The sequence below is a fragment of the Orbus hercynius genome (assembly GCF_003634275.1).
Lineage (GTDB): Bacteria > Pseudomonadota > Gammaproteobacteria > Enterobacterales > Orbaceae > Orbus > Orbus hercynius.
Genome location: NZ_RBWY01000001.1, coordinates 679,955 through 737,625, shown reverse-complemented (window position 1 = coordinate 737,625; position 57,671 = coordinate 679,955). Strand labels below are relative to the sequence as shown.

The window sequence follows — 57,671 nt, the reverse complement described above, 5'->3', positions numbered from 1 at the left end:
TGTGATCTGCGCAGATATAAATGATTTAACCATGCAAAATGCCTCAATGATTGTGTTAAACTTTACCTTACAGTTTCTAACGCCAGAGAATAGACAATTAATCTTAAATAAAATCTACCAAGCGCTTAATCCAAACGGCATTCTAGTCCTATCTGAAAAATTTAGCTTTGAAGACAGTACCATCAATGAGCTATTATTCGATATGCACTATGATTTTAAACGAGCCAATGGCTATAGTGAACTGGAAATTAGCCAAAAACGCAGTATGTTAGAAAATGTCATGATAACCGATTCAATCGATACCCATAAGCTAAGATTAAAACACGCTGGATTTGAACACATTAACACCTGGTTTCAGTGTTTTAATTTTGGTTCAATTATTGCCATCAAAAAATAGTGACATTAACCTATTCGTAACAAAGAGACAAAAGAGAATCACATGATTAATTTCGGTAATTTTTATCAAATTATTGCAAAAAATGAATTAGCTAGTTGGCTTGAAACCTTGCCAGCACAATTATCGGCATGGCAAAAACAAAATATTGATAGCCGTTTCAATCATTGGACAAATAGTATTGATCATTTGCCGAATATCAAACCTGATGTACTTGATTTACTCCATAGCGTCACAGCCAAAAACCATACGCCGCTCTCGGAAGGTGAAAGTAAACGCATAACGCATTTATTAATGTCACTGTCTCCTTGGCGTAAAGGTCCTTTCTCCCTTTATGATATTGCGCTTGATGCCGAATGGCGCTCTGACTGGAAATGGCAACGACTTATCCCACATATTCGTAGTTTAGAGGGGAAAACCGTATTAGATGTGGGTTGCAATAGCGGTTATCACTTGTGGCGCATGATTGGCGCGGGTGCTAAATTAGCCGTAGGTATTGATCCCATGCCGCTCTTTTTATGTCAGTTTGAAGCGATCCGAAAACTGCTCGGTAATGATCAACGGGCCCATTTTATTCCAGTTGGCATCGAAGATATGCCTAAACTTAATGCATTTGATACGGTATTTTCAATGGGTGTGTTGTACCATCGGCGCTCACCATTAGATCACCTATTTCAACTGAAAGACCAGCTTAGTGCAAATGGACAACTGATCTTAGAAACACTGGTGATTGATGGCGATGAACATCAAGCATTGATGCCCGGTGAACGTTATGCGCAAATGCGCAACGTCTATTTTATCCCGTCGATTCCAACCATGGTCAATTGGCTAGCAAAATGTGGCTTTAAAGATATCAAAGTGGTTGATATCTCGTATACTAGCGTTGATGAGCAGCGTAAGACCGACTGGATGACTTCTGACTCGTTAGTCGATTTTCTTGATCCAAGCGATCACCGTAAAACCATTGAAGGTTACCCAGCGCCGATGCGAGCCGTATTTATTGCCAATAAATAGTCTTATCGATTAAGTAAATTTACAGTATAATGCTTAAAAAACTAACAATATCTGGTAATATTGTTTAAGAAACGCGATTAAAGTTCGTATGGATTGGTGAGACGGATAACCGATTTTACATGACTTTAGTTGTACACAGCGGCTTATCAATTTCACACCCGCTTCACTTTCTTATCGTAATATTGACCGACTAATTGCTATATAACAATAATGATGAGGATTATGATGGGGTTTCTACGCTTATTACTACGCCTACCGTTTTACGTACTTTATATCGTTTGGGAAGCATGTTTATATTTCATGTTATTTCTACTGGTATTGTTGCGTTCAATTTTATGGTGCCTAAGTCCCATTATCGGTAATGTTAACTGGTCAATCCCCAAATGGTATCCTAAAACCAAACAAACTTATCATATCGTTATTGCTAAACTAAAACAGCGCAGCATACTGATTGGCAGTGCAATACTGATTGCAATAATTGCGTACTTCTCGGCCAATTATGCTTATCACTGGTACTTAAATCGCCCGAAACCGATTGAGCCAGCCGCTATTGAAGTCAACACCTATTATGCCAATTTTTATAAACCAACCAATAGTCATTCGACGCTCGATATTCGTTTTAATGGCAACAGCCGCTCACCTGCACCCCTGCAATTAATGAATAAAGCAATTAGTGACGGCGTCACAATTAGTCCAAGCATTGACGGTGTTTGGCAATGGAATAGCGATAAATCCATTCAATTTAAACCAACGAATAATTGGCCTTTAGGCACCGAATACACGGTTAAATTAGATGCCAATAAGCTGTTTGCTGAGCATAATTTACTCAGTAATGACTCAGCGTCATTCTCATTCACATCACAAGATTTTAGTTATGCCATTAGTGATGAAGAACTACACCAAGATCCGCTCAATGCGAACAATAAAATGGCTATTTTCACGGTCAATTTTTCACACCCGATCAATCCCAATGTGTTTGAAAATAAAATCTCACTCGCGTTATATGAAAAAAATAAGGATAAATTTATCAAACAGTATCGTTATACGGTAACGTATAATGACAAACAGACGATCGCGTATATTAAAAGCGACCAAATTGATTTGCCAAATCAAGATAGTTATCTCTTATTATCGATCGAAAAAGGTGTCACCTCAGCAGTGGGCGGCACGCCATCTGATTCATTAAAACGCAGTTCGCTTGTCATACCGAGTAAATTTAATCTGAACGTAGATAACGTTGATCTCTCGCTGGTTGAAGTCAATAATCAAGAGATGCGACAAGTCTTGACGATTGCATTTAATTACAACGTGAATGCCACCGATGTCAGCAAATTGATTAATGTGTGGCAGCTACCGATTAATAACAAAAAAGCCTATAGCGAACGTTATTATGATGATTTAGATCGCAGCTATAAAACCAAAATCCTAGTTGATAAAGCCGATCTAGCCAAAGCAACACGCTTAACGCTGAAAAAGATTGATACGGAACAAAATTATCAAAATCAAATCAGCTTTGAGCTCAAAGCGGATCAAAATAGTCAGATTTATCTGACACTCGATCAGCCTTTAATTTCGGATGGTGGCTATTACTTAACCCAGCAGTACGTTGATGTGAAAGCCGTACCAACCTACCCAGCTATCATGGATTTTGCTGCACAAGGCTCACTATTATCATTAAGCGGCGATAAAAAAATTCCAATTGTATCGCGCAATATGTCTAAACTAAAACTCGAAATTGAACGAGTGATTCCGTCACAATTACAGCACTTAGTCGCATTTAATGAAAATGATTTCCAATGGATGGATTTTGGCGCGCTAAGCAGTGATAATTTTGTTGAAAAATACAGCGTGACCAAAGCAATACCCGGTAGCGGCGATGCAATCAAATATAGCGATATCGATATTAGTCAATATTTGAAAAAAGATGTTAATGGTGATCAAATTCGTGGGGTCTTTTTAGTCCGTTTATATGGTAATCATAAACAAAACAAGAAAGAGTCATTCGATTACTTTACTTCTCGCTTTATTATTGTAACGGATATTGGCATTATTAATAAAAAATCGTTAGACCAGTCACAAGATATCTTTGTCCAATCTATTCAAAGTGGCGAGCCAATCAAAGATGCTAAAGTCTCGGTTTTAGGCGTCAATGGTATTGAAATCACCTCACAACAAACAGATGAAACCGGCCATGCCCACTTTGCACCACTATCTGACTATTACCAAGGTATTAAGCCGTTATTATTTGTGGTTGAAAAAGGACAAGATCTCTCCTTTTTACCGATTTCAAGCTATGACCGTCAATTGAATTTTTCACGCTTTGATGTCGGTGGTATTTATGAAACGGTGGATGGTGGTGAATTGCGCACGCACCTGTTTTCTGATCGCGGAGTTTATCGCCCTGGCGAGAAATTCCATATTGGGATGATTGTGCGAGCACAAGACTGGTCTAAATCACTCAATGGCATCAGACTGGAAGCTGATATTTACGATGCTAAATCTAATCGGGTGAAGACCGAACCGATTGTCTTAGATCAATATGGTTTTGTTGAACTCTCATACCAAACTGAATATAGCTCACCAACTGGTGAGTGGTACGTGAACTTGTACCTTAAAAATCCACGCGAAGATTACCGCACGCTGTTAGGATCAACCTCAGTGGTTATTCGGGAGTTTGAACCGGATAAAACAGCGGTAACATTAAAGCTGCTACCGGAGATTAGCGAAGGTTGGGTTCATCCTGACGCCCTATCGGCAAAAGTCGAAGCCAAAAACTTGTTTGGCACTGCCGCGCAAAATCGCACCGTTAAGAGCAAACTGTACTTAACGCCTTCTGTACCTTATTTTAAAAAGTATAATGATTACGCGTTTTATCAAAACATTACCCGTTACCAAAATAACTTTGATATTGCGGTTGAAGACACCACCACCGATGATAATGGCGTTGCCAACTTAACATTGCCAATTACCAGCTTTGAAGGTAATTATACCGCCAAAGTGTTAACTGAAGTGTTTGAACCCGATAGTGGTCGCAGTGTTGCGGCAACCGCATCAGTGTTTGTTTCGCCAAATGACTACTTAATTGGCGCTAAAGCTGATGGCCGCTTAGACTATATTAATAAAGGTTCAACTCGCATACTGAATTTTATCGCTGTCGATGCAAAACTTACACCAATCGATTTGCCGGATTTGACGTTAGTGAAAATGGAACAAAAATATTTATCAGTATTAGTCAAACAACCATCTGGCGTTTACAAATACGAATCTAAACGTAAAGATATTGTGGTATCCGAAACGCCATTTAGTATCGATAACGCATCAAGTAATTACGTCATTAATCAAGATGAACCGGGTAACTATTTATTAAAAATCAAAAATAAAAACGGCTATGTGGTTTATCAAACCACCTACTCGGTTGCCGGTACCGCAAATGTGACACGTGACCTTGATCGCAATGCTGAACTGGAACTCAAGATTAATGATAATCAGTATAAAGCCGGTGATAATATTGAAGTGTCGATTACTGCGCCTTATGTTGGTAGCGGCATTATTACCATTGAGCGCGATAAAGTTTATGCCTGGAAATGGTTTAAAACCACCACCACCAGTTCAGTACAAACAATCACGGTGCCAGAAGGAATTGATGGCAACGCTTATATCAATGTGCAATTTATCCGCGATCCAAGCTCTGATGAAATCTTTATGAGCCCGCTCAGTTATGCGGTGGTACCATTTAAAATTTCCAATGATAAGTTTGATGATCACATTAAATTAACCGCGCCAGAAAAACTCAAACCAGGGCAAATCCTACCAATTACGATTCAAACCACAAGCCCACAACGAGTGGTCATATTTGCCATTGATGAAGGTATTTTACAAGTTTCGGGCTATAAATTAAAAAATCCACTGAATGAATTTTTGCGTAAAAAAGCCTTATCGGTCAGAACCGCGCAAATCTTAGATTTAATTTTGCCTGAATACAATCGTCTGCTGAGTTTATCTGCACCGGGCGGTGATAGCGCGGACGAGGCACTTAATTCGCTGTCAGCCCATTTGAACCCATTCAAACGTAAAGTGGATGAACCGGTTGCCTACTGGTCTGGCATCATGGATGTTGATGGAACGAAAACCGTTGATTACACTGTGCCAGATTACTTCAATGGTAAAATTCGTATTATGGCCATCTCGGTCGGTAAACAGACCATGGGTCACGCGCAAACCACCAGTACGGTTCGTAATGATTTTGTCTTATCGCCAAACATCCCGTATTTTGTTGCGCCAAATGATGAATTTGAAATCAGCTTAAGTGTCGCCAACAATTTAGAAGACATGACAGATCAAGCTGTTCCAATTACGGTTACCTTAACAGCCACGCCACAATTAGCGATATTAGACGAAGCAACTAAGGTCATTAATCTTAGTCCAATGAAAGAAGGTACGCTTAACTTCAAGCTCCGTGCTACCGATAATTTAGGCAGCGGAGATTTGCGATTTACCGCCACTTACCAAAATAAAGTCGTTGAACGCAAAGTCAGTACATCAGTTCGCCCTGCTGCTCAATATCGCCTTAAAACGACCATGGGCAGAATGGATGGAAGCACACAAACAATCTCAGCAATGAGAGACATGTACGCCCCATTTAGTGAACGAACAGCCTCAGCCGCTTACTCACCTTTTGTGTTAAGCAAAGGCTTAGCAACCTATCTGGCTAACTACCCACATTATTGTTCAGAGCAAATTGTTAGTCGGGCGATGCCACTACTTATTAGCAGCAAATATCCGCAGCTACAATTAGTCAAAGATAATAATATTACGCTTGAAGCACTGTTCCAAACGCTACAAGCAAGGCAAAATAATGAAGGGGCCATTGGTTTATGGTATTCAACTTATAACGTGGATCCATTTATCACCTTATATGCCACTAACTTTATGTTAGAAGCGCAAGATGCCGGTCAAGCAATACCGACCAACATGCTGAAAAATGCCAATAACTACATTAAGCAAATTGCCGCCTCTACGCGCACCGATCAATATGGTCTGCGTTTACGTGCTTATGCAATTTATTTACTAAGCCGACAAAACCAAGTCACGACCAGTTATTTAGCCTCAATTATGGCCGATCTTAATGATAGCCGTAGTAAATGGTGGCAAACCGATGTCACCGCGCTGTATTTAGCCGCGTCTTATCAGATGCTAAAAATGGATAAAGAAGCCAATAAACTGTTTAAACCGGTTTGGAATTCGCTCTCAACGGCCTATGATAACGCGTGGTGGAATCATAATTACTATGATCCATTAGTGATGGATGCGAGTAAAATCTATTTAATCACCAAACATTTTGCCGATAAAGCGAGTGCAATCCCGCCACAAGCGCTGGAAAATATGGTGTTGATGTTACAGCAAGAGCGCTATACAACCCAATCTTCAGCCATGACCATGCTCGCACTTGATAGCTATTCAACGAGCCTTGATACCGCTAAGTTAACGGCTGATGATTTAACCATTACCGCTCAATTGAACACTCCGCAGCAAGGCAAGCAACAACTGATTGCCAAATTGAATGGCTTACTGGCAAAAGGTGAATTTGCAGCCGAGACACGCAGCATCACCTTTAATAATCTCGCTAACTTACCAGCATGGTACCAAGTATCAGAACAAGGGTTTGATAAAACTGCGCAGCAACAACCGATAACTAAAGGACTGGAAATATACCGAGAATTTACCAATGATAAAGGTCAAGTGGTCAATCAAGTGATGTTAGGCGATAAAGTCAATGTCACCCTTCATGTGCGCACGTTATCAAAAGAAGGTGCGACCAATATTGCGATTGTTGACTTATTACCGGGCGGCTTTGAAGTGGTTCAACAACCGCTAAATAGCCCAGAAAACCATAATGCAAAAGATAGTGACGATTATAATGGCGAAGCGTACTATGAGGACGAAGAGAGTGGAGAGAGTTGGATATCGCCAATTGCGGTCGGTGATTACACCTGGTACCCCGAGTATACCGATGTCCGCGAAGATCGCGTGATTATTTATGGCTCAACCGCAAACGACACAACACAAACATTTATTTATCAAATAAAAGCGACTAACGTGGGCGAATATACCGTGCCATCAGCTTTTGGTGAAGCAATGTATGATCGTGATATTCAGGCTGTTTCAAAAGGTGGCGATAAGATTACCGTCATTGCAAGAAACTAGCTTAGTGTGAATGCCAAAAGGGTACGTTGATGTGCCCTTTTATACGACCCGTAGAAATATGCGCATGTTACCTCTTTGGATTAAACGTCATCAAAATAGCTTAATGGCCATCGTGCTATTAGCCATAATCGCTATCGTGGTGAGATTATTGCCACACCCGCCGCTGTCTGAGCCATTAACCTTTTCCAAAACCTTTTATGATAGCAATCATAAGCTATTAAGAGTGACACTTGCTGATGATGATAGGTATCGACTGTGGACACCGCTTGAAGATATCTCTCCCTACGTGGTTGATAGCTTGCTACTACATGAAGATCAATGGTTTTATTACCATCTTGGCATCAATCCAATTAGCCTAATGCGAGCATTTTGGGCAACCTATATCGGCGGTGGAAATCGCCAAGGTGCATCGACTATCACCATGCAGCTAGCGCGTATGCACTGGAAAATTAACACCAAAACCATAGCCGGAAAACTGTTACAAATCCTACGCGCAATCGAACTGGAGTTAATGTATTCTAAGCATGATATTTTAGAAGCCTATCTCAATTATGCGCCGTTTGGACGTAATATCGAAAGTGTAGGCGCCGCTTCATTAATCTATTTTGATAAACCGATTGCACAAGTTAACTTACCCGAAGCACTCACGTTAACCGTCTTACCGCAGTCGCCAACCTACCGAATCGATAAATTGACGGGCGTTGCCGGCCCGGCCTTAGTCAAAGCAAGAAATCAATTATTTGAACGCTGGCAAGATGCCTATGCTACAGAGGATAACATTGCCGCCTTATTTAAGGCGCCGCTGATTATGCGCCAGCCAGAGCAGCTACCGTTTACTGCGCCGCATTTTATTAATCAAATTCTCCAGCAAGCGCAATTTGCTGAGCATGATCAGACTATCACCACCACCCTAGATAGCCATTTGCAAAAAATTATTGAACAGCAAGTGAGTGTTTTCATCGAACGTAATAGCCCAAAAGGCATTAAAAATGCCTCGGTATTATTAGTCGATAGCCAAACGATGGCAGTGAAAGCGCTAATAGGTTCCGCCAACTATTTTAATGATGCGATACAAGGTCAAGTCAATGGCACGCTCGCGAAGCGATCGCCGGGCTCAACCTTAAAACCCTTTATTTATGCTTTGGGGATAGATCAAGGCGTATTGCATCCCATGACGATTTTAAAAGATGTGGAAACCGATTTTGGCTTTTATACACCAGAGAACTTTGATCGCCGTTTTACTGGACCAATTTCCGCAACAGAAGCCTTAATTCGCAGCCGTAATATTCCGGCAGTTTTTGTCGCATCTAAGCTCAAAAGCCCCTCTTTCTATCAATTTTTAAAACAAGCCCATATCCAAAATTTAGCTAGCGAAGAACATTACGGTTTAGCCTTGGTATTAGGCGGCGGCGAAGTCACCCCACAAGAACTGGCAACACTATATGCTATGCTGCCAAATCAAGGGAAATGGCAACCACTCCAATTTATTGAGAGCGCTCACCATGCTGATGATATGCCGCCAACTCAGCTCCTGAGCCCAGAAGCCAGCTTTATGGCTAAAGAGATGTTATTACAAAATACCCGTAAACAAGACATTTTATATAAAAAGCAAAACCGCACCATACCGATCTACTGGAAAACGGGTACCTCATGGGGATTTAGAGATGCCTGGACCGCTGGCGGCTTTAAGCAATACGTGCTAGTGGTATGGTTAGGTAATTTCGATGGTACAGGCAATAATGCTTTTGTTGGCGCCGATGCGGCCACCCCACTCTTTTTTAATATTATTGATGCCATTAATGCTTATTATCCTAATGCTAAATTACTTGTTCAGCCATTACCCCAAAATATTAAGCAAGTCGATATCTGTTTACCTAGCGGCAATTTGGTTACCAAATGGTGTCAAGTCAAAGGCAAAACATGGTTTATTCCTGGTGTCTCACCGATTACGGTTGATAATATCTACCGGCCAGTGATGATTGATAATCAAACGGGTCTGGTTGCTTGCCCACCTTATAATCCAAATACTTCGCATACCGAAGTGTTTGAATATTGGCCTTCTGACTTAGCACGAATTTTTGCCAAAGCCGGCATGCCAAAAAAATTACCACCTGATAGCTCACACTGCTTAGCACCACAAACTTACTTGGGTCAACCGCCTAAAATCAGCTCGCCACTCAAAAATGTGGTGTATCAACTGCGGGTTACTAACCAAAAAAATGAGCGCATTCGTTTAGCCGCCACCGCCGATGGTGAAGTCAAACAGCTATATTGGTTTATTGATAATCAATTTATGGGTAATAGCACACCAAACCAAGCGATTGACTGGTTACCAACTAGAAGTGGTTTATTTAAATTATTAGTCGTTGATGATTTAGGACGCAGTGATTCAAGAACCATTAAAGTTTCGTTATTAGAGTAGTATTTAGGCACTATTGTCTTTTTATTGATAAGGCGTATAATTTGCTAGCTTACTTAGCTAAGCACGGGGATTTAACCATGAATTATTTTCTTTATATCGGCAATAAAAACTATTCAACTTGGTCAATGCGGCCTTGGGTTATCATGAAGCACTTTGATCTCAATTTTGATGAAAAATGGGTTCGATTTGATAGCTTTGAGACCAATTCACGCTTTAAACAAACAATTCTACCGCTCAATTCAGCAGGAACAGTGCCAATCTTAATTGATAATGGATTGATTGTTACCGATTCATTAGCGATTTGTGAATATTTAGCCGAAAAGCACCCTGAGCATGCGCTATGGCCCAAAAATCAGCAGCAAAGAGCAAGCGCTCGCCGTTTAGCCGCGGAAATGCACTGTGGTTATACCAATATTCGTCACTATCTGCCGATGAATATCGAAGCGTCATTTGCCGAAATCGGTCAAATTATCTTGCGTGATCATCCCAAAGTTAATCAAGAAATCACCTTCTTAGATCAGCATCTTTCTTCATTTTTACAGCAATCTACCGGCAAGTATTTATTCGGTGAATTTACAATTGCTGATGCCTTTTATGCACCAATGTGTTTAAGGTTAAAAAACTTTCATATTCAAACTTCAACGCAGCTCGCTAACTACATCGAAACGATCTGTCACACCAAAGGGGTAAAAGAGTGGATTTTCGATGCGATTAATGAACAGGATTTTATCCCGATGGATGAACCCTATCGTTTGCATCGCTAGCCATAAAAAAACGCCCACCAGGGCGTTTTTACATCATGATAATGATTTGAAGTGAACTAAATCATTGGCGTCATCAGATGCACCGCTTTTTTAGCGACTTTACCTTCAGTGAATTTAGCAAACTGTTTAAAATGTGATTGCGCATTATGTCGTTCAATCGCCTGTTTAGATTGCCATGTTTCAATAAAAATATAAGTATGCGGATCTTTGATGTCTTGGTGAAGATCGTACTGAAGGCATCCTTCTTCTTGCCGGCTTGCCGCAACAAGTTGCTTAAATTCTAACTTAAATTGCTCATTAAACTCAGGTTTAATGGTAAACATTGCCACAATATGAATCTGACTCATGTAAATCTCCTGTTATCCGATTGCTTTGATCGTATTAAGATAATAGCACAGATGTTATTGTCGATTTAGCGCTTTTTTAATCTCAAAAGCTAAATGCGGATTCCACATTGCGCCTGTAGCACTCATTACCGCATCTGCGCCAGCAGCCATATACGCCAAGTAATGCTCAGTCGTACTCACGCCGCCCACACCCACAATGGTAAAGTGATAATCTAGCGCTTGACGCAATCTCGCTAAGCGCTGCACCATGTCAAGCCCCGCCCAACGAATCGCCTCACCACACACCCCACCAGTTGGCCTATCGTGACCGAGTGCTGGATTACCCTGCTTATCAACCGGGCTGGCTGATAATGTATTAATGGTACTAAAACCATCAACCACGCCCTTGAGCTTTTTAAGTAGTGGCATTACCGCGTCATCATTGGCAAAATAAGCCAATTTTAGCAATAACGAACGATCTGGCACTGCATTTTTAATCTCTTTTGCCACTCGTTCAACTTTATCAAAATCAAAACAGAGTAATTTATGTGCCCCTTCATTTGGGCAGCTTAAATTCGCTTCTAAAATCGGCGCTTTGGTTTCAGCAATTAACCGTGCGGCTAAGGCGTAGTCTTTTTCAATCGTTGCTTCATTACCCGGCGTACCTTGAAAGCTGCCAATCACGTACTGCCCTTGCTTAGCAGCGCTCACCGCATCGGCTAAATCGGCTTGCCAAATATCGGGCGCAAATGACGGTACACCAAATGAATTAGTGATGGAAACCGGCAATTGATAATGTGTATCAGCCAATACTACATCGACTTGATGAGAGAGTTTACCTTGCGGGTGAATTGCTAACACATTCGGTAATGGGTGGCTTTTATGCGCTTTAGTGCGCACCGTTTTATACACACACAGATCAAAGCCGTAAGCTAATGCCGCTTTCACATATTTTGCATTGAGTAAAGGACCCGCTGGAATACCAAACGGTAAATCGACCGCTAAATTTAAAAAACGTGATGTGTTATTTGCTGTTACAACAGACTTTGGCGGCGCAATAAAATCCCCAAAAGGGCCTTGTTGGTAGTTATCTTCATAACTCAATAACGGATTATAAAAAGGAGTGCTCATATTTTTCATCAATTAGCCTATCTATTTAAATTGTCTCTATTCTATACCTAAGCAATAGTGATGTTATAGTAACTTTTATCACTTAATGTTGTTTATTCACCTAAAATGGCTGAATACTTAGCGATAATCAGTTATCGATACCCAGCACAAGACGACCATTTTTCGTTGCCACATTAATCACATTATCTAAATCAGTATAACGACAGCCAGTCATCAGGAGTTTTAGCTCTTCCCACATATTACCGGTTGAAAACGGCAGCATGTAATCACTAATATTATCGGTACCAATTGCAACAGGAATGCCCGCTTGCGAGAGTTCATCAACTGGCGTGAGTGAATTACGAGTCGGGCCATGATCTTCTCGCCGAGGGCTATCAATCCATGCAAATGGACAGGCAATAACCATCATTTGCGCTTCTTTCATTTTTTTATACAGCTTTTGACGGTATTCAAGACTATGAGCCGTAATGGATATACTGTGAATCGCCACCACTTTACCGTGCATGCCATGTTCAATAGTTTTATCGGTTAATTGCTCGGTTTCCACTTCGGCTTGTGAATTGAACTGATCAACATGCACATGCACCATTTTATTGAGTTTTTTACCGGTCTGCATAAGCACATCTAAATGCACTAGCCCCATTCCTTCACCATGGTCACGCTCATCTCGTCGTGGTAAACCACCGATAATATCGACTAAGTCTGCACCTTTATCAAACCAATAGCGAGCTTCGTTATCGATAACACCTTTGAGCGTTTGATTAACCAGTTTGATGGTAATATCTTTTTGATAAATCTCACGCGCTTTTAGTGCCCCACGAATGGCTCGCTCTTGTGCAATCGGGTCAATATCAATAAACGATCCCATAGCTGTGACGCCTTGCTCAATCATGCGTTCAACCGCCATGCTAAAATGACGATAATAATCGTCTTCACTCATTGAAGCTTTGATTCGATCTAGCGTATCCCATTTCTGCATTAATGTTTGTTTCTGGTAAACATCAAAACTGTCTCTTGTAATCGTAAAAGCGCGATCTGCATGCATATGAGCATTGACCCATCCGCCATTTTTTTGAATACTTTTCATCAAAAATGCTTTTAAACTTTGGTCTCTGCTCGCTAATAAAATATCTTTATTTGTCATGATTCCCTCTTACTGTTTACCGTTGTAATACTTAAATTTTAGACAAAAAAAATCCCCCAATACGGAGGATTCAATAGAAAAACTTGCTCGTCTAAACACTGTACGTTCAAAATATAATTCGTTGGATTGTTTCATATGATGTTATACCTAACGCCTTAGCTGACAAGTTCTTAATGTCGTTGATTGTAATAAATCACTTGTGAATAGCAATATTTTTTTTGATAAAAAAATATAAATAAATGAAAATGTTAAAGTATTATTTTTGAGACAAAAAAGCTATCTTTATCCCCAAAAATCAGCTTTAATGGTACCAGTAATCATCATTGTTTTAAGTATTATTTCAATAAAACCCCGCCAAATAGCGAATGAATTAAGTCAGCGACCTATCATCAACATGTCGCTATTTTGAGATTTTATAAAATATTTACCCCATACCAACGATTTTTTAACCGACTTTACTCGACACACTATAAAGATATTTCGATAATAGGTAACGAGCATTTACCATATGTTTTCAGGCAACTACACAGAACATACTATAGGTATATCATGGAATTAACATTAACTGATATTGTTTTAGGAATTTTAGGTGGCACACTGATTGGTTTAGCCTGTGCCTTGCTGTGGGTCACATTGGGTAAAATAACCGGCATCAGTGGTATTCTCTCCCGGTTACTTTCATTTCATTACCGTGAAAATAGTTGGCGCTTTGCTTTTTTTGCTGGCATGCTAGCCGGTGGCGTGTTCTTCTCATGGTTAATGCCCCCTCCCCAATTAGTTAATACATTAACTGGCGATAACCGTTTAATGGCTATTTTGGGCGGATTGCTAGTAGGATTTGGTGCTGTTTATGGTTCAGGTTGTACCAGTGGTCATGGCGTATGTGGCTTATCACGTTTATCTAAACTTTCATTTGTGGCAGTAAGTTTATTTATGATATTTGGCATAATAACTGTCACCTTATTACATCTGATCATAACAGGAGCACAGTGATAAATGCCTAATCAATTTAAAGTGATACTCGCCGCTTTTATCGCGGGAGTTGTTTTTGCTTCAGGTTTAATCATTGCCAGTATGAACAATCCTATCTATATTCAGGGCTTTTTAAATATTGGTGGCCTGTTCGATAAAGCACGTTTTGGCGGCTGGTATCCTAAATTAGCTTTTGTTATGCTCAGTGCGGTGCTGATTATGTTTTTTGTATTTTACTTTACCCGTCCGCCACTACCGAGTAATGTCAAACCATTACTGACTGATTCTTTTGATTTGCCGAATAAAATGCAAATAGACAAACAGTTAATAATAGGTGCTAGTGTATTTGGTATTGGATGGGGGCTATATGGCTACTGCCCTGGCCCGGCAATTGCCAGCTTACTGATTGCCGGCCCAAATTTACTGATTTTTATCTTATTTATGCTTATCGGTGCGCTGCTGGCTAAAAAAATCAGCTAAATACGCTTTATTACCATATCGTATATACAATACGCCATTATTCATGGCGTATTGTGATAGTGCTCTACCAAACTAGCATTAGTGACCCGGTGGTCCCTCTTTCACAAATAACATGGCAACAATACCAACAATGGTGATAAATGCAGCAAAATAGAAGCCATTATTTAAACTTCCGGATTTATCCGATATTAGCCCTGTAATATAAGGCGCACAAATAGAGGCTGACATGCCAATACAGTTGTATAGACTAAACGCCGTACTCATTGATGTTTTGGGTACATTGTCAGCAACCAGTGCAATAAGTACCGGATTTAAACTGATTTTACCAATAAAACCATACAGAACTAATACGAGCACGAGCACGGTGTATGAGTTGCTATAAACGATGGCAAAAATAGCAACCAGCGATAAAGGTAACATAAACAGAACAACGGGTTTACGCCGACCTAATTTATCGGAAACATAACTGCATAGCAGCGTACCTAGAATGGAGATCCAAGGCACAATTGATGCTAAGTTTGCCGCTTCGATTTTATCCATATTGCGCTCAGCCTCAAGGTAATTGGGTAACCAAGTGATAATGACAAAAAAGCCGTAAATTGAACAAAAAATCGTAATATAGGCTAAGACTAAATTTCGATTTTTAAATAATGCCGTAATTTGCTGCCAAGTTGAAGAACGATTAGCATCCTCTTCATAATCAGCTGAACGTGGATTAATTTGCTCTTTAACGCAGACCCACATAGCAATAGCAACGAGTAAAATCGGAATAGCCACCACCACAAATGGCATTTTCCATGATAGATTAAATTGGTTTGTCATCACACTTGATAAACTATAACCCAGTGCAATCCCAAACGACATACCACTACCAATTACCGCACTACCTAATGTGATCCATTTTTTAGGAATCGCTTCGGTTGAGAGCGCATACTGTGGCCCATAATAAGTCCCTTGTGCAGCTCCAGCAAGCATCCAAAGTAAAATGAATACTGCAAATTGATTAGCGAAAAAAATAGCGGTAATAAATATCGCATACAGTAAGAATCCTGTAACCAATACCTTTTTACGACCCATTTTATCGCCAAGAATGCCTGATGGGATCTGAAATACGGTATAAGCTAAAAAAAATAGGCTCATAATACCGCCAGCTTGCGCATTATCAATGCCATAAGCGGCTTTAATTTCACCAATGATAGGACTAAATACCGATCTGCCCGCATAAATGCAGACCCAACCACAAAAGAATATGATCACAATTTTGAGCCAATAGCTATTGGATTGTGATGAAGCGAGTTTTGTTTGCATACAATATCGACCTTATTGATTATGAAATAATAGGTATTGTTTCAATGAAATAAACATCATTTTTTTGCAATACTCATACGATAAACCAGATAAAAACATCGACAGCAACTGATTGTAATACCCAACTCGGTATCAAGTAACGATAAAAAAGGAGATAAGAGAATGGCATAGGTAATCACACTAGCTTATCCCTTACCCCCATAAAAATAATCAAGACAATTTAGGGTGTTATGATTTATCGCTGACTATTCAGCAAATTTATTTTTGTGATCATAACGATTAAAGTGAATATCATCACTGATGAGATACTGGTAAATATCATCAACAATTTCAATCCCGTCTTTTAAATAGGCCTCTTCTCTTGCTTTACCTCTTTCGCCTGGATAACACACTTCTTTTACGCCTTTCATCGGTGTGACTTGTTTAAGTTCATCTAGCATTGTTGAAATTGACCGTTTGAAAACATCAAGACCAATAAAAAATTCAGGGTTAATCACAATATGTAAATGACCTAAATCACGTCCTTTTGATAAATCAGCGTACATCGATGAGACATTTTTACCAAATGGCACACCAAGTAAAATCCCCGATAACACATCAACCATCATCATCAGTCCATAACCTTTGGCGCCCGCAATTGGGACTAATGCGTTAACTTTATGCGGATCTGTCGTTGGTTCACCATTCACATCAACCGCCCAGTCATCTGGAATCGACACGCCTTTAGAACGGGCATGCAGTATTTTGCCCCAAGCTTGCACCGTTGTTGCCATATCAAATGAGATCACGCGATCATCGACGCTTGGTGCAGCAAAGGCAATTGGATTAGTCCCAAAAAACTCTTCAGATCCGCCATACGGCACTGCCATCGGATCGGATTGGCACATCGACACCGCAACCAATCCTTGGTTCGCCGCCATTTCAGTGAAATAACCAAGTGATCCACTATGTGACATGCGTTTGATGCCAACAACGGCAACGCCATTTTTCTTAGCCATCTCAATGGCTTTTTCCATGCCCACTTTGGCAGCAACCAGTCCGCAACCATTGTCATAATCGAGGATCGCACTCGCCGGCCCGGTTTGCGTATATTCAATCTTAGGATGTGTTGTAATTCCGCCTTTCGCAATTCGCTCTGAATAATATTCGACGCGAACGGCGCCATGTGAATGCACGCCACGAAGATCGGCAAAGGTTAATACATCGGCAGCAATATCGGCATCTTCTTTGGTTAGTCCGGCTTTATGCATTTTATTGGCAATCAGTTTATGTAATGTCTCTTTATCTAATCTCATGATTCACTCCTGTATTAATAATTTAAACAGCTCATTACCGCTTTAACTCAGTATAATGAGCATAAAATGAGGGATTATTTTGCTTTAGCCGAGATAATGGTGCCGGTTGTTCCTGCTAATAATTTTTCTAAATCATTTAGGCTACCGATATAAGCGGTGTTATTGGTCTGCTCAACAAAATCAATTGCTGACTGTACTTTCGGACCAATAGAACCATCTTCTTTCGCCAGTGAACGTAAATCATCTGGCTTAACTTTATGATAGGCTTTTTGCTGTGGCGTTCCCCAATTGGCATAAACAAAGTCGGTATCAGTTAAAATCATTAAATGGTCGGCGCCAAGTTCGGTGGCAAGTTTTGCTGCCGAGTGATCTTTATCAATCACCGCTTCAATGCCTTGATAACCCGTTTGTTCTTTAATCACTGGCACACCGCCACCGCCATTACAAATTAAAATCGTATCATCGGCTAACAATGTTTTGATAACATCAAGTTCAACGATTGTTTGCGGTTTAGGTGATGGTACAACTCGGCGAATGTATTTACCATCGGGCTTAAATGTCCAACCATATTGCTTAACTAGCTTTGCCTCATCTTCAGGTGCATAAACCGGACCAATGAATTTCGTGGGATTGTTAAATGAGGGATCGTTTTTATCGACTTCAACCTTGGTTAATAAGGTAATCACTTTTTTGACTTGCTTAAATTTTTGTAAGTTCTGACTAATCATATACCCGAGCATACCTTGAGTTTGCGCCACTAAAATATCTAATGGGTACGGCGCTAACTCTTTATATGCCGCATTTTGTAAAGCCAGCAAACCTACTTGAGGACCATTACCATGCACAATAATCACCTGATATTTGCCCGCTAAATTAGCGATCAATTTAGCGGTAGCATCAATGTTGTTATATTGGTTTTCAACGGTCAATGCTTCATTGCGTTTACAAATAGCATTACCGCCGAGTGCAATTACGATTAATTCCATTACATTCCACCTTATCTTTCTAATAGCAATCACGGTTAATCTTGTGATCTAGTCTACGTGCTCGCGATAAAATAAGTTGTGATCTATTTCATTGTTTTTACGCTATTAAAATTAATTCAACACTCATGATAACTTTATTGAAAAAATTTAAAAAAATTAAATAACAATTTGATTAATAAGGTTTTAAATGAAAACATTTTTTTAGCTTTTTGTGATATAGGTCACCAAATAATATTCAAGTAACGATAAGATACGGTAAATAAATTACATATCATAAATTGCCTTGTTCAATTTACAGCGGAATAAGTCATTTTGTTTAATACGGAAATTTTGTTGAATACAAAATCGTCGTCAATTACATTGAGGATAAAATTTTATGGTTCATGCATTCATAAAAAAAGGCAGTTTCCAAGATTCGGTTAGCTTAATGCTAATCTCAAAGAAACTCAGCCAAATCGAAGAAGTGAACGAAGTTTCTGTGATGATGGGAACCCCAGCCAATAAATCACTGCTTCGCAACACCGGATTTTGGAATGATCAATTTGATGAAGCGACCCCAAATGATATTTGTGTCGGCATTAAAGCCGAACACACCGATGTGGACATTGTCGCCCTCATTAGTGACAAATTAGAAGAATCATTAAAAAATGCTAATCAACAAAAAAGTGGCACACGTTTATTAAAAGCGCGTCGCTTGGCTAGTGCAATTAAAAAATTACCCGATGCAAATTTAGTGCTCATTTCGATCGCCGGTGAATATGCCAGCGAACTGGCCAATCAAGCCTTAGACCGTAATCTCAATGTGATGCTCTTTTCTGATAACGTTTCATTAGAAGATGAAATCCAATTAAAACAAAAAGCCACCGAAAAAGGGTTAATCGTGATGGGGCCAGACTGCGGCACATCAATTATCGCCGGAGCCCCATTAGCTTTCGCCAATGTTGTGCCACAAGGCAATATTGGTATTGTTGGCGCATCCGGAACCGGGATTCAAGAAATCACCTCACAAATTGCACTACATCAACAAGGTATAACTCATGCCATTGGCCTTGGTGGACGGGATTTGTCAGCAGATGTTGGCGGCATTAGTGCAATCACCGCATTAAATATGCTCAATCATGATGCTAACACCAAAATTATCACCTTTGTTTCTAAGCCGCCGGCTGCCAATGTACGGCAAAAAGTGATTGCGGCCATGCAGCAAATCGATAAACCGATTGTGGCGTTATTTTTAGGTAGTAAGCCAGAAAAAATGCAAGATAAGAATATCTATTTTGCTAATACATTAGACGAAGCGGCCCGTATTGCTTGCCAATTATCCAAAGTCGAACAAGCGGCTGAGCTTACGCCTCGCGTTAAAAATAAATTGATTCACGGTTTATATACCGGTGGCACATTAGCAGCAGAGTCTGCGATGTTATTAGCAGAAAAACTGAATGTGACAGCGTCATCGAGCCACGATAAAGGCGTCATGCTTGATGCTAAAGGACATAAAATTATTGATTTAGGCGATGATTTTTATACGGTTGGCAGGCCTCATCCAATGATTGATCCCTCAATTCGTGAACACGAAATCGCTCTGTTAGGTAAAAGACATGATGTTGGCGTGCTGCTGTTGGATTTGGTTATTGGCTATGGCGCTAACGCCAATCCCGCCCAATCGGTTATTGAGGGGGTGAAACAAGCAAATGAGCACCGTAATCAAGACAATCCATTAGTGGTTATTGCAACGGTAACAGGCACCGAACACGATCCACAAAATCGCACTAAGCAGATTAATGAATTAACAGAGCATGGCATTATTGTGTTAGATAATTTACCGCAAGCGGTATTATTGGCTTGTAAACTTATTGATCCGCTTTGTCATACTCAATCAACTCAAGCACCTCACCCTTTATTAACAAAGGTGAATATTATCAATGCAGGCTTAAGAAGTTTCGCTGAAGATGCACAATCTGCGGGTATTGCCGTGATTCATTATCAATGGGCACCGATTGCGGGCGGTAATCTTAAATTGGCGAATATCTTGAAAAAATTACAATGAGAGGCTAAAAATGACATATAACTCGATTAATGAAGCAAATGAAGCGATTATTGAACGTATTAAAGAAGCTCGCCCGCACTGGATTGGTGTAAAACCAGCCAAAGAAGCGGTACCAACTTTACAAACTGGCTATAAATTGCTGCATGCCGGTCCACCGATTAAATGGGATGATATGACGGGCCCAATGCAAGGTGCTTGTATTGGCGCAACCTTATTTGAAGGTTGGGCGAGCAATGAAACCGATGCGCTGGCATTACTTAAAAATGGCAAAGTCGAATTTATTCCATGCCACTCAGTCAATGCCGTCGGTCCAATGGGCGGAATCACTTCAGCTAACATGCCAATGTTAGAAGTGAAAAACCTACCGCATGGTAACGTTGCTTACTGTAATTTAAACGAAGGTATTGGTAAAGTGATGCGCTTTGGTGCATACGGTGAAGACGTACAGCAAAGACATCGTTGGATGCGAGACTCTCTTGCTCCAGCACTTAACGAAGCATTGCAACTGTTTGAAAACGGTATCGATTTAACCGCATTAATGGCACAAGCGATCACTATGGGAGATGAGTTTCATCAACGTAATATCGCCGCCTCTGCGCTACTGTTACGTACCTTATCGCCAAAATTAGTCAATCTCAACCGTCCTAAAGAGGAAATGAGTAAAATTTTTGACTTCTTAAGTGTAACCGATCAATTCTTCTTGAATGTGGCAATGGCATATTGTAAATCGGTGATGGATAGCGCCGCGACAATCAAAGCAGGAACGATTGTGACAGTCATGACCCGTAACGGTAAAGACTTTGGCATCAAAGTCAGTGGGCTTGGTGATCAATGGTTTACCGCGCCAGTTAATACACCCGAAGGGTTATTCTTCACCGGTTATAGCCAAGATGAAGCGAATGCCGATATTGGTGACAGTGCAATCACCGAAACATTTGGCGTGGGTGGCGCAGCTATGGTTGCAGCGCCGGGGGTAACGCGCTTTGTTGGCGCAGGTGGGCTTGATGCCGCTATTGAAACATCCGAAGAGATGAGCGAAATTTATGTGACCCATAACCCAATGCTACAAATCCCATCTTGGGACTTTCAGGGCAGCTGCCTAGGCCTTGATTTACGCCGTGTGGTAGAAACGGGCATTACACCACTGATTAATACCGGTATTGCGCATAAAAAAGCCGGTATTGGTCAAATTGGTGCAGGCACGGTGAGAGCGCCACTCGCCTGCTTTGAAAAAGCGCTCGTTGCATTAGCTGAAAAAATGAACATTAACGAGGAATAATACCATGACAATAGTGAAGCCTCTTGCTATTAGTGACAGTGTCCCGGCTCTAATAGGAACGCTTCACTGTTTAAGCATTCATGATCGCGTTATTAATCTGGTTAATGATAAACAGCAGTTAGTTACGCTCCATTGCCATCACAATGATATTAGCCCAATGGGCTATGTGCTAAAACAGCGTGATTTTGCTCATGTTAAAGAGCAATTAGCGGCTAACGCCTCGCTGCCTATGCGGCAAAAAGCAAATGGTATTGAGATAAACCAGCGTTTAATCAGCAATGATACGCGTAAATTGAATCTGATGATACACAAAAAATTTATCTCATCATTCACATTTATCGATCAATTGATGCATCAATTTGAGCATCAAACAGGCCTGTTTGGCCCGTTAAAATCGATCCGACAAAATACCCTGCCACCCGAGCTAAACAAATTAATCGAACAGATATTATTGCTGTTAGATGATGAACCTTATGATTTATCATTTTTGATTGGTTTAGGCCCAGGCCTAACGCCAACAGGAGATGATATCATTACCGGTATTTTACTGATTATTCAAGCAGACCCATTTTGTAGCCGTTTATTAAATCCAGTGCCACACACATTGAATTTGCCGTTACTTGACCCACAAACAACCCGCGTGAGTGCTAATTTTCTGGCTTATGCCGCGCAAGGAATATTTTCAGCAAATCTATTAAATGTGATACACTTAATCGGTAATAAACGTACAATTAATTTAACCTCAGTTAAACGTCTACTGAATTATGGTCATACGTCCGGAGCAGATATTTTGCTCGGTATTTGGCTAGGTTCCTTGATATTAGAAAAATATAAATACAGGTAGGTACTATTATGCTGGAACAAGAAACGATAAAAACTTTTATTACTGTCGTTGAATGTAATAGCTTTTCTAAAGCATCTAAAATTCTCTTTAAAACTCCAGCAACAATTACATATCGAATCAAAGCGTTAGAACAACAGCTTGGCATTCAGCTTTTTAAACGTACTACCCGGTCGATTACCTTAACACTCGCCGGGGAGCACCTGTATCTTAACTGCTGCAATTGGCTACGTTGGATAGAGAATATGCCAGAAGAGCTCAAAGAGATACAAAATGGCATTGAGCGGCAAATCAATATTACCATCAATAATCTGTTGTTCTCCCCCGAAGCAGTTGCCGATCTGTTAGCGTATTTAAAAAAACAGTTTCCGTTTACCCAATTTAATATCAAAAGACAAGTTTACATGGGCGTTTGGGACTCTTTACTCAATGGTGACAGCCATTTTGCCATTGGTGCAACGGGCTGGGAATCATTAGACTCGATGTTTAATATTTACCCGATTGGTGAAGTTTCATGGGTGTTTGTTGCTGAGCAAAACCACCCACTTGCCAAGATGACCGGCAGATTAAATAATGAAACGCTGCGTAATTTTGATGCCATTAATGTCGAAGATACCTCGATCAAAATGAGTAAACGCGTAGGCTGGTTACTGCCGGGTCAACGTGAAATTATTGTGCCTAACTTACAAACCAAGCTTGTTTGCCACCTAAAAGGCGTCAGCGCGGGATTTTTACCTAAAAGGTTATGCCAACCCTACCTTGATAGTAACCAACTCGTCACTTGTGATGTCGTTAACGCACGACTACCTTCCCAACTATCGATTGCCTGGAGAAAGAGCAATATGGGCAAAGTGATTAATGAACTGGTGACGCTATTTACCAATAATCACCCAATCGCGGAAGCGTTTTATACCAATATCGATATCAAACGCTAATAAAAAAGGATGATTTATATCATCCTTTTTTAAACTAAGTACACAATGCGTTATCTTAACGATAAATATACTCACCAAGCGGTTTATCAACCACGCCATTTTCTAGTGAATAGATCAATTGACCGCGCAAATATGTTTGGGCAATTTGTGCATTAATCGTTCTACCGACATATGGGCTGAATTTATTACGATACTCTAAGTCTGCCGCTTGTAAAACATACGATGAGTTCGGTTTAATTAATACCAAATCCGCATCTTTGCCAATTGCAATTGAGCCTTTGGTTGGTAAATTAAAGCGCTCCGCCGGCTTTTTCGCGATCAGATCAGCAAATGCTTTCAGTGATAGGCCTCTTTTTTGCACCCCTTCATCGAAGAAAATATCGACGTTATTTTGCACACCAGAGATACCACCCCACGCTTCAAAGGCATCGGTTTTCTCTTTTAAACCAGGTGAACAAGGTGAGTGATCCGAGACAACCGTTAATAACGCACCAGAAAAGATCTGTTGCCATAATCCCTCTTTAGCGGCTTGATCACGAATCGGCGGCGAACATTTTGCAGACATACCGATTTTATCTAACTCATCAGTGACAAAATAGAGGTAATGAAGGCAGGTTTCACATGTCACATCAACGCCTTCAGCGCGCGCTTTGCTCACTTCTTCAACCCCTTCCGGGCAAGCAACGTGACAGATATGGATTCGACAACCGGTAATTTTGGCCAGATAAATAGCGCGGCGAATCGCTTCCACTTCAGTAAACACCGGCCGAGTTGCCACATATTGCGCTAGCGTTGTTTCACCGCGTGCTCTGGCCGCTTTTGCCAGTCCGCTGGCGATAGTACCATTTTCAGCGTGAATAGCCAAAATTTTACCGGTTTTCGCAATCTGTTTCATCCCTTCATATAGGGTATAATCGTCCGCTTTATCAAAATCCCCTTCGATATTAGGATCGCCACACGTGGTCATAAAACACTTATAAGCCGCAACGCCCGCTTGATCTAACTCTTGAATGCCACCATTGATATTGTGTGGCACTAAGCCGCCATATGAAGCGACATCGACATGCAGTTTATCTTTGCCAGCTTGGTATTTTTTTGCAATGCTATCGGCATTGACGGTTGCCGGTAACTGATTAAGTGGCATTTCAACAAACGTCGTCACGCCGCCTTTAGCACAAGATCTCGTTCCGGTGACATAGCCTTCCCAATCGGCTCTCACGCCGCCAGGATCGGTAATATGCACATGCACATCGACCATGCCGGGACTAACAATTAATCCCTCAGCATCGATGATCTTATTTGCCTCACCTAAATCATAACCGATCGCGGCAATCTTGCCTTGTTTAACAGCAATATCAACCTTAACCTCACCTGAATCTAAAATTACTAAACCATTTTTAATGATTAAATCAAATTTGCTCATAATTGTCTCAATTCCTGTTTAACTTGAATATAAAGCAATGATCCGTACTGCCTCATTGCTTTACATTGCTATTTCATGTTACGACCAAATTACTTCCGTTCAGTTTGTGCCATTAACACGTCTAACGGAGTATTAAATACCTCTTTATCAAATTCACCGCGTTTTTTAGCCATCATAATAGAGCAGAAAATACTGCCCATAATATTACAAGGTACACGGGTAATTCCCAAGAAATAATCGACACCAAAGAAAATCACGGCGACATCTAACGGCACACCCGATAGATCACATACTACCGCTAATGACACCAGAGCGCCACCAATTACGCCAGGGTTACCAAATGCCGCAATCGTTGCGTAAATCGCTAATAAGAAATAAAACATCATATCCATAGGTGTGCCACTTAATGACATCGCCGCAACCACAATGACAACATTGGTAATCGGCCCACCATTAGTATTAAGCGAATTACCTAATGGTAGAATAAAATGAGACAGTTTCTCTTTGACACCTAAATATTTTGCATCTTGCATCGCAACGGGTAAACACATCGCCGTTGAAGTAGTGGTCACCGCAAAAATAATGACATTGGCACTCTTTTTAATCAGCATACCTAAGCTTAAACCATAGCGAACCGATATGTAGATAAAATAAAGTACTAAAAATGCAATATTAATCAAAGTGATATAGATTAACACCTGCCCTAATGAAATCAGTGTTTCAAGGCCTTTAGTTGCAATAGTATAAGATAAAATACCAAAAATACCGATAGGTGCAATGTACATCACCATCGTAATAATTTTCATAATGACCGCGCGAAACGCGAGTGTCACTTCCAGCAACGTTGATACGCCAGGCACCGTATCTTTGAGCATATTAATACATAAACCAAACAGGCAGCCAAACACAATAACTTGTAAGACAATTGGCTGAGAAAAAGCGACAAACACATTGCTTGGGAAAAAGTTAAGAATGATATCTTTTGCGCCTTTATGGGCGATCGAATGATCACCATTAGCAATTGCTTGCGCCGCCGCGAGAGGATCTTGAGCAAAAGGCAGCATAGAAGAGATAATGACAGCAAAAAATGCCGCGCACGCTGTGGTAATCAAAAATAATAACAGTGTTCGACCACCAACAGTGCCAAATTCTTTGAGATCTAGCGATGAAACCGACATCACTATTGAGCCAAAAATTAAGAATGGAATACACATATTCATTAAGTTGAGGAACATTTTACCGAGCATATCCAGGTAGGTTGGCAAGGTTTCCAGCACCGTATAATCGGCTTTATAAGCTTGAATGAATAACCCAACCGCAACCCCTAACAGCATCCCAATAATAATTCTGCCAGAGAGTCCTTTAAAAAATTTTACTAAATTTTGCATATTAACAAACCTTACAAGTGAGGGCGTAATCAATAAATTTAAATAACTTTTTTAACTACTTTGCGATAATCTAATGGCTTATCAAGGATATCACCTTCGACTAAGAATCCTTGCCAACGGGTGAGTTCTTGCTCCGTAATCTCAATTGATGGTGTCCACATACCAATTTGACAAAACCGATCAATGGTTGCAATGCCATCAGCCAATTTTACATGTGGCCAATTACGTTCAATAATGCTTTTACATCCCTTACCACCGTTCTCAAGCAGCCAAGTCGTGGCTTTTTGTAGCGCTTGATAGAATCGACCAGCCAAATTGTCAGGGTGATTAAACAGGGCTTCGGTGCCGTAATAGACACTCCACGGAATAATACCACCATGCCTCGAAAGATCGCAGTACAAATAGGCACGGCCATCAGCAATAAACTTATTAGCCATATCCGGTTGTAACACAATAAAATCACCAAATCCGCCTAAAAACATATCAATGATCATGGAGGTAGAAAAGTCATGAATAAACCGTATTTTTTGTATCTCCGCTCCGCCTTCTTTGGCACAGCCCGCAACCGATAAATAATGGCTTGCTCCATCACCGCCGGAAACCAAAACACGTTTATGCTCCATCGCCCGCCAATTTAACGGTTCAGCTATTTTTTGTCTTGACACGATGACGAGTGGGCAACGCGACGCAATTTTGGCAAATGAGTAATAATTAGCGATGCGATCCATATAGATTAGTGGCAACCAAATGCCGCCAACGACAACATCCGCATCTTGTTTATCGACATCCGTTAAGCACTGTGTCCAAGGGGAAGGAACATAAGATTCAACAATTAATCGTTGTTCTGCAAAAAAACCTTGTTCTTGCGCAACATATTCGGGCATATAATTCATCGACAATCCCGTTGCAGCAATTCTAAAAACCTGATTCATATTTATCGCTCCATGCTTAAAAAACCATAATAATGTTTAGTGATAGCCGTTATCTCGTTGATTTACGTCTATCACTAGCCGGCATTGTGATTGTCTTATAGCTCAACATCTCGATGACAATCTTTCGAATAAATATAACTCAGCGATTCATGACCTACCGCATAACACGCTTGCAGCGCATAAGCCGCCATAAAAATATAATCGTCTTTTTTGACTGGAATCCAATCATTATCTAACACATACATTCCCTCACCGCTCAGTAAATAAGCGCCGTGTTCTTGGACGTGGGTTTCAATGTAGCCATGGCTCGCACCCGGTTTGAACGTCAAGATATGAAAATTCATATCAAAGGCGAGCTCTTTAGGTAAAAAGTCTTGTACTGCGACATCGGTCATGCCTTCGTAATCGATTTTAGGTAAATTATTAACATTATTCGATACAACGTAAGGCTTATGACCAGCAAGAGGTTGATAACGGCGTTTATACAAAAACAGTTTTGACGTTGTGGTATTATTTTTTAAGTATAGTTTAACGCCAGGCGGACAATATAAAAACCCGCCACAAGTTAAGTCAAAATGCTGTGTATCAGCACTCGCCTTAACATCCCCTTCAATGACATAAACAAAAATCTCAATGCCTTCACCGCCAAAGCCTTGACGGTTTTCACCGCCTTGATTCATCGTGACAATATAATCGACAAATGATGCACCTAATTTTGGTGTAGCCAAAATCGTAATATCACAATTATCAAAGCCTGGGATCACGTTTTTCACCAGTCCATCTGGTGGAATTAACGCATAATTATCTTTTTTAATAACCGCTCTTGATGCAAGTAAATCTTTAGGATATCCCGTATTATTATTCAAATAACCCATCGTTGTTTTCCTTTATTAATCAATCTCATTTACTGTCTATGCCGTTTAATACTCTATAGCGTTAGTTCTTTACACTATGGTTTACTGATATGCTAATTGGTATAGCATATAGGTTAATGCTTTCACTCCTGCGGTTAAATCAGCAAGATGAGTATGTTCGGCAGGATTATGGCTAATACCCGCAACACTGGGTACAAAGATCATTGTTGTTGGTACGCGTGGTGCAAAAATTTGTGAATCGTGACCCGCGCCACTATGCATCACTCGGTAGTTAAGACCTGCGGCTTGGCACTGCTGTTCAAGCAGCTTAGTTAAATGTCCATTCATTGGAATCGGCGCTTCATCCATCCATAATGAGATGTCGATCGACATGCCTAATTCGGTCGCAATCCGCCGCATATCCGCTTCAAGTTCTTTGGTGAAATCAATTAATACCTGCTGATCAGTATGGCGGCAATCGATTGAAAAGAGCACCTCACCGGGTACCACGTTAACCACATTCGGTTTTGGATTCACTCGGCCAAATGTCAGTACTAAAGGATCACCATACTGCACCGCTTTATCAATTGATTCATGACAAATACAGCTAAACGCATAGACCGCATCTTTGCGATAATTCATTGGTGTTGTACCGGCGTGATTGGCTTGCCCTCTTAAAGTGACGTTGTAACGCCTTTGACCGACGATACTCGTAACCACACCAATGCTTTTTTGTTCTCTCTCCAGCACGCCACCTTGTTCGATATGCAGTTCCACAAAAGCTTTAATATCATTGCGTGGTGGTTTGCTATTAAAATTAAAGCCACATGATGTCATCGCATCAACAAAATTAATACCATCTTGATCTTTAATGTGCTTAACGTCGTTAGGATTAGCAATAGCAAAAATATTTTTACTGCCCCAGTAGGTAAAAGGGAATCGGCTGCCTTCCTCTTCCGCTAATGAGACAACTTCAAGGGGTCTTAATGGCTTACCGTATGTTTGATATAAATATTTAATGGCTAAAAAAGCCCCCACAATGCCAAACTGGCCATCAAGTTTACCACCATTAACCACCGTATCAACGTGAGACCCAGACATGATAACCGGCTCGTTAGCGTGCTGGCCTTCTATGCGCCCAAATAAGTTACCGACATCATCAAAATAAGCGGTCATATTTGCCTGCTCCATACGAGCTTTTAATTCATGCTGCACTCTCACCCATTCAGGCGTGTATAGCAATCGTGTTGTTCCGCCATTTTCTAAGCCACCAAAACTGGCGATCCAATTTACCATTTCAGCGACATCTTTTTCTAAAATATTCATACTGATGACCCTTATTACCGTTAATCCCTGTCATTGACAGTCAAATTTGTTATCCTTAATGTAACACTGATTACTTGAATCAATCTACATAAGTTAAACGTAAGTTGCCTTCTCTGTTTTAAATTCAGTATACTAAACCAAGCTTTAGGAGCATTATAATTCAATCAAAATCCGAAAATGTGACACAGATATTTATTTAATCACTATTAAAAAAAATTTAATTAATGAAATAATAAAATTACAAGTTTTTATACAATTAATTAGTTATTTGATTATTTACAATTTTTTGTAGTAATTTGTAGATCATTATCATGTTTTATCGCTTTAAATAGGAGTCTATGGATGTTAGATATTGCGCAATATGATCAGATTAATCCGCCTTATCGCTTATTAATGGGGCCAGGACCAGTTAATGCCGATCCTCGAATTACCCGCTCTATGGCCGCCCCGCTCATTGGACAATTTGATCCCGTGATGACCGACTATATGAATCAAACGATGGCACTTTATCGCGATATATTCAAAACGACTAATCAACAAACTTTCGTGATTGATGGCACAGCAAGAGCCGGCATTGAAGCGGTTTTAATGTCAACGATTCGCCCGAATGATAAAGTCCTCATTCCGGTTTTTGGTCGATTTGGTTTGTTGTTATGTGAAATTGCGAAACGTTGCCGGGCAGAAATTTACACTATCGAAATGCCTTGGGGACAAGTTTTTAGCCCTGATATGATTGAAGATGCCATCAAAAAAGTGAAACCTCGCCTACTGTTATGCGTGCAAGGTGATACATCAACCACCATGTTACAACCGCTCGATGAAATTGGTCAGATTTGCCGACGTCACGGTGTGATTAGTTATGTTGATGCAACGGCCTCAATCATTGGTAATCCATTAGAAGTCGATAAGTGGCAGTTAGATGGCGTGTCAGTTAGTTTACAAAAATGCTTCAGTGGCCCACCTGGCGTCGCACCAATTACACTACATGATAATATGGTTGAACTGATTCAAAAACGTAAATGTGTTGAATCTGGTATCCGCCGTGATGATGAAGTTGATGGCAGTGATGAGATGATTTACTCAAACTATTTTGATCTCGACATGATTATGCGCTATTGGGGTGCTGAGCGAATCAATCACCATACCGAAGCAACCAGCATGCTATTTGCCGCGCGTGAAAGTGCACGAATTGTCCTACAAGAAGGTCTGGATAATGCGATCGCTCGTCACCAAATCAATGGTAAAGCGATGCTCGCGGGTTTACAAGCGATGGACCTTGAGATTTTTGGTGATGTGAGCCATAAAATGAATAACGTTGTCGGTGTCATTAAGCCGAAAAATATCGATGATGCACAATTACGTAACTTGATGCTATCTGATTTTGCTATCGAAATTGGTTCATCATTTGGACCACTTAAAGGCAATGTTTGGCGCATTGGCACAATGGGATACAACGCCCGTAAAGATTGTGTGATGCAAACTTTAACCGCCTTTGAAGCGGTATTAAATAAATTAGGCCATAAAACTAAATACGGTGAAGCCTTACAAGCGGCTTGGAACTGTTATTCAGCAGACAAGTAATCGATTTTATCGCGCTAATTAACAACATCGATTATGTGCAATAACCGATGTTGTTTGCTATTTAACGCCATGAAATTATTTCGCTATAACTCGGCATTTGTCGCGCTACTGAGCCAATACTTTCACAACATATTCGCCGTTATCGTTTTCATATACGCCATGAATATCAGCCTCAAAGCCGGGATAGTGTGAACCAATTTCACACAGTATCTCAAGATAGCTTACAATTGGTTGATTATCCGCTGTTACTTTTTCACCAGGCATAATCAAAGGCACTCCAGGTGGATATGGAGTAATCATATTGGCACTGACTTTACCACTAATATCTTTTAATGCACATTCCGTCACATTACCTAAAATCACTTGTTGAAAAGCATCATAAGGCGTCATTTCCATCACGGGTAATTCATCCAATGCCTGATACATTAATTCGGGTAAATGGTGATGTTTGATTAATTGATGAATACCTTGTGCTAGCTGTTGAATTCGCATGTTGTGATAAAAATCCGGATCCTTTTTATACAGTTCTGGCATCACATCACGAATTTTAAGGTTAGCATCATACACACGCTTAAACTCCATTAATGTGCCTAATAGCGTTGACGATTTTGTTTTATCGATACGAAACAGGAATAATAAAGAATAATGCCCAGTTTTTTCAACAATAATGCCATTTTCATCTAAAAACTGAGCCACTAGCGAAGCCGGAATACCAGTATCTTCTAATTGACCATGCACATCGATACCCGGCGTTAATAGCGTCACTTTAATCGGATCAAGGTACATGTGATCATCATCGATATGATTAAAACCGTGCCAGTTATTATCACGATTTAAAGGCCAGCAATCAATTTTTTCAATATTATCTGGCTGCCAAGCATTAAAGAACCAGCTATTAGACTCTTTGTTGATGCGATCGATCTCTTTACGAAAATTGATTGCTTGTTCAATCGATTGGTTAATCAAATGCTCATCAGCCGCAACACATATCATGGCAGCTGTTACCTCACTCGATGCCAATGGCCAGGTTGTGGAATGCATCATGTACCCTTGATTAAACACTCTTTCATTGACGTCGCCTTTAATATGAATCATTGCGGCCGGTGAACATGCCGCTAATAATTCACGTGTAGATTGGGTTTCATAAATCGTTTTATTTTCTACTCTACTGCCACTCATACCCGCTTTACCTTGGTAAATCGGGTGGAAATGAGTATAAGGTACCCAAGCGGAATCAAAATGAATCGATTTAACATCTAACGTACGTTTAATGTAATTGGTATTATAAAATAAGCCACTATGAGTCGAGTTGGTAATAATTGCATGAACTGGCCAAGTCGCATTGGCAGTTTTCTCAACTAATGATTCAATATGGGCTTTGGTGTACTCTGCTTTAGGAATGCCACCTAACATACCGTGAGCATTTCGCGTCGGTCGTAAATAAATCGGCGTCACATTGGTCATCATCATTAAATGGGCAATTGATTTGTGACAGTTACGATCGACAATAATTGTGCTACCAGCCGGGCAAGCATATATACCAACAATTTTATTAGCTGTCGACATACCGTTAGTGACAATAAAGCTATGCTCAGCATTAAAGGTATCAGCAATACACTTTTGAGCATGTTTATTTAAGCTTGAATGATCAAGCGGTAATCCCAAACGCGAGTCCAAAATTGACACATCTGCATTCATTGTATTTTCACCATAAAAGTCATAACAAAATGAGCTGAATTGACTTAGTTCAAAATTATTTCCAACCATGTGTCCGCAAGGGGAATGTAATTAGACACAAACATAGGCTAATAAAATTGTTCCAAATAATGTGATAATCTAACTAATTAATGCAATAGAACCAATATTAGGAAATTGGTGGGCAAAAGGGCAATATCGGCGCCCATCATATTACTTATAATTATCGCTGTGCAGGCAATCAGCCCTATTTGTTTTCCACTTTTGTTAAAAAATAAACTAAAAAGGTTGAAGTTGAGTATACGTTTGATGATAAAAAAACAAAAATATCAAAATTGTGATTTATTTGTTTTTTACAGCGTCATTGACTAATTTTTTACAATTGATAATAATTAAAACTCAAAACTAACAATCGAACAGGATAAATACTTGTCACCGCTTAAGTGAGTATCGGCGACTGAATGGAAAATCAATATTAATTATTGAATTATGCGATATTTTAACGGCCCGTAAGATTGTTAAAACCGGTATGAGGATTGGGAATAAAACGACATAAAGTCATCATGCCGTTTTATTTGATCAAATAGATAATAATTCGTTTTAATGAGTCTGATTGGTTTGATTAGCATCAAACACTTGTGTCTGTTTTAAAGTATAATTTAGCTGGCTATGAATCGGATTGCCTTCCATATCATAAGCTGTTACATAGCCCTCACCGACAAAAAACGTTCTTTTTTCGCTACCGTCTTGTAAATAAATGACCGGCTGGGTTTTGTTCCACTCAATTTTACCGACAGTAACTTCTGGAATATAACGCATTTTGCCTTTTTCATAGACTTCTTGTAACTTAAAAGAACCATCTTGATTGAGTGTTAATGTCGTGTTTATCCCTTCGCAATCAGCGCACGGTAAAACGCCTTGATAAATACCCGCCCAATCCAGAGATGTTTGGGTCATTGAACCATCCACTGTCTGCTGATGGTTTGACGATGAACATCCAACCATCACCATTGCGGCAAAAATAATACTGAATTTTTTCATATAACCTCTCCAATTTATCGACCATGACACTTACTGTTCCCCATCAATGCCTTGACATGATGAGATTTTTAATCAATACCTCTGCTACGTAAGTAATCTTCATAATTACCCGTATAATCTGTCACTTTATTCGATGTAATTTCGATGACACGCGTTGCTAATGAACTGACGAATTCGCGATCGTGCGAAACAAAAAATAACGTTCCTTTATACAATTCTAGTGCCATATTTAGTGATTCAATCGACTCCATATCCAAGTGGTTAGTTGGTTCATCCATAACAATAATATTAGGCCTTTGCATCATTAATTTACCAAATAACATTCGACCTTTCTCACCACCAGAGAGCACTTTAACTTTCTTTTTAATATCATCTTGCGAAAACAACAACCGACCGAGAATACCTCTTACTACCTGCTCATCATCATTCGGCTGTTTCCATTGACTCATCCAGTCGAATACGGTCAACGCATCGTCGAATTCAAACTCATGATCTTGTGCATAATAACCAATATTAGCATTTTCAGACCACTTGACATCACCTTCATCGGCGGCAAGTTCACCCATTAATGTTTTGAGTAATGTTGTTTTACCAATCCCATTGGTCCCTAAAATCGCCACTTTCTCGCCCACTTCAACCATTAAATTCAAGTTTTTAAATAATGGATCGTTATCAAATCCTTTCGCTAAATTTTCAACCACTAATGCGTTACGATACAACTTTTTATCTTGTTCAAAGCGGATAAATGGATTTTGACGGCTAGAGGCTTTCACCTCTTCAAGCTGAATTTTTTCAATCTGCTTCGCACGAGAAGTCGCCTGTTTAGATTTTGACGCATTAGCACTAAAACGACTCACAAAAGATTGTAATTCACTAATTTGGGCTTTCTTTTTGGCATTATCCGATAATAGGCGCTCTCTTGCTTGCGTTGCAGCTGTCATGTAATCATCATAGTTACCCGGGTAGATACGCAGTTCGCCATAATCCATATCTGCCATATGCGTACACACCATATTGAGGAAGTGACGGTCATGTGAAATGATAATCATGGTGCTCTCACGCTCATTAAGCACTTGTTCAAGCCAACGAATTGTATCAATATCCAAGTTATTGGTCGGTTCATCAAGCAATAAAATATCAGGATTAGAAAACAGCGCCTGAGCAAGCAAAACACGTAGTTTCCAACCAGGTGCCACTTCACTCATTAAACCGTAATGCTGTTCAAGTGGAATACCAACACCTAATAACAGCTCTCCTGCCCTCGCTTCTGCGCTATAGCCATCCATTTCAGCATACTGGACTTCAAGGTCTGCCACTTTATAGCCATCTTCTTCGCTCATTTCAGCTAACGCATAGATGCGATCGCGCTCTTGTTTAACTTGCCACAGTTCGCCATGCCCCATAATAACGGTATCTAATACGCTATATTGTTCAAACGCAAATTGATCTTGTCTTAATTTACCAAGACGCTCATGTGGATCTAATGCAACATTTCCAGCAGTTGGTACTAAATCGCCACCTAATATCTTCATAAAAGTCGATTTACCACTACCATTAGCGCCGATTAAGCCATAGCGATTACCATTACCAAATTTAACAGAAACATTTTCAAATAAAGGCTTGCTACCGAATTGCATTGTAATATTATTTGTACTTAACACTGGATTGACTCTCAAAAATAAAACGACACCGACATTCGACATGAATGCAGTGAAAATGTGATTTGCTGCATATTATGCCACAATCCACGACTTGGTGCGAGTAAAGAGTGAGGAAACGCATCTCTTACCTTTGACTATAAAAAATCGTTCAACACCTAAATATTATTCGATCGACTAAGCTAAATGCTTACGAATTATCACTTAATCGTAGTGATTATTTTAATATTAACAATATTTAGCGATATTTCCCTTTTAAATATAAAAAATGCCATTAAATTAAACACATCTCGTGATATATTAATCAACAAACATTATCTTAAATCACTTGATTTTGAGTAATATCTAAATGATAATAATTATCATTACCAACTGAGATTCTTATTTAGGTACCTTATGTTCAAAAATTCTAACCTCAGCCTTGAGGAAATTAATAATACAGTGCCAATCGCGAATGCGAAATCGAGTTTTGCACGCAAACTATTTGCTTTTTCAGGTCCTGGAGCTTTGGTTGCGGTAGGATACATGGATCCTGGCAATTGGATTACCTCAATTCAGGGTGGTGCATTATATAGCTATTTGCTTTTATCGGTAATTTTATTATCTAGTTTAATTGCCATGTTATTACAAGCAATGTGTGCCAAATTAGGGATTGTCACTGGCCTTGACTTAGCACAAGCCACGCGCGCTAAGGTCAGTAAAAAAACAGCATATGTTTTATGGATAACAACTGAGCTGGCTATCATGGCGACTGAAATTGCAGAGGTGATTGGCAGTGCCGTGGCCCTTAATTTATTATTTAATATCCCATTACTACTTGGCGTTTTAGTGACAATATTAGACGTGTTTGTCCTTTTGTTATTAATAAAACTCGGCTTTCGTAAAATTGAAGCATTTGTTTTTGCGCTTATTTTAACTATTTTCCTTATCTTTCTATATGAGGTGTTGATCTCCCAGCCCAATTTTGCTGAGATTATTAATGGCTTTATTCCCAGAACAGATATCTTTACCGCCACTGTTGCTGGTCATGATTCTGCCCTACTGATTGCGCTAGGTATTGTTGGTGCAACAGTGATGCCACACAATTTATACTTACATTCATCCATTGTGCAATCAAGGCAGTATGACCGCAATGATCCAAAGCACATTAAAGAAGCGGTCAAACTGGCAACGATCGATTCGAATATTCAATTAGGCTTTTCATTTATTATAAACTGTTTACTCTTAATTCTTGGCGCATCGTTATTTTATGGTAATGACCCGGATAACTTAGGTCGATTTACGCAGTTATATGATGCGCTTAAAAGCCCTGAAATTGTCGGCACTATTGCCAGTTCAACCATGGCCACGCTTTTTGCTGTTGCGCTATTAGCTTCTGGTCAAAATGCAACCATTACTGGCACGCTAACTGGGCAAATCGTCATGGAAGGTTTTGTGCATTTATCGTTACCTTCTTGGTTAAGACGATTAATTACCCGCTCAATGGCGATATTACCGGTTATTTTGTGCATCTGGTTATGGGGCGATAAAGAAGACGTTGTTGAAAAACTGTTAATTTACACTCAAGTCTTTTTAAGCATCGCCCTGCCAATATCGATGGTGCCACTAATTGCCATCACCTCGAACAAAAAGGTTATGGGGCAATTTGTTAATTCAGCTTGGGTGAAATGGATTGGTTGGTTTGCAACAGGTTTATTGATAATTTTGAATATGCAACTTATTTTCGAAACGTTCAGTATATGGATGTCGTAGTGGCGGCAACAAATTAGCTAGCTCCACGAGAATTAACTAAGTGGCAATAATCAAACGGGCTTAATCAAGCCCGTTTTAACATCAGTATTTACTTTTCACCACTTAACACTTTAGAACGATTAATACATGCTTCAACCGCATCCATCACCGCTGCTCTAAAGGCTTTTTCTTCTAAGACTTGTACGCCTTCAATCGTTGTACCGCCAGGCGAGCAGACCATATCTTTTAACGCGCCAGGATGTTTACCGGTTTCTAGCATCAGTTTTGCCGATCCCATTACGGTTTGTGCCGCAAATTTATATGCTTGTTTCCGCGTCATGCCCCCTTTTACGGCGGCATCAGCAAGCGCCTCAATAAACATAAACACGAAAGCTGGCGCACTTCCACCCACGCCAGTTGCCGCATGAACTTGATATTCGGGCAATACTTCAGTTAAACCAATATAGTTTAACACGGTTTGCACGATATCTAATTCTTCAGCTGACACTTCGGTATTAGGCGTGATAGAACACATTGCTGAATTAACTAAAGCTGGTGTGTTTGGCATAACTCGGATAACTTTTTGCTCATAACCAATCACAGCCTCAATCGCTTTAAGGGTAATACCTGCGGCAATTGATACGACTACGGTTGATTTTTTAAGCGCTTTTTGAATTTCCGTTAAAACTTCATTGATGTTATTCGGTTTTACTGCAATAAAAACAATATCTGCCTCACGAGCGACTTCTTTTGCTGTTTCCATAGCATGGATAGCATATTGCTGTCTCATTGAATCAACAACTTCTTGATTAATGTCATAGACGTATAATTGCGATGGTGCGACTGTTTTATTCGCTAAAATACCTTGTAATATTGCACTGCCCATATTACCTAATCCAATAAATCCTATCTGTTGTTCCACAATGTTCACCTCTAATCATTAAACAAATTGAATGGTAAAAGTTATATAACGATTCAATTAAAATAGCAAAATATATTTTTAGCAAGTGATGATCTTGTTCATCAATTTATATTCCTAAATAAGTTGAAATGTTTTTTTGTTCAAGCAATTGTTGATAATGACCATCAAATGCAATTTCACCCTCCACAATGACTAAACATCGATTATTGGTCGCGGCAATATCCTCTAATTGATGGGTTACCATTAAAATCGTTAAACGATACTCTGCTTGAATTTCATACAGGAGTTCAAACATCTCTTTCTTTAATTTGGGATCGAGTGACGAAAAAGGTTCATCTAATAATAAAATTGGCCGATGTTGTAATAAACAGCGACCAATAGCGACACGCTGCTTTTGGCCGCCTGATAGCTGTGATGGATAAGCAGATAAATAAGACGTCAAACCAATTCGTTCAGCAATAATCGATAACTGCTCGTGCTGTGCTGCTGTCAATTTTAATGACGGAGCGAGACCTAACGCTAAATTTTGCTGCACCGACAGGTGAGTAAAAACATTATTATCCTGAAATAGCATTGAGACTGGCCGCTTTGCAGGATTAGTATCGGTTTCATCTTCACCATTTAGACGAATTTGACCTGACAACGGTGGTAGAAATCCGGCAATTAAACTCAGTAAGGTGCTCTTACCTGCTCCGCTTGGTCCAAGAATGGTCACCACTTCACCTTGTTGCACACTAAAATTAAAGATCATTCGCTGTTTGTCATAAAGATACAGCACTTGATTAAGTTCGATCATCGCTCACATACTCAAATAATGTCATAAACACAAAACTTATAACGAGGAGTAATAAGGCCGTAAATGCCGCCTCGTCATAGCGATAATGGGCAAGTAGCTCATACAGATAATACGGTAATGTCATAAATGTTTGCCCGCCAAATAATGCCACAATACCAAAATCTCCCATTGACATAATACATGCGAGTGCAAAGCAATACGCAAATAGTTTTTTTAATGCCTTTAAGTCAATAAGGAAAAAATAGTTCAAACCGTGAATATTAAGCGACTGAGTTAAAAAATGGTATTGTTTGGTTAAATCAGCAAGCGGCACTGCCAACTGCTTTAAAATAAACGGCAAGGCCAAAAAACTATTACAGATCACAACCAACATAAAAATGAATGGTACATTATCAACTTGATTATAAAATAGAATAAATAATCCGGCAGCAATCACCATACTTGGAATAGCTAAAATTAGCGCACCAAGTAACATTAATCCTTCGCTGAGCTGCTGTTTTCCTTGCAGTAATAAACGGCTATTGGTCCATAATAATGAAGTTGCCAATATCATAGCTAAGGCAGCTGAGCATAAGGCAACACTCAGCGAAGTCCACAGCGCACTTATCAGCGAAGGGGTTAAAAAGCGAGTTGAAAACTGATACACGCCATCAACAATGATTGCTAACAACGGCGCTAAAATAAACACTGCGGCTAATACGATAATGCCATAGCTTAACCATTTTTGCCCTAAGGTTGTTTTAACTTGGTACGCTTTGAAATTACTCAGCAGTGATGGTGTATATTTTGGTTCTAAACGTTTTAATACCATCATAAAACTGAGACAAAAAAACAGTTGAATAAAAGAGAGAATCACCGCTTGCTGTAATTCAAAATCACGTACAGCCTGATAAATAGCCACTTCAATAGTCGTATATTTTGGCCCACCGCTTAAGGCTAAAACCGTTGCAAAACTGGAAAAGCACATCATAAAAATGAGCCCGCTTAACGGCAGTAACTGTTTAATAATAACCGGAAGCTCTAAATAACGTAATGTCTGTAAATAGCTCAATCCCAATTGCTGTGCTAACTGCTTTTGCTCATTGGGTATCAATAATAATGATTGATAGCAATAACGCGTTGCAAAAGGAAAATTCAAAAAAATATGCGCGATTAAAATCCCGTTTAAGCCATAAATGGTAAAATCGTAATCCAGCTGCAAATCGTGGCACAACTGTGCCAGCCAACCTCGATTACCATAAACGGTCAATAATCCCGTCACAACCACTAATGACGGTAAAACAAAAGTCAGCGATAAAGTGCGCAATAGCCATGTTTTACCCCAAAATTGCGTTTGATACAGAGCTTTAGCTAAGCACACCGCCAACACAATAGAGATAACAGTTGACAGTGCTGCTTGCATAAAAGTAAACAGTAACACTCGGCCTAAATAAGCATCGAAAGAGATAATGTTATCGCTGCTTTCAAACGCCAAGAACCATAGCGCAGCTAACGCACTCAATACGACCGAGGTAATCACCAATACCACAATAATACCCGGTAAATAACACCTTATTGGCTGACAGCGTCTTGCCATTGTTTAATCCATTGTTTCTGATTATTGAACACCTCGTCAGCGCTAAACGATAGCGGAGTTGTCACTTTATTGAGTTCTTGATACGCACCGGGTAACACAATATCAACAATCGGATACATAATATTTTTTTCAACAAGTTCTTGTTGTACACCTGGCGTTAATAAAAAAGCCATAAATTGCCGAGCGATTTCAACATGCTTGCTGTATCTAGTGATGGCCGCAACTTCGATTTGCTGATAATTGCCTTCATCAAAGATCGCCGCTTTATAGCGATGATCGTTGTCATTCATGATATGAACCGCTGGCGATGTGTTGTAGCTTAAGACAAAATCGACTTCATCTTTTAAAAACAAACCATACGACTCACTCCAGCCTTTTGTCACGGTTAAGGTTTGTTTAGCCAGTTTTTGCCATGCTTGTAGCGCTTTATCACCATAGATTTTATTCATCCATAATAATAAACCAAATCCCGGCGTGCTAGTACGCGGATCTTGGTATACAATTTTCCAGTTTGGCTGACTAAACAACTCGTCAAAACTTTTTGGCGGAGATACCACTTTATCTTGATTATAGATAAACGCATAATAGCCGTAATCATAAGGTACAAAATCATCTTGCCACCAATCAACTACTAAATTTTCTGGCCGACTCAGTTGATGGGCCTGCACTAAATTAGCGTGTCTGGCTTGGCTGATCAAATTGTTATCTAAGCCAACAATCACATCCGCTTTAGTGTTACGGCCTTCAAGCCTTAAACGGTTTAAAATCATCACGCCATCGTCAACACTGACCACATTAAGCAGGCAATCACACTGCGCCTCAAAATCAGTTTTGATCTTGGCTCCAGGCCCCCACTCTGACATAAAAGAACTATAGGTATAGAGAGTTAAAATCGGCTTATCTTTTGCCATTAAAGGGAAACTTATCAATATAGTAGTGATGAACAGAGATATAACACGAAACATTTTGCCTCCACAATGCGCAATATCAATTAGGCAAAAGGCTTGAGTAACTAAAAGAGGTAAACTATGGCACACTTTCGATATACTCAATTCCTCCGCCGGTACTAACCGGTTCAGGTTCGACGAGTCATGCTGATGCAACTCTCAGCTTAGCGATTGACGCAATAAGCTCCCCGTTGAGAATGGATTTATTGTAGCGGATAAAAAAACAAAGTAAATCATCTTAATTGGAAGAATGACATTTTTGCCCTTTACAGGTATGATATGCAGCAATATTTTATCAATGTTTAGGTCAATTCTGTGAATATTCAACAATTATTATCCGACAAAATTAAGCACGCAATGGTGTTAGCAGGTGTTCCTGCTGATTGTGACGCCTTAGTTAAACAATCTGCAAAAGTCCAATTCGGCGATTATCAAGCCAATGGTATTATGGCTGCGGCTAAAAAAATGGCGATGAATCCCCGTCAATTAGCCGAACAAGTGGTTAAGCATATTGCACTTGATGATTGTATCAGTCATGTTGAAATCGCAGGTCCTGGTTTTATTAATCTATTTTTAAATGCCACTTGGATTGCAAAGCAAAATACGCTAGCACTTAATGATCCTAAACTGAATTTAACGTTGGCGGATAAGCCACAAAATATTATTGTCGACTATTCGGCTCCCAACGTCGCCAAAGAGATGCACGTAGGTCACTTACGCTCAACGATTATTGGTGATGCGTCAGTACGTGTTTTAGCGTTTTTAGGTCATCATGTTATTCGCGCCAATCATGTTGGCGACTGGGGCACGCAATTTGGTATGTTAATTGCCTACCTTGAAAAGATGCAAAATGAAAATGCTAACGATATGGCATTAGCTGATCTGGAAGTGTTCTACCGCACCGCTAAAAAACATTATGATGAAGATCCCGTATTTGCCGAAAAAGCACGTGGTTATGTAGTTAAGTTGCAAAGCGGCGACGAATACTGCCGTTCAATGTGGCGTAAACTAGTTGATATTACGATGTCACAAAATCTGGCCACCTATCGACGCTTAAACGTGACATTGTCACTCGAAGACACTATGGGGGAAAGCATTTATAATGCAATGTTGCCTGCTGTTGTCGCTGATCTTAAGCAGCAAGGTATTGCCGTTGAAAGCGAAGGTGCAACCGTTGTCTTCTTAGATGAATTCAAAAATAAAGAAGGGGAACCAATGGGCGTGATTGTGCAAAAACGCGATGGCGGTTACCTGTATGCCACAACCGATATTGCCGCCATAAAATACCGTTATGAGCATTACCATGCAAATCGTATTTTATACTATACCGACTCAAGGCAACATCAGCATTTAGAACAAGTTTGGTTAATCGCACACAAAGCCGGTTATATTCCACCATCACTACAGTTAGAGCACCATATGTTTGGCATGATGCTTGGTAAAGATGGTAAACCATTTAAAACTCGCTCAGGCGACACCGTTAAATTGAATGATTTACTTGATGAAGCCATTGAACGGGCCACCACACTAATTAAATCCAAAAATCCAGATTTAAATGATGACGAACTAGCAACCATTGCCGATGCAGTTGCAATCGGTGCGGTAAAATATGCCGATTTATCGAAAAACAGAACCACCGATTATGTGTTTGATTGGGATAATATGCTCTCATTTGAAGGCAATACAGCGCCTTATTTACAATATGCTTATACGCGAGTGTTATCTATTTTCCGTAAAGCTGGTTTATCTATCGATAATTTAACCGGTGATATCCTACTTGAATATGAGAAAGAACGCGCACTAGCACTGAAATTATCGCAATTCAATGAGATCGTATTGAGCGTTGCAAATGATGGTGTACCACACATGCTGTGTGCATATCTATATGAAATTGCTACCCTATTCTCAAGCTTTTATGAACACTGCCCGGTGCTATCGGCTGACTCAGATCAGAGTAAAAATAGCCGACTACAACTCGCGGCCTTAAGTGCAAAAACCTTAAAAGTGGGTCTGGATATGTTAGGAATAAAAACTATCGAGAAAATGTAATTAGCAATATCAGCGCTTTACCTATGGTAAAGCGCCTAACAAGATTAATGAGCCCCAACGTTTGAGAAAACATTAATAATAATCACCCCTAGCATAATCAATCCCATACCAAGTAATGCCGCCAAATCCAAAGCTTGTTTGAAAAAGACCCAAGCAATTATACTGACAAAAATAATACCGATACCCGACCAAATCGCATAAGCGATACCAACTGGAATCGTCTTAAGTGTCATTGATAATAAATAAAAAGAGGCACAGTAACCCACAATAGTAATAATTGATGGAATCAGATTGGTAAAACTATTCGATAGTTTTAATGATGATGTTGCAACCACTTCACAGGTAATTGCCAAAAATAAAAATAAATACGCTTTCATATTCTTTAATCTGTAATTTCAAAATTGATATTTTATCACCCGTTAACAGGAGTTATACGGCGTTAGCTAATTGCACAATTAGTTTATTATAGCGATTAGCAATAATTTTGATAGCACAAATAAACACAACCTGATTCACAATTCAACGTATATTAATAAAAAATATATCAATGATATATTTTTTATTCCTTATGTTCATTTCTTCATTGCGAACCTTTTTTAACGGTTCGCTTTTTTTGATTATTAAACATACCTAAATTGCATCATTCACTAGCAAAATACCAATTATCATAGCTTAATTAAAAATTAACTATCATTTTAGTACGTAAATGACGGCATTTAAGCTATAATGATTGGTTTTACTCTTACTGATTTTTAACAATGCGTATTATTTTTATTGGTATAACCTTATTTGCTCTTTTCTTCGGTGCTGGTAACCTTATTTTTCCGGTTTCTATCGGTCAATTATCAGGTGATCATTTTGGGCTCGCCTCATTAGGTTTTGTGGTAACCGGCGTTGTGTTCCCACTACTTGGTGTAATGGCAATGGGCTTTTCTGGCGAAAAAGATTTTCTCAAAATTGCCCAGCGCTGTGGTGTTATCTTTGGCCTTGTTTTTGCAACAACCCTTTATCTGACCATTGGGCCATTATTTGCTATGCCAAGAACTGGCAGCATTTCTTATGAAATTGCGATAAAGCCTTTTGTTGATCAAGACAATAATTCACTCTACTTAGCGCTATTTACTTTTCTGTTTTATGGCATATGCTGTTTATTATCACTTAATCCCCATAAGTTTATTGATATTGTCGGCAAAATCCTTACACCATTAAAAATCAGCTTTATTTTAATCTTGATTTTAGCGGCATTAATTGCACCGATGGGGCATGAATTACCCGCCGTCACGCAAAACTATCAAGATTATCCATTCTTTACCGGCTTTACCTACGGTTACTTAACCATGGATACCCTCGCCTCATTAATTTTTGGTATTATTGTGGTGCAAAGCGTCATTAGCTATGGCTTGAAAGATAAAAAGAAAATCATGTTTGCCTGTTTTAAAGCCAGTTTAATTGCGGGTGCTATTTTGGCATTTTTGTATGTCTCTTTAGTTTATATGGGTGCAACGAGTGTTGAAAAATTAGGTATCTTAGATAATGGTGGCGCAATTTTAGCAAAAGTATCGACTTATTACTTTGGTGTGTGGGGAAATTTGATCTTAGGATTAATGGTCACAATTGCTTGTATGACAACCAATATTGGCCTTACTCATGCGTGTGCAAATTATCTATTATCGTTATATCCTAAACTCTCTTATCGTCAATATGCGATCATCTTCTCGATCGTAAGTGGCTTGTTTGCTAATGTCGGTTTGTCTGCGCTGATTTCATTTTCGGTGCCAGTATTATCGATCATTTACCCAGTAACGATTGTCTTAATCTTCTTAACATTTGCCCATCGATTGTTTGATGGCAACAAATTAGTCTACATCGGTGCCCTGTATTTAACCTTATTAACGAGTATATTGTTTGAAATTGCTGCGGTAGTCAAATCCCATAGCCAATTATCTGATTTACATTGGCTATCAGCGACGATTGAATGTCTAGATAATCTATTTGCAAACTATTTACCGCTTTATACCGAAGGAATTGGTTGGTTGATCCCTGCAATTGTAGGTGGTTTACTTGGTTATATTGGTGCTAAACTGATGCCACAAAAGTGCTGTACTTCAAATTGAGATAAATGATTATGCATAATGAACACGCTAAATTAGATTTGATTAAAAATAGTATTATCACTATTCCTAATTATCCCAAAGAAGGCATATTGTTTCGCGATATTACCAGTTTACTTGAACTACCGGAAGCATTTAAAAGCACGATTGATTTATTTGTTAAGCACTATCAAGATAAAAAAATCAATAAAGTCGTTGGTACGGAAGCGCGTGGTTTTATTTTTGCAGCGCCGGTTGCCTTAGCCTTAAATGTGGGTTTTATTCCAGTTAGAAAACCCCATAAATTGCCACGTCACGTCTTTAAAGAAGAGTATCAGCTTGAATACGGCACCGATGCCCTTGAAATTCATACCGATGCGATTAAACCCGGTGAACGCGTGTTAATTATCGACGATTTACTCGCGACCGGTGGCACTGTGGCTGCAACCACTAAACTCATTCGTAAGTCAGGTGGTATTGTTGAAGATGCGGCATTTGTTATCGACTTGCCTGACTTGGGCGGACGAGAAAAATTAACTGATATCGGCGTTAATTGCTATACACTCGTTGAGTTTGCCGGCCATTAATTAGGCTTTGTACTCCCCCATATTAACCCGCTTCTGGCGGGTTTTTATGTTATTTTACTTATCATTATTAGCCGTTTTCATCACAAGACAGACGCTCTAAACAGATAAAAATCGTGCAATAAATCACGAATCGCCTGACTATAACGATTGTCGTGATTGCGCATAATTAATGTGTCATTAACCACGTGCTCAGCCTTCTGCTGGCTAAAACAGAGTAAACTCAACGAACATGCTTTATCTTCAGTGTATTTAACGCTCATTTGCTGCGTTAAATGCAAGTCGTGTTGTTGGCATAATTGTTTAAAACGCGCAGAAATATGATAAGGCAATACCACACAAAAGAATCCCTGCGGCGTTAATAAACGCTTAGCAATAGCGATCAATTGGCTATGGTTTAGATTTTCAGTATACCTTGCTTGCTGCCGCTGCTCGTTACGGCACTCTACTGCGACGTCAAAATAAGGCGGATTACTGACAATTAAATCATAATGATGAGCTTTACCTAGTTGATATTGGTTAATATCCGCACATTGCACAGTAAGCGGTTTAAACGGCGAATTAAGGCTATTTTCATGGCATTGCGCTATCGCATTAGGATCAATATCGACCGCATCAATCACGCAATCGGTATTGTCTAACCGCTGAGCTAGCATCAACGCAATAACGCCGCATCCACAACCAATATCCAATGCTCGTTTAGGTTGATGTGTCACTGGCGCCCATGCGCCAAGTAGAGAACTGTCGGTTGTCACTTTCATCGGTGACATATCATGAGCGACAAAAAATCGCTTAAAGGTAAATCCGTTTTTAGGCAGTTGCATTGGCTGATTTCGCTAACAATTTTTGAAATAAAGGTTTATTTGATGCAACCGCATCAGCAAAGCGTGTTGGTTCAGGTAAACGATAGCCATTTAAGCATAAAATAACCCAATTGAGTGCTGAGCGCTGGCTGATGCGATGTCCGGATGAAATGAACAACGGATTACATTTCGCTTTACTCCGTAAGACATGACCAATTAAAGTATTATTATGGTTATCTAGCAATGGCTGACAGGATAATGGCACTTGCGCTACCGGCTCATATTGTCCATATAAACGGCGCTTGGCAACACCGATCGTTGGAATGTCGAGTAATAAGCCTAAATGGCTGGCAATGCCAAATTGACGAGGATGAGCAACCCCTTGACCATCCACCAATAACAGCTCAGGTTTACAGGTTATTTTTTGCCAGGCAAGCGCTAAAGCCGGAAACTCACGAAATGATAAATAACCGGGAATATATGGCATGGTTGTCGGGATTTTTACCACCTGATATTCAACTAATTCAAAACTCGGGTAACTTAATACCACAATTGCCGCTCGCGTAATTCCACCGTTATTTTCAAAACCGACATCAGTACCACCAATTAAGGTTGGCGTCTTAAATCCGACATCATCGTGTAAAATAATACGATGAGCATAATCCAATTGCAGCTGTTTTAATTGCGCTAAATTAATAGACATTTTGTTTATGATCAGTATGATTAACAGGTTTGATTATTCTAGCAGAATTAAGCATGTTATATACACTCATTAATCCTTATTCCATTACCGAAGAGGTAAAAAAAAGTCGGTTTGTTGTTAATGCGGCGCCAATCGGCAGTGCCGAACAAGCAAGCCAATTTATTGAAGCGATCAGCGACCTGAGTGCGACGCATAACTGCTGGGCATGGAAATTAGGTCAGCAATACCGTTTTAGCGATGATGGGGAACCCACCAGCACCGCAGGTCGCCCGATTCTTGCTGCGATTGAAGGGCAAAATTGTGATCAAGTTGTCGTGGTTGTTACCCGCTATTTTGGCGGTATCAAACTCGGTACCGGCGGCTTAATGCGCGCCTATGGCGGCAGTGCCAGCCACTGTTTACAGCAAGCAGCCCTCACCCCGATTATTTTGCGTCTATCTTGCTCAGTATCATGTTTATACAGTGAATGGCCGATTTTAGAGAATCGTTTAAAAGAAGCCGATGCCATTATTGAAGAGCAAACGTTTGATGCAACAGGCAGTCATCTGCGCATTGCATTAACTGCCGATAAAATTGATGAGTTAAACACCTTTATTGCTAATCTCAGCCGTGGCCGAGAAAAGCTAACCGTACTGCAATAATTACCGTCTATGGCTTTTGAGTAGCCAGATATCTTTTGCAGCTAGTAATAACCCCACGACTAACCCCACACTGTGCGCCGTATTAGCAATCGGTCCAAGCAAACCAATGTAGCCAGCGACTAACCAAAGCACGGCAATCACAATCATGGCCCGCTCAAAATACAGCCCCGAAGACGGCAGGCGCTCACTATATAACCACACATATCCCATTAATGCATATACTACGCCAGATAAACCACCAAAATCTGGCCCAGATATTGCCGCCTGAGCATAGTTAGATAACACGCCAGCAACGATAGTAATTTCTAATAATTTAAATTTACCGCGTAATTTTTCAACCATTCCCCCTAAATACCACCACCACATTAAGTTAAAAATGATATGCATAAGTGAAAAATGAATAAAGATCGGCGTAATATACCGCCAAAACTGTGCTGATTCACCCGGCACGGGATAACCCAAATATAGCAGCATGTTCAGTGAACCCGTCAATAGCAGCATGATATATAATGCAATACATACTAATGACACGGTCATGGTAATTGGGCCTGCTGACATAATATTTGGCAGCAAATGGCCAATCGATTTTTTGCCTGCCTTAAAGTACGAGGGTTTGGTTTGTTGCCAGGTCACCTCGGTATAACGCTTATCTTGAGGCTGACGGACAAACTGTTGCAGTTCACTTTTCACCCACTCTAGCTTATCTAAATCTTGCTCAGCTAAAAAAAGCTGACTATTACCTTGCGAGTCTAACTCAACATGTAACCTGACGCCTTTACTGGCCATATAATCCATAAAGGTATAGGCAAATTGCGCCTCTTTAAATGAAATCAAATACATAAAGCTGGCTTTCCTTTAAAAATCATGACAACTGTACATCAAATGTTGCCAATTGAAAGGCAATAAAAAACATAATCATTGCACTGATAAAATCGAATAATTTAACCACTTTTACATTGGTAAAAAACACCGAGGCTTTTTGCGAACAAAAGCCGATAGTAAAAAACCAAATAAATGAAGCTGTTGCCGCGCCGGCAATAAATGCCCCTTTTAATTCATTGGGTAATTTTGATCCCACATTACCTAAAATAATCAGTGTATCAATAATAACATGGGGATTAAGATACGAAAAAAACAGTACCGCCACGATAATTTTTCCAGCGGATAAAGGAATCGATTGCTGTGGCGCGGTTAATGCCGATCGAATCGTATCCCAGCCTTTTGGATTAGCACGTAAACTATTGATTAATGACATGAGGCCATAAAAGGCCAAATACGCACAACCTAGCCACTTAGTAATTGGTAAAAAATAAGGAATCGTCACTGTTAATAAGCTCATAAATAACGTACCAACCACAATCAATGTCACATCACACAGTGACGCAACGAGCGATGCTAACATCACGTTATTACGTTGTAAGCCAATCTTGATAATAAAAATATTTTGTGCGCCCAGAGCAATAATTAAACCAAACCCCATCAGTAACGCTTTAAAATAAATCTCAACCATGCTATCCCTGTTTAAACAAATAAAATCAACCCGCTATTATAGCTATAATATCGTATAATGATAGATGAAATCATCACGCTATTTATTCACGTTTATTAAATCGAGTCGGTGTTAAAATGATAAAAAAATTATTATTGTTACTGTTTATTAGCAGCGCAGCCTTAGCCGATTTTTCAGCTAAGGTTATTAACGTCATAGATGGGGATACCATTGATGTATTGACCAGTCATGATCAGCGAATTCGCATCCGCCTATACGGCATTGATGCACCGGAACGCGGGCAAGCTTACGTAAATAAATCGAGGCAGTTTTTGACCACCTTGATTGGCGGTAAAACGGTGCAAATTACTCACAAGGGTGGCGATATCTATCATCGAAGTCTAGGCACGGTTTATTACATTAATGACAATATCAATGCCAAAATGGTCGAAAACGGTTACGCCTGGGCCTATCGTTATCGGGGTAACGTCGCCGTTCCCTCGATGGTTGCATTAGAATCAGCTGCCAAAGCAAACCGCTTAGGTTTATGGCAGGATAACAATCCCACCCCACCTTGGGATTTTAGGCAAAATAACCGCTGATTTTTTTTGATAACAAAACACTGACTAATCAGCGATAATCGCCTCCAACATTTATTTGATTTTCAATGATAATTTCGGTATGATAGTTCGGTTTTCATTAGTGGGTTGTTAGCTCAGTCGGTAGAGCAGTTGACTCTTAATCAATTGGTCGTGGGTTCGATCCCCCCACAACCCACCATTATATAAAACAAGCAAGTTCAAACACGATCAAAAACCCCTGCAAATATAAACCAAAAAATAAGTTAACCGTTAATCTAAGTGAAATAAGATTCAGCCAAATTCAAACTTTTATGCTATACGTCCTCCTATAACATTAAAATCATATAACATGGCAAAAATAATTAAACCTTTTAATGATACTCAAATCAATGCTGCTAGGCCTAAAGAAGATGATCACACAGTATCTGACAGCAATCGATTAACGTGTGAGGCTTCATAACCATCGCCCCGGGCTGTTTGTTACTAAACGTAACGAGAACAGGTTTTATTATACTAATTTCCGTATTCAGTTCAATACATAGACTCAATTATTTTAGCTATCTTAATATAAGATGAGCCACTATTATTAAATAAAAAAGTGCTTTAACGTTTGCGCATGGTTTTTCTTTTTTTAAAGCGACGAGGCACTTCGATAAAATCTAAAAAAAATAAATACACAACAACAATTGGTACAACGGGTACAACAAAAAGGCGATAAGTTAAATCACCATTTTTTGCCAATACCAAAATATAGGCGCTGTAAAATAAGACAACATAGTAAAAAACAATAGCGCAGCGTCTTTTCCAGTTAAGTTTTTTATTAGAATAAAAGTCCATTGCCGTGGAATTTGAAAAATAAACGCGTATCAAAAAACCAATCACAACCAAACTATAAAAACTAATATAAATATAGGTGCTCATCAATGTGTTAATCCTCCTTCTGTGATATTTCCTGAATAGTCCCTTTTATACTGAGAGCCATCAGATCTTTCACAAAGATAATAACCTGGTGTATTTTCATTGTTGCCTGTTATCGTCACGACGAGGCTACAATCGTCTAGGATATCTTTTACATTACTTATTTTCTCTGGCTCACTGATCACCATACTGACTTGCTGTGTGTCACTATCAAGTACAAAGGCTTTTTTTAAATCCTCATAAACATTAATTAAAGAGAGCGTATCACTAAATATTTCGGCACCGAGCAATTTTCGACTCATTTGTAAATAGGCTCTTTCTAAGTCTTGCCGACCATAAAAGAATAGTTTGAACTTTGGATCACCGAATTCGTTAAGTTTTGGTACAAGCTTTAACTTACCTCGGATTGAAATACCAAAATCGACCAAATCATAGGTTAGAGTACCCACTGAAGCATCAAACCCCAATTCAGTAGCACTGCTTTGATAGACTTGGCGCAGCGGTCCATTAATATTTAAATCTCTGTTTTTACCATCCATCAGATTAGCGATGCCGCTGGCCACCCCGACTGTTCCCTCATAAACACTGTTTGCACCGTGTAATACTAACGGAGCACCAATAAGGCATCCTACCCCGGTGCTACACAATGCCCATCCAGCCATAACCATACCAACACCACCAAAAATAGATAGTCCATTGGTTAACCATTGGAAACTTTGATTCCAAAGACTATCCTCTTCTTCTTTTATTTTTTCACTACCTTGTTCGTAGGTCATTGTACCGTTATCAACATTGATTAACAATGTCGTTAGCAAAGTGTCTAATCCTTCGACGAAATTCTTGTTTAATATCTTGATAATATAAGTGCTTTTCGCACAATTCATCGGCACATTGCAACAGGCGGCGAGCATCCGCTCTGATTAATGCGCTGTTATCCTCTGCTATTATTGTATTGTGTTGTAGATTAGATGGTTGACTTAAAAGAGAATTATCTTGTATTGCATCAGATGACGAGGGTAAATTATCACTTGCAAAAGTAGGAGAGCTAGCAGAGCGATAACTGCCACCAACATCAACAAATAGATGACTTTTCGTGGCAATAATTCGATTGCATCCAACGGGTGAGCATCCACAAGCAATAATACAACCGTCATACGCAGCGGGTTTACCTTGCACGGTCCAGTTAGTTGCCCCTTCAATAATCGAGCCCATTGACTTACATTTTGGGCAAGTTGCTTTATCACCTAATAAAGCAACCGCAGAGCCATTGCAATTCACACGCTGATGACCACTAATTAGGCGTCCGCCAGTAGTGGTCGGGTCCCCAATAACTGCAAGTCATTTACCCATAAGTGATCTTCCTATTCGTTTTTATTATTTAGATAAGAGCTATTATTTTTAAGTGAAATCAATAAGCAAATCTACTTAATTAAAATACGATGTTTTTATAATAATATCAATCACGATTCCTATATTATTGATGTAGCAAGCGATGACTGTATGGTCATGTATAAGGATGAAATCACCATTGAAATAGCCAAATTTAAAGCGTTGATTGATGCGATTGAGTATGTAAAATTTTTATGCGACAGAAACTAGATTGCCTTTTCCCTCAAACGCCTTTTTGGTGTTTATTGAACGTAGCCTTTTCAAGATAGGGCCATTCCCATTATGGCCCCATTACCATTAATTATTTACCCTTATAACCCCTTACCCTTGATACATTTACCATTATTACTTACTACCCTTGTTTTGTGCCATTTAAAATATTTTAGCCATTTTAAGTGGTGTTAGTGCTTAACCAAACTCTGAATAGTCTACACTAATTAGTACCAGTTTTATAAGGTCATTGTTATGATAACCTAAAAATAAAAGACGGTACCAACAATGACAATCAATTTAAGCCGAAGAGAAAAACGAACATTCACCAATGAATTTAAAAAACAGTTGGTCATGCTGTATCAAAATGGCAAAAAACGCGCTGATATCGTTGCCGAATATGGCCTCACCAAATCGGCATTAGATAAGTGGATAACGCAATACCAAACTACCGGTGCATTCACAGCAAAAGACAATCGTAGCGCTGAAGAGAACGAGCTTATCGCCCTACGCAAAGAGAACAAACGCTTGTTAATGGAGAATGATATCCTAAAGCAAGCAGCGTTGATAATGGGACGAAGATCAAGTTAATTGCAGACAATCAGCATCGATACCCTTTACGTGCATTATGTCGGTGCTTAAACATAGCAAGAAATCGTTTCTATTACCAACGGCAATTCCCCCAGCAACGACAAGATATCGTGCTCAGTGAAATAGTGGCTAAAATCTTTGATGATAATTATCAAGCCTATGGTACAAGGCGTATGAAAGCAGCGCTTAGCAAGCAAGGTATAGTCGTATCCCGCCGGCGAATAGATAGAATCATGGCAAAAAATGGCTGGATGTCAAAATACACCAGCAAAAAATACCGTTTTCATGCAGAAAAAAGTAATCAATCGAGAGTGGGGAATGAACTTAATCGTGAGTTTGAGGTAGGTCAACCACGAAAAATATTGGTGACTGATTTAACCTATGTGAGGGTTAAACAGCAGTGGCACTATCTTTCTTTGTGTGATTGTTATGGTGATCATGCTTATACGGATGAGGTCTTTTGTAAAATTAACGGTAAAAGTATCTGTTTGTGGAAAGCTGTTGATCAAGATGGTCAAACTATTGATGTGTCGATTCAAGGAAAAAGAGATAGCAAAGCAGCTAATCGGTTTATTCAAAAGGTAAGAAAATAGGTCAAACAATCCATTTCGAATGTAGCTACAGATAAGCTTAAAAGCTATATCAAACCAGTGAAAAACCTACGTTCAAGTACACCTCATGTAACTAAACAATATGCTAATAACAGCGCAGAAAATTCATATCAACCGACAAGACTTAGAGAAAAGAAAATGCGTAGGTTTAAATCATTAAAACAAGCTCAATTATTCTTATCTAGCTTTAGTAATATTTACGATCATTTCAATTGTGCTAGATATTTATGTTCAGCTAAAAGCTTTCGTATTTTAGCTGAACGCCGATTTAAAGAGTTAGTCGCTATTACTCAAGTTGTGTCTAAAATTCAGAATTAGAGATTAGCAGCCAAATTAAAATTTCCCATTATAAATTAATTTGATAGCGCCTTAAAAGTTACTTTGGCATTGCTAACTTAGCTGTAGTAGCTTAAAAACTAAATCTATAACCAATGTTTATTCCATATGGTTGTTCTATTTTGCTACCATGCTCATAATTCATATCCAAGTAAACAGAACTATTTTTATATATATTCAGATTTGCACCAATAGTGTATCTTTGTCTTGTTAATGTATTATCAACATCCAATTTATCACTATTGATATATGCCTCATTATCTCCATTTAAATTTTGAATATGAGAGAAACCAACATATGGTGAAATAGATATATCATTAAATTCAAATTTAGTTCCTGCTATTCCACCGATACGCGCACTAGCTGTATTATTCGAATTGTTATGAACTTCCATTCCATTAGTCAACTTATAATTAGAGCTTTCAGTATGATATGCTGAAAACTGGAATTGAGGTTCAACAAACCAATCGTCGACAACAGTAAACCGTTTACCTAGCTCAACGCTCGCTCCCCAACTGTTTGATGTATAATTTCCTGATTTCACTTGATACCCTGCATTATTATTAAAACTATTATCAGCTTCTATTCTTGAAAATTTTAATAATGTATCGATATAAAGTCCACTATCTAGCAAAGTTGTACCATAAACACCAAAAGATCTTGATTTCACTTGACCTGTTGAATTATTTTCTTTGAAATCTAGAGAGCTATTAGAAAAACCTAAAAAACCACCAACATGGAAAGTACCTCCATTAAAATCAAACGGTTTATCAGCACCTAATTGTAAACTATTATATTTTTGTGTATAACTCCGACTTGAATTAGGACTCACATGCATTCTTTTGTAATTCTCTTTAATCCAAAAACCAGCCGAATCACTATTAAGCCGCAAATCACCTAACCGGTTCATTAGCGTCCCTAACTCAATATCCCACATATTAGATATAGCACTTTGCATTCCAATGGCAGCATTTGCAGCAGTAGACAACGTTGCATTAGGATTCACTAAAGACCAATTATTACCGTTTTTTTCAAGAACATAACGATAAGTACCAACGTCTACAGTATCTCCGTTCAAAATAAAATCACCGGTTCCATTTTTCCCAGCGGTTACAACTTTTAATGATTTATTTTTAGGATCCACTCCAGTATCATTTATATATAAAATATTATTACCATTTACAGAACCACCGACATTAATTGAGTCACCAATACCATCAGAAACAATTGTTTTTATATAATAATTTCCATTACCATTTAAATCTCCAGAAACGTTAACTTGATTGCCTTGTGTCTTTGCTGATGTAGATAGATCTGATAAATAAATATTACCATCATTATTCAAATTTCCATTAATAGTTAATTTTACTGGTGTTGAATTGTCTGAATTTAAATAAATATTCCCAAAAGAAGTATTTTCTACATTAGAATTACCTCCCAATGAAAGATTATCTTTGATATTAATTTCTGAATTATTAGTAAATTCCGTATTTTGAAAATTATTATTATATAACTCAATAACGCCATTATTTATAACATTTAACGACCCAGCAGTATTTCCTTTAGCATGCATATAGCCATCATTATTGATAGTTGAACCACTAATAGTATTATCGTTAAAATATATTTTTCCAGATGAACTATTATTAAATTCAGCATTTAAACCCTGATTATTATCTAGTACTATAAGTCCGCTATTCTCAAAATAACCGTTATTTGTTGAGTTTCCTATAAAGTTCATAACTCCACTGCTGGTATTATAAAACTTAGTGTACTCAACGTTATTATCTTTGAAATCTATATTCTTTGAATTATTTATAATTGCATTATTTGCCGTATTATTATTCATTGATATATAACCACTATTATCAAAGGTCGCGCCGTTAGCAGTATTGTTATCTAATTTTATGTTACCTGTTGATCCATTTTTAAAGTTAACTGCATCAATAAGATTGCCATCAACGATCATGGTTCCTGAATTTGCGATACTTGCATTATTAGCATCGTTATTAATAATGTGGAAAGTAGAATTTTCCGAATTGTTTTGTATGTCAGCTCCTGTCACTATATTATTATATATATACATGAAACCAGTGCTTGTGCTATCTGCATGTAATGTGGCATTTTCTGCTGTATTATCGATAATAATAGACGCCCCATTCGCTGAATTATAAATTTCTGCATTATTGGCATAGTTTTGATATAGATAGAGAAAAGCAGTATTGTCGTCAGCATTCACGCCAACGTTAAATATTGCTTTATAAGGATTGGCTGGATCTCCTGACGATAATAAATTACCTCTAAACATACCTAATTTATTATAACCATTTGTATCAATCGTTAAATCAAAATCTCCACCAGAATCTTCAGCTAAATAATTTGATTGTCGTTTTTTCATTATCGTACTGACATCCCCGGAAATAGGCGATTTCAGTTCCACTGAACCATCAGAAAGTAAATTTAAATAAGGTAAATTTTGAAAAATATCTGTATACGACGTTGGGCCAGTATAATTAGGACCTGTATTATTTTCAGATGGTGCGATCTCACCATTAGGCAATATCGCAGCATTAACAGTAGCTGATGAAATCAACATTGCTAATAGAGATAGCTTTATTTGGGATGGTTTCATGTTAGAATTCCTTATATTATTTATTTTTAATTAATTTGAATTCAGATTAAAACAATCGTATTGTGGTTGCTTGCTATAGCTCTGGTTGATAAGATAATTAAAAATAAGATACTACGCGACAGTGTTGAAGGAGAACTCTTTATTTTCCGTTATTCAAGTACAGCAGGAATAACTCATGTATCTAATGTTTTATTCTAAATTGTTTCATAAATTTTATTCATTTATCTAATGTTACTAGAACAACTAGGCACTGTCAAATTAACTCTGGATAGGTTACACTAATTAGTACCAGTTTTATAAGGTCATTGTTATGATAACCTAAAAATAAAAGACGGTACCAACAATGACAATCAATTTAAGCCGAAGAGAAAAACGAACATTCACCAATGAATTTAAAAAACAGTTGGTCATGCTGTATCAAAATGGCAAAAAACGCGCTGATATCGTTGCCGAATATGGCCTCACCAAATCGGCATTAGATAAGTGGATAACGCAATACCAAACTACCGGTGCATTCACAGCAAAAGACAATCGTAGCGCTGAAGAGAACGAGCTTATCGCCCTACGCAAAGAGAACAAACGCTTGTTAATGGAGAATGATATCCTAAAGCAAGCAGCGTTGATAATGGGACGAA

Annotated in this window: 46 protein-coding genes, 1 tRNA gene, 2 pseudogenes and 1 riboswitch (1 of these 50 cut by a window edge); of the genes and pseudogenes, 22 read left to right on the top strand and 27 right to left on the bottom strand. The window is 39.2% G+C overall.

The genetic code is table 11. The annotated features are described in order from the left end of the window. From cmoA to DES39_RS03545, 5 genes are all read left to right on the top strand, one after another. Window positions 1-397, top strand: partial view of a carboxy-S-adenosyl-L-methionine synthase CmoA gene (cmoA, locus tag DES39_RS03565; protein WP_121144777.1) — the 3' portion only. Its footprint begins 338 nt before the window's first position; only the last 397 of its 735 coding nucleotides appear in the window; the start codon falls outside the window, past its left edge; it ends in the stop codon at window positions 395-397. A gap of 42 nt (window positions 398-439) precedes the next feature. Next, window positions 440-1,408 (top strand): tRNA 5-methoxyuridine(34)/uridine 5-oxyacetic acid(34) synthase CmoB, encoded by a 969-nt coding sequence (cmoB, locus tag DES39_RS03560; RefSeq protein WP_121144374.1) that lies wholly within the window; start codon window positions 440-442, stop codon window positions 1,406-1,408. Between the two features lie 222 nt (window positions 1,409-1,630). Continuing rightward, window positions 1,631-7,612, top strand: a complete 5,982-nt coding sequence (locus tag DES39_RS03555) for an alpha-2-macroglobulin family protein (RefSeq protein ID WP_170143328.1) — start codon at window positions 1,631-1,633, stop codon at window positions 7,610-7,612. A gap of 58 nt (window positions 7,613-7,670) precedes the next feature. Next, window positions 7,671-10,034, top strand: coding sequence for a penicillin-binding protein 1C (gene pbpC / locus DES39_RS03550; RefSeq protein ID WP_121144776.1), 2,364 nt, complete (start codon window positions 7,671-7,673; stop codon window positions 10,032-10,034). 77 nt (window positions 10,035-10,111) lie between these two features. Next, window positions 10,112-10,798, top strand: coding sequence for a glutathione S-transferase family protein (locus DES39_RS03545; RefSeq protein ID WP_121144775.1), 687 nt, complete (start codon window positions 10,112-10,114; stop codon window positions 10,796-10,798). A gap of 56 nt (window positions 10,799-10,854) precedes the next feature. Here the strand turns inward: DES39_RS03545 and DES39_RS03540 are convergent, their stop codons facing one another. The 3 genes from DES39_RS03540 to DES39_RS03530 all read right to left on the bottom strand — a co-directional run bounded on the left by DES39_RS03540 (window position 10,855) and on the right by DES39_RS03530 (window position 13,399). Continuing rightward, complete coding sequence (locus tag DES39_RS03540) at window positions 10,855-11,145, bottom strand: putative quinol monooxygenase (RefSeq protein ID WP_121144372.1); 291 nt, start codon at window positions 11,143-11,145, stop codon at window positions 10,855-10,857. Window positions 11,146-11,199: 54 nt separating this feature from the next. Further along, window positions 11,200-12,264 (bottom strand): beta/alpha barrel domain-containing protein, encoded by a 1,065-nt coding sequence (locus DES39_RS03535; protein ID WP_121144371.1) that lies wholly within the window; start codon window positions 12,262-12,264, stop codon window positions 11,200-11,202. A 118-nt stretch (window positions 12,265-12,382) separates the two neighbouring features. Beyond that, window positions 12,383-13,399, bottom strand: a complete 1,017-nt coding sequence (locus tag DES39_RS03530; RefSeq protein WP_121144370.1) for an amidohydrolase family protein — start codon at window positions 13,397-13,399, stop codon at window positions 12,383-12,385. A gap of 405 nt (window positions 13,400-13,804) precedes the next feature. Between DES39_RS03530 and DES39_RS03525 the strand changes: the two genes are divergently transcribed. Further along, the gene (locus tag DES39_RS03525; protein WP_342773772.1) at window positions 13,805-14,392 is read left to right on the top strand and encodes a YeeE/YedE family protein; all 588 of its coding nucleotides are present in this window, start codon (window positions 13,805-13,807) and stop codon (window positions 14,390-14,392) included. Window positions 14,393-14,395: 3 nt separating this feature from the next. After that, the gene (locus tag DES39_RS03520) at window positions 14,396-14,851 is read left to right on the top strand and encodes a DUF6691 family protein (RefSeq protein ID WP_121144368.1); all 456 of its coding nucleotides are present in this window, start codon (window positions 14,396-14,398) and stop codon (window positions 14,849-14,851) included. Between the two features lie 78 nt (window positions 14,852-14,929). Here the strand turns inward: DES39_RS03520 and DES39_RS03515 are convergent, their stop codons facing one another. The 3 genes from DES39_RS03515 to DES39_RS03505 all read right to left on the bottom strand — a co-directional run bounded on the left by DES39_RS03515 (window position 14,930) and on the right by DES39_RS03505 (window position 18,440). Further along, window positions 14,930-16,159, bottom strand: a complete 1,230-nt coding sequence (locus tag DES39_RS03515; protein WP_121144367.1) for an MFS transporter — start codon at window positions 16,157-16,159, stop codon at window positions 14,930-14,932. 245 nt (window positions 16,160-16,404) lie between these two features. Next, window positions 16,405-17,454 carry an ureidoglycolate dehydrogenase gene (gene allD, locus DES39_RS03510; RefSeq protein ID WP_121144366.1) on the bottom strand — a complete coding sequence of 350 codons (1,050 nt, stop codon included), beginning with the start codon at window positions 17,452-17,454 and terminating at the stop codon, window positions 16,405-16,407. 74 nt (window positions 17,455-17,528) lie between these two features. Continuing rightward, window positions 17,529-18,440 carry a carbamate kinase gene (locus tag DES39_RS03505; RefSeq protein WP_121144365.1) on the bottom strand — a complete coding sequence of 304 codons (912 nt, stop codon included), beginning with the start codon at window positions 18,438-18,440 and terminating at the stop codon, window positions 17,529-17,531. A 376-nt stretch (window positions 18,441-18,816) separates the two neighbouring features. On the opposite strand from DES39_RS03505, the gene fdrA reads away from it, so the two are divergent. From fdrA to allS, 4 genes are read left to right on the top strand one after another with little or no spacing between them, the layout of a single operon-like run. Then, window positions 18,817-20,484, top strand: coding sequence for an acyl-CoA synthetase FdrA (gene fdrA / locus DES39_RS03500; RefSeq protein WP_121144364.1), 1,668 nt, complete (start codon window positions 18,817-18,819; stop codon window positions 20,482-20,484). Between the two features lie 10 nt (window positions 20,485-20,494). Continuing rightward, window positions 20,495-21,763 carry a YlbE family protein gene (locus DES39_RS03495; RefSeq protein ID WP_121144363.1) on the top strand — a complete coding sequence of 423 codons (1,269 nt, stop codon included), beginning with the start codon at window positions 20,495-20,497 and terminating at the stop codon, window positions 21,761-21,763. A gap of 4 nt (window positions 21,764-21,767) precedes the next feature. Beyond that, window positions 21,768-22,607, top strand: coding sequence for an oxamate carbamoyltransferase subunit AllH family protein (locus tag DES39_RS03490; RefSeq protein ID WP_121144362.1), 840 nt, complete (start codon window positions 21,768-21,770; stop codon window positions 22,605-22,607). 8 nt (window positions 22,608-22,615) lie between these two features. Further along, window positions 22,616-23,539, top strand: a complete 924-nt coding sequence (allS, locus tag DES39_RS03485; RefSeq protein WP_121144361.1) for an HTH-type transcriptional activator AllS — start codon at window positions 22,616-22,618, stop codon at window positions 23,537-23,539. A 55-nt stretch (window positions 23,540-23,594) separates the two neighbouring features. Here the strand turns inward: allS and allB are convergent, their stop codons facing one another. The 5 genes from allB to allC form a co-directional block, all read right to left on the bottom strand. Next, on the bottom strand, window positions 23,595-24,962 hold the full coding sequence (gene allB, locus DES39_RS03480; RefSeq protein ID WP_121144360.1) for an allantoinase AllB: 1,368 nt from the start codon (window positions 24,960-24,962) through the stop codon (window positions 23,595-23,597). Between the two features lie 89 nt (window positions 24,963-25,051). Continuing rightward, the gene (locus tag DES39_RS03475; protein WP_121144359.1) at window positions 25,052-26,350 is read right to left on the bottom strand and encodes a dicarboxylate/amino acid:cation symporter; all 1,299 of its coding nucleotides are present in this window, start codon (window positions 26,348-26,350) and stop codon (window positions 25,052-25,054) included. Between the two features lie 38 nt (window positions 26,351-26,388). Beyond that, window positions 26,389-27,282 carry an ABC transporter substrate-binding protein gene (locus tag DES39_RS03470; protein WP_121144358.1) on the bottom strand — a complete coding sequence of 298 codons (894 nt, stop codon included), beginning with the start codon at window positions 27,280-27,282 and terminating at the stop codon, window positions 26,389-26,391. A gap of 95 nt (window positions 27,283-27,377) precedes the next feature. Beyond that, window positions 27,378-28,157: a (S)-ureidoglycine aminohydrolase gene (gene allE, locus DES39_RS03465; protein WP_121144357.1), complete on the bottom strand. Its 780-nt coding sequence runs from the start codon at window positions 28,155-28,157 to the stop codon at window positions 27,378-27,380. A gap of 81 nt (window positions 28,158-28,238) precedes the next feature. Beyond that, a complete protein-coding gene (allC, locus tag DES39_RS03460; RefSeq protein ID WP_121144356.1) occupies window positions 28,239-29,462 on the bottom strand; it encodes an allantoate deiminase in 1,224 nt (407 codons plus the stop codon). Window positions 29,463-29,804: 342 nt separating this feature from the next. Here allC and DES39_RS03455 point away from each other — a divergent pair, with 342 nt between their 5' ends. Further along, window positions 29,805-31,043: a pyridoxal-phosphate-dependent aminotransferase family protein gene (locus DES39_RS03455; RefSeq protein WP_121144355.1), complete on the top strand. Its 1,239-nt coding sequence runs from the start codon at window positions 29,805-29,807 to the stop codon at window positions 31,041-31,043. A 105-nt stretch (window positions 31,044-31,148) separates the two neighbouring features. On the opposite strand, the pseudogene DES39_RS03450 reads toward DES39_RS03455, so the two are convergent. The 3 genes and pseudogenes from DES39_RS03450 to DES39_RS03440 form a co-directional block, all read right to left on the bottom strand. Then, window positions 31,149-32,816: pseudogene (locus DES39_RS03450) on the bottom strand (Orn/Lys/Arg family decarboxylase); the annotation flags it as partial. Window positions 32,817-33,338: 522 nt separating this feature from the next. Further along, complete coding sequence (locus DES39_RS03445; protein WP_121144353.1) at window positions 33,339-33,779, bottom strand: copper resistance protein NlpE; 441 nt, start codon at window positions 33,777-33,779, stop codon at window positions 33,339-33,341. A gap of 68 nt (window positions 33,780-33,847) precedes the next feature. Beyond that, window positions 33,848-35,482 (bottom strand): ABC-F family ATPase, encoded by a 1,635-nt coding sequence (locus DES39_RS03440; protein WP_425463980.1) that lies wholly within the window; start codon window positions 35,480-35,482, stop codon window positions 33,848-33,850. A gap of 351 nt (window positions 35,483-35,833) precedes the next feature. Here DES39_RS03440 and DES39_RS03435 point away from each other — a divergent pair, with 351 nt between their 5' ends. Then, window positions 35,834-37,189, top strand: a complete 1,356-nt coding sequence (locus DES39_RS03435; RefSeq protein WP_121144352.1) for an Nramp family divalent metal transporter — start codon at window positions 35,834-35,836, stop codon at window positions 37,187-37,189. An 88-nt stretch (window positions 37,190-37,277) separates the two neighbouring features. On the opposite strand, the gene proC is transcribed toward DES39_RS03435, so the two are convergent. The 4 genes from proC to thiB all read right to left on the bottom strand — a co-directional run bounded on the left by proC (window position 37,278) and on the right by thiB (window position 41,373). Further along, window positions 37,278-38,090: a pyrroline-5-carboxylate reductase gene (proC, locus tag DES39_RS03430; RefSeq protein WP_121144351.1), complete on the bottom strand. Its 813-nt coding sequence runs from the start codon at window positions 38,088-38,090 to the stop codon at window positions 37,278-37,280. Between the two features lie 106 nt (window positions 38,091-38,196). Continuing rightward, on the bottom strand, window positions 38,197-38,886 hold the full coding sequence (gene thiQ / locus DES39_RS03425) for a thiamine ABC transporter ATP-binding protein ThiQ (protein ID WP_121144350.1): 690 nt from the start codon (window positions 38,884-38,886) through the stop codon (window positions 38,197-38,199). After that, window positions 38,873-40,462 (bottom strand): thiamine/thiamine pyrophosphate ABC transporter permease, encoded by a 1,590-nt coding sequence (thiP, locus tag DES39_RS03420; protein WP_121144349.1) that lies wholly within the window; start codon window positions 40,460-40,462, stop codon window positions 38,873-38,875. Before thiP ends, thiQ begins: the two co-directional genes overlap by 14 nt. Beyond that, window positions 40,438-41,373 (bottom strand): thiamine ABC transporter substrate binding subunit, encoded by a 936-nt coding sequence (gene thiB, locus DES39_RS03415; RefSeq protein ID WP_211324602.1) that lies wholly within the window; start codon window positions 41,371-41,373, stop codon window positions 40,438-40,440. The genes thiP and thiB overlap by 25 nt, the downstream gene beginning before the upstream one ends. A gap of 124 nt (window positions 41,374-41,497) precedes the next feature. Then, a riboswitch (TPP riboswitch) is annotated at window positions 41,498-41,610 on the bottom strand. A 114-nt stretch (window positions 41,611-41,724) separates the two neighbouring features. On the opposite strand from thiB, the gene argS reads away from it, so the two are divergent. After that, window positions 41,725-43,458: an arginine--tRNA ligase gene (gene argS, locus DES39_RS03410; protein ID WP_121144347.1), complete on the top strand. Its 1,734-nt coding sequence runs from the start codon at window positions 41,725-41,727 to the stop codon at window positions 43,456-43,458. A 44-nt stretch (window positions 43,459-43,502) separates the two neighbouring features. On the opposite strand, the gene DES39_RS03405 is transcribed toward argS, so the two are convergent. Continuing rightward, entirely contained in the window at window positions 43,503-43,835 is a 333-nt protein-coding gene (locus tag DES39_RS03405) for a DMT family transporter (RefSeq protein WP_121144346.1), read from the bottom strand. A gap of 381 nt (window positions 43,836-44,216) precedes the next feature. Between DES39_RS03405 and brnQ the strand changes: the two genes are divergently transcribed. Both brnQ and apt read left to right on the top strand, forming a co-directional pair. Then, window positions 44,217-45,572: a branched-chain amino acid transport system II carrier protein gene (gene brnQ / locus DES39_RS03400; RefSeq protein WP_121144345.1), complete on the top strand. Its 1,356-nt coding sequence runs from the start codon at window positions 44,217-44,219 to the stop codon at window positions 45,570-45,572. Between the two features lie 5 nt (window positions 45,573-45,577). Beyond that, on the top strand, window positions 45,578-46,135 hold the full coding sequence (gene apt / locus DES39_RS03395; protein ID WP_281271054.1) for an adenine phosphoribosyltransferase: 558 nt from the start codon (window positions 45,578-45,580) through the stop codon (window positions 46,133-46,135). An 80-nt stretch (window positions 46,136-46,215) separates the two neighbouring features. On the opposite strand, the gene DES39_RS03390 is transcribed toward apt, so the two are convergent. Together DES39_RS03390 and nfi are read right to left on the bottom strand one after the other, a co-directional pair. Next, a complete protein-coding gene (locus DES39_RS03390; protein WP_121144344.1) occupies window positions 46,216-46,956 on the bottom strand; it encodes a tRNA1(Val) (adenine(37)-N6)-methyltransferase in 741 nt (246 codons plus the stop codon). Continuing rightward, on the bottom strand, window positions 46,943-47,632 hold the full coding sequence (gene nfi, locus DES39_RS03385; RefSeq protein ID WP_211324634.1) for a deoxyribonuclease V: 690 nt from the start codon (window positions 47,630-47,632) through the stop codon (window positions 46,943-46,945). Before nfi ends, DES39_RS03390 begins: the two co-directional genes overlap by 14 nt. Before the next feature lie 59 nt (window positions 47,633-47,691). On the opposite strand from nfi, the gene DES39_RS03380 reads away from it, so the two are divergent. Next, a complete protein-coding gene (locus tag DES39_RS03380; protein ID WP_121144342.1) occupies window positions 47,692-48,279 on the top strand; it encodes an IMPACT family protein in 588 nt (195 codons plus the stop codon). Here the strand turns inward: DES39_RS03380 and glpG are convergent, their stop codons facing one another. Beyond that, the gene (gene glpG / locus DES39_RS03375; RefSeq protein ID WP_121144341.1) at window positions 48,280-49,119 is read right to left on the bottom strand and encodes a rhomboid family intramembrane serine protease GlpG; all 840 of its coding nucleotides are present in this window, start codon (window positions 49,117-49,119) and stop codon (window positions 48,280-48,282) included. A gap of 22 nt (window positions 49,120-49,141) precedes the next feature. Then, on the bottom strand, window positions 49,142-49,789 hold the full coding sequence (locus DES39_RS03370; protein ID WP_121144340.1) for a LysE/ArgO family amino acid transporter: 648 nt from the start codon (window positions 49,787-49,789) through the stop codon (window positions 49,142-49,144). A gap of 116 nt (window positions 49,790-49,905) precedes the next feature. Here DES39_RS03370 and DES39_RS03365 point away from each other — a divergent pair, with 116 nt between their 5' ends. Next, window positions 49,906-50,370: a thermonuclease family protein gene (locus tag DES39_RS03365; protein ID WP_121144339.1), complete on the top strand. Its 465-nt coding sequence runs from the start codon at window positions 49,906-49,908 to the stop codon at window positions 50,368-50,370. A 102-nt stretch (window positions 50,371-50,472) separates the two neighbouring features. Beyond that, window positions 50,473-50,548, top strand: a tRNA-Lys gene (locus tag DES39_RS03360). Window positions 50,549-50,952: 404 nt separating this feature from the next. On the opposite strand, the gene DES39_RS03355 is transcribed toward DES39_RS03360, so the two are convergent. From DES39_RS03355 to DES39_RS03345, 3 genes are read right to left on the bottom strand one after another with little or no spacing between them, the layout of a single operon-like run. Further along, window positions 50,953-51,270: a hypothetical protein gene (locus DES39_RS03355; RefSeq protein ID WP_121144338.1), complete on the bottom strand. Its 318-nt coding sequence runs from the start codon at window positions 51,268-51,270 to the stop codon at window positions 50,953-50,955. Continuing rightward, window positions 51,270-52,082: a DUF4225 domain-containing protein gene (locus DES39_RS03350; protein ID WP_170143327.1), complete on the bottom strand. Its 813-nt coding sequence runs from the start codon at window positions 52,080-52,082 to the stop codon at window positions 51,270-51,272. Before DES39_RS03350 ends, DES39_RS03355 begins: the two co-directional genes overlap by 1 nt. After that, window positions 52,054-52,596: a PAAR domain-containing protein gene (locus tag DES39_RS03345; RefSeq protein WP_121144336.1), complete on the bottom strand. Its 543-nt coding sequence runs from the start codon at window positions 52,594-52,596 to the stop codon at window positions 52,054-52,056. The genes DES39_RS03350 and DES39_RS03345 overlap by 29 nt, the downstream gene beginning before the upstream one ends. A gap of 558 nt (window positions 52,597-53,154) precedes the next feature. On the opposite strand from DES39_RS03345, the gene DES39_RS03340 reads away from it, so the two are divergent. Both DES39_RS03340 and DES39_RS11035 read left to right on the top strand, forming a co-directional pair. Then, window positions 53,155-53,457: a transposase gene (locus DES39_RS03340; RefSeq protein ID WP_121144335.1), complete on the top strand. Its 303-nt coding sequence runs from the start codon at window positions 53,155-53,157 to the stop codon at window positions 53,455-53,457. Between the two features lie 110 nt (window positions 53,458-53,567). Beyond that, window positions 53,568-54,386 (top strand): annotated as a pseudogene (locus DES39_RS11035) (DDE-type integrase/transposase/recombinase). A gap of 91 nt (window positions 54,387-54,477) precedes the next feature. Here DES39_RS11035 and DES39_RS03325 read toward each other — a convergent pair. Continuing rightward, window positions 54,478-57,036, bottom strand: a complete 2,559-nt coding sequence (locus DES39_RS03325) for an autotransporter outer membrane beta-barrel domain-containing protein (protein WP_121144332.1) — start codon at window positions 57,034-57,036, stop codon at window positions 54,478-54,480. Between the two features lie 343 nt (window positions 57,037-57,379). Between DES39_RS03325 and DES39_RS03320 the strand changes: the two genes are divergently transcribed. Continuing rightward, window positions 57,380-57,671: transposase (locus DES39_RS03320; protein WP_147405424.1), on the top strand; the 292-nt coding region annotated here is incomplete at its 3' end.

Bases quoted from the DNA above. Each gene is read 5' to 3' on its own strand.
- DES39_RS03435 (WP_121144352.1), top strand. From the start codon at position 35,834: ATGTTCAAAAATTCTAACCTCAGCCTTGAGGAAATTAATAATACAGTG.
- DES39_RS03505 (WP_121144365.1), bottom strand. From the start codon at position 18,440: ATGGAATTAATCGTAATTGCACTCGGCGGTAATGCTATTTGTAAACGC.
- brnQ (WP_121144345.1), top strand. From the start codon at position 44,217: ATGCGTATTATTTTTATTGGTATAACCTTATTTGCTCTTTTCTTCGGT.
- DES39_RS03445 (WP_121144353.1), bottom strand. From the start codon at position 33,779: ATGAAAAAATTCAGTATTATTTTTGCCGCAATGGTGATGGTTGGATGT.
- DES39_RS03340 (WP_121144335.1), top strand. From the start codon at position 53,155: ATGACAATCAATTTAAGCCGAAGAGAAAAACGAACATTCACCAATGAA.
- DES39_RS03325 (WP_121144332.1), bottom strand. From the start codon at position 57,036: ATGAAACCATCCCAAATAAAGCTATCTCTATTAGCAATGTTGATTTCA.
- DES39_RS03545 (WP_121144775.1), top strand. From the start codon at position 10,112: ATGAATTATTTTCTTTATATCGGCAATAAAAACTATTCAACTTGGTCA.
- cmoB (WP_121144374.1), top strand. From the start codon at position 440: ATGATTAATTTCGGTAATTTTTATCAAATTATTGCAAAAAATGAATTA.
- DES39_RS03495 (WP_121144363.1), top strand. From the start codon at position 20,495: ATGACATATAACTCGATTAATGAAGCAAATGAAGCGATTATTGAACGT.
- DES39_RS03555 (WP_170143328.1), top strand. From the start codon at position 1,631: ATGATGGGGTTTCTACGCTTATTACTACGCCTACCGTTTTACGTACTT.
- DES39_RS03540 (WP_121144372.1), bottom strand. From the start codon at position 11,145: ATGAGTCAGATTCATATTGTGGCAATGTTTACCATTAAACCTGAGTTT.
- allE (WP_121144357.1), bottom strand. From the start codon at position 28,157: ATGGGTTATTTGAATAATAATACGGGATATCCTAAAGATTTACTTGCA.
- thiP (WP_121144349.1), bottom strand. From the start codon at position 40,462: ATGGCAAGACGCTGTCAGCCAATAAGGTGTTATTTACCGGGTATTATT.
- fdrA (WP_121144364.1), top strand. From the start codon at position 18,817: ATGGTTCATGCATTCATAAAAAAAGGCAGTTTCCAAGATTCGGTTAGC.
- DES39_RS03365 (WP_121144339.1), top strand. From the start codon at position 49,906: ATGATAAAAAAATTATTATTGTTACTGTTTATTAGCAGCGCAGCCTTA.
- DES39_RS03380 (WP_121144342.1), top strand. From the start codon at position 47,692: ATGTTATATACACTCATTAATCCTTATTCCATTACCGAAGAGGTAAAA.
- allC (WP_121144356.1), bottom strand. From the start codon at position 29,462: ATGAATATTTTAGAAAAAGATGTCGCTGAAATGGTAAATTGGATCGCC.
- DES39_RS03470 (WP_121144358.1), bottom strand. From the start codon at position 27,282: ATGAATCAGGTTTTTAGAATTGCTGCAACGGGATTGTCGATGAATTAT.
- pbpC (WP_121144776.1), top strand. From the start codon at position 7,671: ATGCGCATGTTACCTCTTTGGATTAAACGTCATCAAAATAGCTTAATG.
- DES39_RS03515 (WP_121144367.1), bottom strand. From the start codon at position 16,159: ATGCAAACAAAACTCGCTTCATCACAATCCAATAGCTATTGGCTCAAA.
- thiB (WP_211324602.1), bottom strand. From the start codon at position 41,373: ATGGCAAAAGATAAGCCGATTTTAACTCTCTATACCTATAGTTCTTTT.
- DES39_RS03390 (WP_121144344.1), bottom strand. From the start codon at position 46,956: ATGCAACTGCCTAAAAACGGATTTACCTTTAAGCGATTTTTTGTCGCT.
- thiQ (WP_121144350.1), bottom strand. From the start codon at position 38,886: ATGATCGAACTTAATCAAGTGCTGTATCTTTATGACAAACAGCGAATG.
- apt (WP_281271054.1), top strand. From the start codon at position 45,578: ATGATTATGCATAATGAACACGCTAAATTAGATTTGATTAAAAATAGT.
- allD (WP_121144366.1), bottom strand. From the start codon at position 17,454: ATGAGATTAGATAAAGAGACATTACATAAACTGATTGCCAATAAAATG.
- DES39_RS03440 (WP_425463980.1), bottom strand. From the start codon at position 35,482: ATGTCGAATGTCGGTGTCGTTTTATTTTTGAGAGTCAATCCAGTGTTA.
- DES39_RS03370 (WP_121144340.1), bottom strand. From the start codon at position 49,789: ATGGTTGAGATTTATTTTAAAGCGTTACTGATGGGGTTTGGTTTAATT.
- glpG (WP_121144341.1), bottom strand. From the start codon at position 49,119: ATGTATTTGATTTCATTTAAAGAGGCGCAATTTGCCTATACCTTTATG.
- DES39_RS03355 (WP_121144338.1), bottom strand. From the start codon at position 51,270: ATGAGCACCTATATTTATATTAGTTTTTATAGTTTGGTTGTGATTGGT.
- allB (WP_121144360.1), bottom strand. From the start codon at position 24,962: ATGAGCAAATTTGATTTAATCATTAAAAATGGTTTAGTAATTTTAGAT.
- DES39_RS03535 (WP_121144371.1), bottom strand. From the start codon at position 12,264: ATGAAAAATATGAGCACTCCTTTTTATAATCCGTTATTGAGTTATGAA.
- DES39_RS03405 (WP_121144346.1), bottom strand. From the start codon at position 43,835: ATGAAAGCGTATTTATTTTTATTTTTGGCAATTACCTGTGAAGTGGTT.
- DES39_RS03475 (WP_121144359.1), bottom strand. From the start codon at position 26,350: ATGCAAAATTTAGTAAAATTTTTTAAAGGACTCTCTGGCAGAATTATT.
- DES39_RS03490 (WP_121144362.1), top strand. From the start codon at position 21,768: ATGACAATAGTGAAGCCTCTTGCTATTAGTGACAGTGTCCCGGCTCTA.
- DES39_RS03455 (WP_121144355.1), top strand. From the start codon at position 29,805: ATGTTAGATATTGCGCAATATGATCAGATTAATCCGCCTTATCGCTTA.
- allS (WP_121144361.1), top strand. From the start codon at position 22,616: ATGCTGGAACAAGAAACGATAAAAACTTTTATTACTGTCGTTGAATGT.
- DES39_RS03520 (WP_121144368.1), top strand. From the start codon at position 14,396: ATGCCTAATCAATTTAAAGTGATACTCGCCGCTTTTATCGCGGGAGTT.
- DES39_RS03530 (WP_121144370.1), bottom strand. From the start codon at position 13,399: ATGACAAATAAAGATATTTTATTAGCGAGCAGAGACCAAAGTTTAAAA.